Annotated in this window: 57 protein-coding genes, 2 pseudogenes and 1 other annotated feature (1 of these 60 only partly in view); of the genes and pseudogenes, 16 read left to right on the top strand and 43 right to left on the bottom strand. The window is 47.8% G+C overall.

The genetic code is table 11. The features are described 5' to 3' along the window. From ACKTRM_RS01600 to ACKTRM_RS01575, 6 genes are all read right to left on the bottom strand, one after another. On the bottom strand, window positions 1-726 hold the 5' portion of the coding sequence (locus tag ACKTRM_RS01600) for a toxic anion resistance protein (protein WP_007609246.1). The gene continues 363 nt to the left of window position 1, outside the view; the window shows 726 of its 1089 coding nt (coding positions 1-726); the start codon lies at window positions 724-726; the stop codon falls past the left edge of the window. Window positions 727-732: 6 nt separating this feature from the next. Further along, window positions 733-2355, bottom strand: a complete 1623-nt coding sequence (locus ACKTRM_RS01595) for a YceG family protein (protein WP_011996287.1) — start codon at window positions 2353-2355, stop codon at window positions 733-735. Window positions 2356-2427: 72 nt separating this feature from the next. Next, complete coding sequence (locus ACKTRM_RS01590) at window positions 2428-3201, bottom strand: TerC family protein (protein WP_003156644.1); 774 nt, start codon at window positions 3199-3201, stop codon at window positions 2428-2430. Window positions 3202-3239: 38 nt separating this feature from the next. Further along, window positions 3240-3818, bottom strand: a complete 579-nt coding sequence (locus tag ACKTRM_RS01585; RefSeq protein WP_003156645.1) for a TerD family protein — start codon at window positions 3816-3818, stop codon at window positions 3240-3242. 32 nt (window positions 3819-3850) lie between these two features. After that, window positions 3851-4432: a TerD family protein gene (locus ACKTRM_RS01580; protein ID WP_007409047.1), complete on the bottom strand. Its 582-nt coding sequence runs from the start codon at window positions 4430-4432 to the stop codon at window positions 3851-3853. A 23-nt stretch (window positions 4433-4455) separates the two neighbouring features. After that, a complete protein-coding gene (locus tag ACKTRM_RS01575; protein ID WP_011996286.1) occupies window positions 4456-5052 on the bottom strand; it encodes a TerD family protein in 597 nt (198 codons plus the stop codon). Between the two features lie 275 nt (window positions 5053-5327). Between ACKTRM_RS01575 and ACKTRM_RS01570 the strand changes: the two genes are divergently transcribed. Beyond that, the gene (locus tag ACKTRM_RS01570) at window positions 5328-6323 is read left to right on the top strand and encodes an LLM class flavin-dependent oxidoreductase (protein WP_007409045.1); all 996 of its coding nucleotides are present in this window, start codon (window positions 5328-5330) and stop codon (window positions 6321-6323) included. Window positions 6324-6367: 44 nt separating this feature from the next. Here ACKTRM_RS01570 and ACKTRM_RS01565 read toward each other — a convergent pair whose 3' ends face one another. The 6 genes from ACKTRM_RS01565 to ACKTRM_RS01540 all read right to left on the bottom strand — a co-directional run bounded on the left by ACKTRM_RS01565 (window position 6368) and on the right by ACKTRM_RS01540 (window position 12839). Then, window positions 6368-7207 carry a metal ABC transporter permease gene (locus ACKTRM_RS01565; protein WP_007409044.1) on the bottom strand — a complete coding sequence of 280 codons (840 nt, stop codon included), beginning with the start codon at window positions 7205-7207 and terminating at the stop codon, window positions 6368-6370. Continuing rightward, a complete protein-coding gene (locus tag ACKTRM_RS01560) occupies window positions 7165-7860 on the bottom strand; it encodes a metal ABC transporter ATP-binding protein (protein ID WP_011996285.1) in 696 nt (231 codons plus the stop codon). Before ACKTRM_RS01560 ends, ACKTRM_RS01565 begins: the two co-directional genes overlap by 43 nt. A gap of 54 nt (window positions 7861-7914) precedes the next feature. After that, a complete protein-coding gene (locus ACKTRM_RS01555; protein ID WP_011996284.1) occupies window positions 7915-8874 on the bottom strand; it encodes a metal ABC transporter substrate-binding protein in 960 nt (319 codons plus the stop codon). A 185-nt stretch (window positions 8875-9059) separates the two neighbouring features. Then, window positions 9060-10739: a glycoside hydrolase family 13 protein gene (locus tag ACKTRM_RS01550; protein WP_011996283.1), complete on the bottom strand. Its 1680-nt coding sequence runs from the start codon at window positions 10737-10739 to the stop codon at window positions 9060-9062. Window positions 10740-10822: 83 nt separating this feature from the next. After that, window positions 10823-11602 (bottom strand): glucose 1-dehydrogenase, encoded by a 780-nt coding sequence (locus ACKTRM_RS01545; protein WP_011996282.1) that lies wholly within the window; start codon window positions 11600-11602, stop codon window positions 10823-10825. A 115-nt stretch (window positions 11603-11717) separates the two neighbouring features. Beyond that, on the bottom strand, window positions 11718-12839 hold the full coding sequence (locus tag ACKTRM_RS01540; RefSeq protein WP_011996281.1) for a Rap family tetratricopeptide repeat protein: 1122 nt from the start codon (window positions 12837-12839) through the stop codon (window positions 11718-11720). A gap of 109 nt (window positions 12840-12948) precedes the next feature. Between ACKTRM_RS01540 and ACKTRM_RS01535 the strand changes: the two genes are divergently transcribed. Continuing rightward, complete coding sequence (locus tag ACKTRM_RS01535; RefSeq protein WP_011996280.1) at window positions 12949-13452, top strand: M15 family metallopeptidase; 504 nt, start codon at window positions 12949-12951, stop codon at window positions 13450-13452. Here ACKTRM_RS01535 and ACKTRM_RS01530 read toward each other — a convergent pair. Further along, window positions 13449-14807, bottom strand: coding sequence for a YcdB/YcdC domain-containing protein (locus tag ACKTRM_RS01530; protein WP_023356694.1), 1359 nt, complete (start codon window positions 14805-14807; stop codon window positions 13449-13451). The two genes, ACKTRM_RS01535 and ACKTRM_RS01530, sit on opposite strands and share 4 nt — an antisense overlap. Before the next feature lie 200 nt (window positions 14808-15007). Then, complete coding sequence (locus ACKTRM_RS01525; RefSeq protein WP_041482174.1) at window positions 15008-16408, bottom strand: YcdB/YcdC domain-containing protein; 1401 nt, start codon at window positions 16406-16408, stop codon at window positions 15008-15010. Window positions 16409-16534: 126 nt separating this feature from the next. On the opposite strand from ACKTRM_RS01525, the gene ACKTRM_RS01520 reads away from it, so the two are divergent. Beyond that, entirely contained in the window at window positions 16535-17530 is a 996-nt protein-coding gene (locus ACKTRM_RS01520) for a DUF5105 domain-containing protein (RefSeq protein WP_007409036.1), read from the top strand. Between the two features lie 43 nt (window positions 17531-17573). Here ACKTRM_RS01520 and ACKTRM_RS01515 read toward each other — a convergent pair whose 3' ends face one another. The 4 genes from ACKTRM_RS01515 to ACKTRM_RS01500 all read right to left on the bottom strand — a co-directional run bounded on the left by ACKTRM_RS01515 (window position 17574) and on the right by ACKTRM_RS01500 (window position 21800). Then, complete coding sequence (locus ACKTRM_RS01515; protein ID WP_011996277.1) at window positions 17574-18506, bottom strand: aldo/keto reductase; 933 nt, start codon at window positions 18504-18506, stop codon at window positions 17574-17576. 130 nt (window positions 18507-18636) lie between these two features. Beyond that, window positions 18637-19707, bottom strand: coding sequence for a helix-turn-helix domain-containing protein (locus ACKTRM_RS01510; protein WP_011996276.1), 1071 nt, complete (start codon window positions 19705-19707; stop codon window positions 18637-18639). A gap of 136 nt (window positions 19708-19843) precedes the next feature. After that, entirely contained in the window at window positions 19844-20488 is a 645-nt protein-coding gene (locus ACKTRM_RS01505) for an esterase/lipase family protein (RefSeq protein WP_011996275.1), read from the bottom strand. Between the two features lie 196 nt (window positions 20489-20684). Then, a complete protein-coding gene (locus ACKTRM_RS01500; protein WP_011996274.1) occupies window positions 20685-21800 on the bottom strand; it encodes a type II asparaginase in 1116 nt (371 codons plus the stop codon). 177 nt (window positions 21801-21977) lie between these two features. Between ACKTRM_RS01500 and ACKTRM_RS01495 the strand changes: the two genes are divergently transcribed. Then, window positions 21978-22544 (top strand): TetR/AcrR family transcriptional regulator, encoded by a 567-nt coding sequence (locus tag ACKTRM_RS01495; RefSeq protein ID WP_011996273.1) that lies wholly within the window; start codon window positions 21978-21980, stop codon window positions 22542-22544. Window positions 22545-22580: 36 nt separating this feature from the next. Further along, entirely contained in the window at window positions 22581-24020 is a 1440-nt protein-coding gene (gene lmr(B) / locus ACKTRM_RS01490; RefSeq protein WP_041482173.1) for a lincomycin efflux MFS transporter Lmr(B), read from the top strand. Between the two features lie 35 nt (window positions 24021-24055). Here lmr(B) and ACKTRM_RS01485 read toward each other — a convergent pair whose 3' ends face one another. Then, window positions 24056-25183 carry an aminotransferase class V-fold PLP-dependent enzyme gene (locus ACKTRM_RS01485; RefSeq protein ID WP_011996271.1) on the bottom strand — a complete coding sequence of 376 codons (1128 nt, stop codon included), beginning with the start codon at window positions 25181-25183 and terminating at the stop codon, window positions 24056-24058. Window positions 25184-25254: 71 nt separating this feature from the next. Here ACKTRM_RS01485 and pcp point away from each other — a divergent pair, with 71 nt between their 5' ends. After that, the gene (gene pcp, locus ACKTRM_RS01480) at window positions 25255-25902 is read left to right on the top strand and encodes a pyroglutamyl-peptidase I (protein WP_011996270.1); all 648 of its coding nucleotides are present in this window, start codon (window positions 25255-25257) and stop codon (window positions 25900-25902) included. Here pcp and tatC read toward each other — a convergent pair. The 4 genes from tatC to ACKTRM_RS01460 all read right to left on the bottom strand — a co-directional run bounded on the left by tatC (window position 25899) and on the right by ACKTRM_RS01460 (window position 29339). Then, a complete protein-coding gene (gene tatC, locus ACKTRM_RS01475; RefSeq protein ID WP_011996269.1) occupies window positions 25899-26624 on the bottom strand; it encodes a twin-arginine translocase subunit TatC in 726 nt (241 codons plus the stop codon). The two genes, pcp and tatC, sit on opposite strands and share 4 nt — an antisense overlap. Before the next feature lie 61 nt (window positions 26625-26685). Further along, complete coding sequence (locus ACKTRM_RS01470; protein WP_003156681.1) at window positions 26686-26883, bottom strand: twin-arginine translocase TatA/TatE family subunit; 198 nt, start codon at window positions 26881-26883, stop codon at window positions 26686-26688. A gap of 12 nt (window positions 26884-26895) precedes the next feature. Beyond that, window positions 26896-28647 (bottom strand): alkaline phosphatase D family protein, encoded by a 1752-nt coding sequence (locus ACKTRM_RS01465; protein WP_011996268.1) that lies wholly within the window; start codon window positions 28645-28647, stop codon window positions 26896-26898. Between the two features lie 263 nt (window positions 28648-28910). Then, the gene (locus ACKTRM_RS01460) at window positions 28911-29339 is read right to left on the bottom strand and encodes a cell wall hydrolase (protein WP_011996267.1); all 429 of its coding nucleotides are present in this window, start codon (window positions 29337-29339) and stop codon (window positions 28911-28913) included. A 153-nt stretch (window positions 29340-29492) separates the two neighbouring features. Here ACKTRM_RS01460 and ACKTRM_RS01455 point away from each other — a divergent pair, with 153 nt between their 5' ends. Beyond that, window positions 29493-29876 (top strand): DUF2512 family protein, encoded by a 384-nt coding sequence (locus ACKTRM_RS01455; RefSeq protein WP_003156684.1) that lies wholly within the window; start codon window positions 29493-29495, stop codon window positions 29874-29876. Window positions 29877-29939: 63 nt separating this feature from the next. On the opposite strand, the gene ACKTRM_RS01450 is transcribed toward ACKTRM_RS01455, so the two are convergent. The 4 genes from ACKTRM_RS01450 to ACKTRM_RS01435 all read right to left on the bottom strand — a co-directional run bounded on the left by ACKTRM_RS01450 (window position 29940) and on the right by ACKTRM_RS01435 (window position 32561). Then, window positions 29940-30278 (bottom strand): thioredoxin family protein, encoded by a 339-nt coding sequence (locus ACKTRM_RS01450; RefSeq protein WP_011996266.1) that lies wholly within the window; start codon window positions 30276-30278, stop codon window positions 29940-29942. 179 nt (window positions 30279-30457) lie between these two features. Beyond that, window positions 30458-30847, bottom strand: coding sequence for a DoxX family protein (locus tag ACKTRM_RS01445; RefSeq protein ID WP_007609195.1), 390 nt, complete (start codon window positions 30845-30847; stop codon window positions 30458-30460). Window positions 30848-30977: 130 nt separating this feature from the next. Continuing rightward, window positions 30978-31916: a ring-cleaving dioxygenase gene (locus tag ACKTRM_RS01440; protein ID WP_011996265.1), complete on the bottom strand. Its 939-nt coding sequence runs from the start codon at window positions 31914-31916 to the stop codon at window positions 30978-30980. Between the two features lie 24 nt (window positions 31917-31940). Continuing rightward, window positions 31941-32561, bottom strand: a complete 621-nt coding sequence (locus ACKTRM_RS01435; protein ID WP_011996264.1) for a nitroreductase family protein — start codon at window positions 32559-32561, stop codon at window positions 31941-31943. Window positions 32562-32988: 427 nt separating this feature from the next. Between ACKTRM_RS01435 and ACKTRM_RS01430 the strand changes: the two genes are divergently transcribed. Continuing rightward, complete coding sequence (locus ACKTRM_RS01430) at window positions 32989-33882, top strand: cation diffusion facilitator family transporter (RefSeq protein WP_011996263.1); 894 nt, start codon at window positions 32989-32991, stop codon at window positions 33880-33882. A 145-nt stretch (window positions 33883-34027) separates the two neighbouring features. Here the strand turns inward: ACKTRM_RS01430 and ACKTRM_RS01425 are convergent. From ACKTRM_RS01425 to ACKTRM_RS01405, 5 genes and pseudogenes are all read right to left on the bottom strand, one after another. After that, window positions 34028-34222, bottom strand: a pseudogene (locus ACKTRM_RS01425) (IS5/IS1182 family transposase); the annotation flags it as partial. Window positions 34223-34337: 115 nt separating this feature from the next. After that, window positions 34338-34502 (bottom strand): tryptophan RNA-binding attenuator protein inhibitory protein, encoded by a 165-nt coding sequence (locus ACKTRM_RS01420; RefSeq protein ID WP_007409016.1) that lies wholly within the window; start codon window positions 34500-34502, stop codon window positions 34338-34340. Window positions 34503-34590: 88 nt separating this feature from the next. Further along, window positions 34591-34841: a binding site (T-box leader), on the bottom strand. Between the two features lie 48 nt (window positions 34842-34889). Further along, window positions 34890-35124, bottom strand: a pseudogene (locus ACKTRM_RS01415) (hypothetical protein); the annotation flags it as partial. A 6-nt stretch (window positions 35125-35130) separates the two neighbouring features. Continuing rightward, window positions 35131-36078 (bottom strand): DNA-binding domain-containing protein, encoded by a 948-nt coding sequence (locus tag ACKTRM_RS01410; protein WP_011996260.1) that lies wholly within the window; start codon window positions 36076-36078, stop codon window positions 35131-35133. Window position 36079: 1 nt separating this feature from the next. After that, entirely contained in the window at window positions 36080-37372 is a 1293-nt protein-coding gene (locus ACKTRM_RS01405) for a sensor histidine kinase (protein WP_023356687.1), read from the bottom strand. Between the two features lie 243 nt (window positions 37373-37615). Between ACKTRM_RS01405 and ACKTRM_RS01400 the strand changes: the two genes are divergently transcribed. The 4 genes from ACKTRM_RS01400 (at window position 37616) to ACKTRM_RS01385 (ending at window position 42640) form a co-directional block, all read left to right on the top strand. Continuing rightward, complete coding sequence (locus ACKTRM_RS01400) at window positions 37616-38599, top strand: glutaminase (RefSeq protein WP_007409011.1); 984 nt, start codon at window positions 37616-37618, stop codon at window positions 38597-38599. A gap of 24 nt (window positions 38600-38623) precedes the next feature. After that, complete coding sequence (locus tag ACKTRM_RS01395) at window positions 38624-40060, top strand: alanine/glycine:cation symporter family protein (protein ID WP_011996258.1); 1437 nt, start codon at window positions 38624-38626, stop codon at window positions 40058-40060. Window positions 40061-40175: 115 nt separating this feature from the next. Next, on the top strand, window positions 40176-41123 hold the full coding sequence (gene mmuM, locus ACKTRM_RS01390) for a homocysteine S-methyltransferase (RefSeq protein ID WP_011996257.1): 948 nt from the start codon (window positions 40176-40178) through the stop codon (window positions 41121-41123). 113 nt (window positions 41124-41236) lie between these two features. Next, entirely contained in the window at window positions 41237-42640 is a 1404-nt protein-coding gene (locus tag ACKTRM_RS01385) for an amino acid permease (protein WP_011996256.1), read from the top strand. 40 nt (window positions 42641-42680) lie between these two features. Here the strand turns inward: ACKTRM_RS01385 and ACKTRM_RS01380 are convergent, their stop codons facing one another. After that, entirely contained in the window at window positions 42681-43748 is a 1068-nt protein-coding gene (locus ACKTRM_RS01380; protein ID WP_015416722.1) for a branched-chain amino acid aminotransferase, read from the bottom strand. Window positions 43749-44117: 369 nt separating this feature from the next. Here ACKTRM_RS01380 and gltP point away from each other — a divergent pair, with 369 nt between their 5' ends. Further along, window positions 44118-45368 (top strand): glutamate-aspartate/proton symporter GltP, encoded by a 1251-nt coding sequence (gene gltP / locus ACKTRM_RS01375; protein WP_007409006.1) that lies wholly within the window; start codon window positions 44118-44120, stop codon window positions 45366-45368. Between the two features lie 35 nt (window positions 45369-45403). On the opposite strand, the gene trhO is transcribed toward gltP, so the two are convergent. The 9 genes from trhO to ACKTRM_RS01330 form a co-directional block, all read right to left on the bottom strand. Continuing rightward, window positions 45404-46372 carry an oxygen-dependent tRNA uridine(34) hydroxylase TrhO gene (gene trhO, locus ACKTRM_RS01370; RefSeq protein WP_011996254.1) on the bottom strand — a complete coding sequence of 323 codons (969 nt, stop codon included), beginning with the start codon at window positions 46370-46372 and terminating at the stop codon, window positions 45404-45406. Between the two features lie 104 nt (window positions 46373-46476). Continuing rightward, window positions 46477-46752 (bottom strand): hypothetical protein, encoded by a 276-nt coding sequence (locus ACKTRM_RS01365; RefSeq protein ID WP_023356685.1) that lies wholly within the window; start codon window positions 46750-46752, stop codon window positions 46477-46479. A gap of 42 nt (window positions 46753-46794) precedes the next feature. Beyond that, window positions 46795-47610: a phosphatidylserine decarboxylase gene (locus tag ACKTRM_RS01360; protein WP_007409003.1), complete on the bottom strand. Its 816-nt coding sequence runs from the start codon at window positions 47608-47610 to the stop codon at window positions 46795-46797. Next, window positions 47603-48091 carry a DedA family protein gene (locus ACKTRM_RS01355; RefSeq protein WP_003156711.1) on the bottom strand — a complete coding sequence of 163 codons (489 nt, stop codon included), beginning with the start codon at window positions 48089-48091 and terminating at the stop codon, window positions 47603-47605. Before ACKTRM_RS01355 ends, ACKTRM_RS01360 begins: the two co-directional genes overlap by 8 nt. Next, a complete protein-coding gene (gene pssA, locus ACKTRM_RS01350; protein ID WP_007409002.1) occupies window positions 48082-48615 on the bottom strand; it encodes a CDP-diacylglycerol--serine O-phosphatidyltransferase in 534 nt (177 codons plus the stop codon). Before pssA ends, ACKTRM_RS01355 begins: the two co-directional genes overlap by 10 nt. Window positions 48616-49092: 477 nt before the next feature. Next, entirely contained in the window at window positions 49093-50247 is a 1155-nt protein-coding gene (gene purT, locus ACKTRM_RS01345; protein ID WP_011996252.1) for a phosphoribosylglycinamide formyltransferase 2, read from the bottom strand. 81 nt (window positions 50248-50328) lie between these two features. Next, window positions 50329-51399 (bottom strand): iron-containing alcohol dehydrogenase family protein, encoded by a 1071-nt coding sequence (locus ACKTRM_RS01340; RefSeq protein ID WP_011996251.1) that lies wholly within the window; start codon window positions 51397-51399, stop codon window positions 50329-50331. Window positions 51400-51470: 71 nt separating this feature from the next. Next, window positions 51471-51941, bottom strand: a complete 471-nt coding sequence (locus tag ACKTRM_RS01335) for a helix-turn-helix transcriptional regulator (protein ID WP_003156718.1) — start codon at window positions 51939-51941, stop codon at window positions 51471-51473. Window positions 51942-52205: 264 nt separating this feature from the next. Continuing rightward, window positions 52206-52649 (bottom strand): Ser-Thr-rich GPI-anchored membrane family protein, encoded by a 444-nt coding sequence (locus ACKTRM_RS01330; protein WP_007408999.1) that lies wholly within the window; start codon window positions 52647-52649, stop codon window positions 52206-52208. A 373-nt stretch (window positions 52650-53022) separates the two neighbouring features. Between ACKTRM_RS01330 and ACKTRM_RS01325 the strand changes: the two genes are divergently transcribed. The 3 genes from ACKTRM_RS01325 to hpaB all read left to right on the top strand — a co-directional run bounded on the left by ACKTRM_RS01325 (window position 53023) and on the right by hpaB (window position 57290). Beyond that, window positions 53023-55197 (top strand): glycoside hydrolase domain-containing protein, encoded by a 2175-nt coding sequence (locus tag ACKTRM_RS01325; RefSeq protein ID WP_023356681.1) that lies wholly within the window; start codon window positions 53023-53025, stop codon window positions 55195-55197. A gap of 72 nt (window positions 55198-55269) precedes the next feature. After that, window positions 55270-55695 carry a hypothetical protein gene (locus ACKTRM_RS01320; protein ID WP_023356680.1) on the top strand — a complete coding sequence of 142 codons (426 nt, stop codon included), beginning with the start codon at window positions 55270-55272 and terminating at the stop codon, window positions 55693-55695. Between the two features lie 149 nt (window positions 55696-55844). Beyond that, window positions 55845-57290 (top strand): 4-hydroxyphenylacetate 3-monooxygenase, oxygenase component, encoded by a 1446-nt coding sequence (hpaB, locus tag ACKTRM_RS01315; protein WP_025284162.1) that lies wholly within the window; start codon window positions 55845-55847, stop codon window positions 57288-57290. Window positions 57291-57345: 55 nt separating this feature from the next. Here hpaB and ACKTRM_RS01310 read toward each other — a convergent pair whose 3' ends face one another. Continuing rightward, the gene (locus ACKTRM_RS01310) at window positions 57346-57588 is read right to left on the bottom strand and encodes a DUF2651 family protein (protein WP_007408994.1); all 243 of its coding nucleotides are present in this window, start codon (window positions 57586-57588) and stop codon (window positions 57346-57348) included. Window positions 57589-57671 lie beyond the last annotated feature (83 nt).

Here is a 57671-nt window from a genome sequence, read left to right as displayed (position 1 = left end):
GAGCTTCGTATTTCCGCGCTGAAGGAGGCGGATCTGCGGCGCCGTTTGCAGCGCTACCATCCGCGCCATATCTAAATCATAGACACGTTCCTCAAGCGCCTGAAGCCCGTCACGCAGCGTATCAAGCTGCATTTGAGCGAGCTGGTTTCCGCCTGCCGCTTTTTCTTCATAAGAAGGAATGAGCGCCTGCATTTCCTCAAGCTTCATCTGCCCGGCAACGACATACTTTTCAAGCTCCATGTAGTAGTTAATGTTGTTTTCATACATCTCTTCCAGCGTATGGTTCGTCTTTGCCATTTCATCTTTGTATTTTGAAATTTCGACGTGGATTTTTTCAATTTCTCCGCCCAGGGTGCGGTACTTTTGAAAAATCTTTTCAATCATGCTGTTGCCGCGTTTGAACATTTTAGCGAGAAATCCTTTTGGTTCATCGAAATCATTTTTGTCAAAACGGTCCATGATTTTTCCGAGCTGCGTCAGCATTGTGCCTGAATCCGTGACACTTGTTGTTTTCATCATATTTAAGATGCGGTCGGAGAACTTCGAGATTTCAACTGCCGGTTCTTTTCCGTACTCAAGCAGCTCCATTTGGTTTTTCACGTCAATCTGCTGTGAAATGCGCTGCACCTCAGGGTCTTGGCGCAGCTGCACCCTGATGTCATCTGCTTTTTGTTCAGAAATCTCTTCATTTTTATCAAGAACAAGCGGATTTTGATTTTCTGTCATGTTTATTTACTCTCCCTGCTTTTGCGTAATGGTTCTAAACAGCTTTCTTACGAGTGACGGCTCCTTATATTCCTGCCGAAATACCATGTCCTCCAGCCAATGGACATCAAATTGGCTTTCTTCAATATAATGCTCAATGTCTTGATGCCCCGGCGGATTATACAAGATGATATCGACGCCGAATTTATTTAAAAACAACAGAGCGGCGGCGTCAGAACGTCTGAGTTCGCCATTTTGTTCCGTATGATATAAAACGAGTTTCGGAACGGTTTGGGCGTAATCAAACGTCTGAATCAATTGCAGCAGCGAAGCGGGCAGGTTCGTCGCCTGGCGGAACAAATAGATTGCGGCATCCCTTGCCTGCTCCCCGGGCAAAGCCTTCAGCCCTGGGTTTCTGCACATGTCAGAAATCACATTGGCGATGGCGTTCTGGACGCCTGACGGGAGATGCTTGTACTGCCAGATGTTGCTTCTTTTCAGCCTGTCCGCGTCAATCGCTCCTTCTTCGTTCAAAACCTGACTGTAGTGATACTGGTAGTTGGCTTTCAGCTCTTCCGTAAACGGAAAACTGCGGATCATGTGTGTCTCCTGATAGTCTGCGGCGGTATGGAGTCTATTCCAATATTCTTTCGTATCTTTGGAAACCCCCATCACTTTCGCAAAAAGGTTCGGAACGGCCACCCGCTCCCTGTCCGCTTTAAATTGCGGCCGGATAAACGCCCGCTCCTTCGCAATGAGAAATAACTCATCATACGTCGTTTTTAATGTCACGGACTGCGGGGTATGATCCCTGAACTGCCAAGGCTTATACATCATAGATTCCTCATGGTTCAGCACATGCTCAATTTCTTTCGTTGACCGGTAGGCCGTCGTGGACGTTCTGTCCGGCTTTTCTTTCGGGAATGGCTCAAGGCCGCCTGTTGCGGGGAGCTTTATCACAAAGCTGAGTTCCTCATCCGGATCAATCAAGCTGAACGGATCTTCCGCAGCCGGATGAAACAATAGGACGTCACAGCCGATCAGCATGAGATAATAGAGAAAATAGAGCTGGCTTTTGGTAGCGTCTCCATACCACACCACCTTCGGCATCTCACGCTCTATATCGGCTTGTTCAAGCCATGGATTCAGGTGGTTCAGCGAAAACTTTGACACATCCAAGAGCACACGCCGGAAATCGGGATGATTCAGCCCGTTTTCATGCCGGCCCGCAAAGGTTTCCAAAAGCGTCATAAACGCGGTTCTCAGCCGGCGGTGCATAAGCGGATCAGCATGTTTGGCAAGCAGCCTGCCCCCATCGAGAAACGCGACAAATCTGGAAACCGAAAGCCCTTTCTCTTTTTGATTGACCGAATGGATGTGCTGGAGCGCCTGAAACGTTTCAGGCGCGATGGTCTTATCCAGCGTTTCGCTCAACACATGGATGTTTTCATGAGAAGACAGCTCGAAAAGCTTATTGTAATACTCCGTCTCATCATAAGGAGTGCCCAAAACCCGGACGGCGAGACGGGTAAACGCCAGCCCGTTTTCCCGCTCGTAACCGGGACGTTCCGGCAGCGGCCGCATCAGAAACGTTTCCCAGTCATCGTTTTCCGGCTCGGCCTTTCGGATCACCAATTCTTCCTGCCTCATCATCTTCCTCCTTTCTCTTCATGATGATCGGTACAAAAAAGGAAGGAAATGAACTCTCCCTCCTTTTTTGTTTTATTCTTCTTTAGATGCAGCCGTTTGCTCCTGAACCTGCTTTTGTTTGTTGAAATAGTGGATAATAAACGTTACCACAAACGCAGCGATGATGATTCCGAAGAACACCACGTGCGGCATTTCATAATCAAAGGCGCTCGCCGCCATTTTCACGGCGATAATCCCGATCAGCACAAAAGCCGTATTTTCAAGCTCAGGGATTTTATCAATTAAAACAAGGAATACTTTTGCGACTGTACGCATCATGAGAATGCCAAGCATACCGCCGATCAAGAGCACCCACACTTTTTCCGATACCGCAAACGCGGCCAGAATGCTGTCAACAGAGAAGGCCAAATCCATTAACTCAACTGAAACGACAGTGGCCCAGAAAATTCCGAACGTACGGACCATCCATGAATTTTTCTTCATGCCTTCCGTATCGTCATCACCTTCTCCGATCCAGAAATGCTTAATGACGAGCCAAGCCAGGTACAGCGCGCCAAGCACTTTGATCCACCAGAACTTAATGAGCAGCATTCCGATCCCGATAAAGATAAAACGGAAAATATATGCCCCGAACAATCCGTATGTTAATGCTTTCTTCCGCTGTTTTTCAGGCAGATGCCTTACCATCACCGCAAGCACTAACGCATTGTCGGCCGACAGCAGCCCTTCCAGCAGAACCAAGGAACCGATCAGCCCCCATGATACAGGGTCAGTCAGCACCTCACCCCACATTTTCCAATCAAAAAAGGAAGCGTAGGTCGACATAATATGATGTAGAAAATCCAAGTTTTTTCCTCCTATTTAGTAAAACGGTAATTTCCTGCTTACACCTGCAAGCCGTAATTCCGGCAAAGTGATGCCAGACCGCCGGAAAACCCGCTGCCGATGGCGTTAAACTTCCACTCAGCCCCATGGCGGTAAAGCTCACAAACGACAACCGCCGTTTCAATCGAGAAGTCTTCTCCTAAATCGAAACGAAGCAGTTCATTCTGGCTGTTTTCATCGACGACGCGCACGAACGCATTCGAAACTTGTCCGAAATTTTGGCCGCGCGCTTCCGCATCATGAATCGTGACGGTGATGCCGATCTTTTCAATATTTGCGGGTATTTTTGAGAAGTCGACGATAATTTGTTCATCGTCTCCCTCGCCCTCGCCCGTCCGGTTGTCTCCCGTATGGATGACGCCCCCGCTTGGGTGTTCCAGGTTATTGTAGAAAACAAAATCAAGATCATTTACACAGTTGTCATGGGCATCGACAAGAAAAGCCGACGCGTCAAGGTCAAAGTCATGCCCTCCGGAGTACTTGTTCGTATCCCAGCCTAAACCGATCACCGCTTTTGTAAGGCCGGGGTTCGTTTTTGTCAGATCAACACGCTGTCCTTTCGCCAATTGAATAGCCATGTGCCGTCTCTCCCTTCTGTGTTTGATATGGTTCAGCCGATTTGCAGGCCGTAATCTGTCGCAATACGGGCCAGTCCGCCTTGGTAGCCTGAGCCGATCGCGGAAAATTTCCATTCGCCGTTATGTCTGTAAAGCTCCCCTGCGATAATGGCTGTTTCAATTGAGAAATCTTCAGCCAGATCATAGCGGATCAGCTCCTCATTTGTCTCTTCATTGACAATTCTCACGAACGCGTTGGAAACTTGTCCGAAGTTTTGGCCGCGCGCTTCCGCTTCATGAATCGTGATGACGAATGAAATTTTGTCAATAGCCGCGGGCACCGCGCTCAGGTTGACTCTTACGCTTTCGTCATCGCCTTCGCCCTGGCCTGTCAGGTTGTCGCCTGAATGTGCGACAGAGCCGTTTCCGCCTTCAAGCTGATTATAGAAAATGAAATCATCGGGCGACGCGCATTTTCCTGCTTCATTTAATAGAAAGACGCTGGAATCTAAATCAAAATCATGTCCGCCGTCGTATTTGTTTGTATCCCAGCCAAGGCCGACAACGACTTTAGAAAGACCCGGATTTGTTTTAGTCAAATCTACTTTTTGTCCTTTTGCCAATGAAATTGCCATGTGTGCACTCTCCTTTTTTTCGTTTAGGCGTATCGGTTAACGATATCGCCGATTTTCGTATCGTTTGTGCCTTCACCTATCGCAGCGAATTTCCACTCGCCGTCCTCGCGGTAGATTTCAGCCGCGATCAGGCTCGTTCTGCCTGAATAGTTATCTCTTAAATTGTAAGTCACCAGTTCTTCGCGGTTAGCCTGATCAACGACGCGGATGAACGCGTTTTGAATCATGCCGAAGTCCTGTTTTCGTCTGACGCAGTCGTAAATATTGACGACAAACACAAGTTTATTAATCTGAGCGGGGACTTTCGCCAAATCGATGAGAATTTGTTCATCATCGCCGTCGCCTTCTCCCGTCAGGTTGTCACCCGTGTGTACGACACCGCCGCATCGGCTTTTCAGATTACCGAAATAGATGACGTTTTTACTGTCTGTCATTTTATCATTTTCAAGCATCAGTACGGAAGCGTCACAGTCGATATTGGCACCGCCTCCGCCGAACAGCTTTCCGAAAAAGCCCCCGGATGATACAGGGTCCCAGCCGAGTCCGACCAGCAGTTTTGACAGACCGGCTTTTCCTTTTGTTAAATCAATCCGCTGTCCTTTTTGTAAAGAGATCGCCATATGATTCACTCCTATTCTGTAAGGGTGCCGCTAAGCACGCCGCAAGTGCGCATTTTTACTAAATTCCGGGACAAGAATCCCGGTGTTTATTAAGATATACGTCTTTTATTATATCAAAGTTTCATAAAACATAAGAATTTTTGGCGAAAAACGGCGAAAAATTACTTCCTATATTCTCCTTCGTTCCGGAGAGAATAGAGAAAACAAAGAAATTGACGGGGACTGAACATTTTTCCTATCCTTGTATCAATACATGTCAGGAAAGGGGCAGACGAGTGATTGATTTAAGCATACTTGATCAGGCGCCAGTATCCAAAGGAAACGGGCCGCACGAGACGCTCCGCCGTTCCGCGGAGCTCGCCCGCCTCAGCGAAGGTTGGGGCTATAAGCGGTACTGGTTTGCCGAGCATCACGGCACAAGAGGGCTCGCAAGCGTTTCGCCGGAAATTATGATCGCTCATACCGCCGCAGCCACAACGTCCATCCGTGTCGGATCAGGCGGCGTGCTGCTGCCGCAGTACAGCCCTTATAAAGTCGCGGAAACTTTCCGTCAGCTTGAGGCGCTGCATCCGAACCGGATTGACCTCGGGGTCGGACGCTCACCGGGCGGTACAACGAAAATCCGGCTCGCCCTCACAGACGGGGTAAAGAAAAGCATGACCGAGTTCAACAGGCAGCTTCAGGATTTATCATCCTTTCTGACAGATTCGGTTCCCTCGGACCATGCTTATGCAGGAATAAAAACAGCGCCTTTGATTGAAACAGCCCCGCAGCTTTGGGTGCTCGGCCTCGGGGAAAACAGCGCCAGACGCGCCGCTCTTCAAGGTGCGGGCTATGTCTTCGGCCATTTCATTAATCCGGAACGCGGGGAAAAAGCTTTTCAGATCTATCGGGACCATTTCCGGGCCTCCGCCCATTTTTCCGCTCCCGCCTCGCTCTGTGCCATTTTCGTCATATGCGCGGCTACGGATGAGAAAGCGGAAGAACTCGCCTTAAGCCAGGATTTATGGCTTCTTCGTGTCGGAAAAGGCGCCGACAGCCGCGTGCCGAGTGTGGAGGAAGCGAAGGCTTATCCGTATTCGCCGGAGGACCGTAAACAGATAGAAGAAAACAGGAAGCGGATGGTGATCGGCTCTCCTGCCGCAGTGAAACGCCGTCTGCTTGAACTTTCCGAGCGGTATCAGACAAAAGAGATGATGGTGCTGTGCAACGTCTTTGATTTCGAAGCAAAAAAAGAGTCATATGAGCGTCTTGCTGATATATTTCTGTAAAAAAAAGCCGTCAAACGGAGCAGCAGATGAGACTGCTGCACCGCTTAACGGCGGTTTTTTCGTTCTTTTCCTTTTTTAAACGCATTCCAAATCCCCTGCAGCGTAAACCCGAGCAGAAGCAGAATGATTAACAGTAAAGTGATTGACGGCCCCGGAGGCGTTCCGAGCTGGTACGAAGACGTCAGCCCCATGAACACACTGAAAAGAGAAATAATAATGGCTGCCGCAAACACCCATTTAAACCCTTTGGCGATACGGATTGCAAAAGCCGCGGGCAGTACGAGGAGCGCGGAAACGAGCAGCACGCCGATAATCGGAATAATGACCGAAATCGCCAGCCCCGTCACGATGCTGAATGACATTGACAGGAGGTTTGTGTTAATGCCTGATGTCTTCGCCGTCGCCTCGTCAAAGGTAAGCAGATAGAGCGGTCTGTTTAATATAATGAAATAAAGCAGAATCAGCAGGGTAATGCCTCCGATAATATAGACCTGCTGCTGGCTGACCGTGACAAGCGATCCAAATAAATATTGATCGATGCTCATCGACGCGCCGCCTTTTGACAGGCTGATCAGAAACATCGCAAACGACAGCCCGGCCGCCATTAAGATTGCGATAGATACCTCTGAATATGTACGGTATGCCCGCCGCATGTATTCAATGCCGATCGCTCCGATCGTGACGACAACGATGCTCGCCGCCGTAATATTGGTACTGAGAAAAAAACCGATGGCCACGCCCGACAATGAAATATGAGACAGCGTATCCGCCATCAGCGCCTGTCTTCTCAGCACGAGATATACGCCTAATATCGGCGCCATAATTCCGATCATGCTTCCCGCTAGAAAAGCTCGTCGCATGAATTCCAAGTCAAACATTTCCATCCGCCTTTTTCCCCCCTCTCAAGCCGTATAACTTTATCCAGATACTGCTGTACTTCGTTTTGTTCGTGTGTCACCATGACGACGGTGCGGTTGTGATTTTTCACCTGATGGTGCATAAATTCGTAGAAACCCTGTCTGCTTTCATAATCAACCGCGGTTGTCGGCTCATCAAGCATCAGCAGATCCGGATTGCTCGCAAGCATCCTCGCAATGCAGATTTTCTGCTTCTGTCCGCCGGATAAATCGCCGATTTTCCGGTGGCGGAACTCCCACATTTCCACCATCTTCAGCGCGTTTTCCACCTCATGGTGATCCGTTTCGTTCAATCGTTTAAACCATTTTCCCTTCGTATAACGGCCTGATTGCACAAGCTCCAGAACCGTGCTTGGGAATCCTGCGTTAAATGAAGAAATCTGCTGCGGAACATAGCCGATTGTCAGGCGTTTTCCGGCTGCGTTTTTTTTACTGATCTCGGCCGTTCCTTCCCAAGGTCTGAGCATGCCGAGCATGACTTTCATCAGCGTCGATTTTGACGCGCCGTTCGGTCCTGTAATGCCGACGAATTCGCCGCTTTTGATTTCCAGCGACACGCCGTCAAGCACGGGTGTATGCGAATAACCAAAAACGATATCCTGTAATGTAACGAGATTCATGCTGACCTTCCTTTCCCGCATAGAAATAGTGTGCACCCCGCGGCGCACACTATGTTATTTAACCAATAGCGAATCTTTCAGTGCATCAAGGTTTTTCTCCATAATGTCGATATAACCGATGCCTTTATCCCGTTCTTTTTGGCTTAAACCTTCCAGTGTATTGAGCACTTCCGTTTTCGCGCCGATTTCACCGGCAAGTGTATCTGCAACTTTAGGCGATGCAACTTCTTCAAAGTAGATGATCTTCACATCATGCTTTTTGGCAAACGTTTTGAGATCCGCCAGTTTGGCCGCACTCGGCTCTTCTTCAGGAGAAAGGCCTGCAATCGCAACTTGTTTTAAGCCGTATTCTTTGGCGAGATAGCTGAATGCCGCGTGCTGTGTGATCAATTCTTTTTTCGCCGCTTTATTTAATGTTGTACGGTATAGTTTATCAAGATCCTGCAGTTTTGCAATATATTCTTTACTATTTTTCTCATAGTATGCTTTATTCTTCGGGTCCTGTTTTACAATCTGCGCCGTAATGGTTTTGACCTCTTTTTGCGCAAGAACCGGGCTGAGCCACACGTGAGGGTCCATGCTGTGACTGTGGTCATGACCGCCGTGTCCATGTTCCTCTTCCTCTTCATCCGAACCTTCGAGTAAGTCAATTCCTTTCGACGCCTTTACAAACTTCGCATGATCAGAGCCCATGCTTTTTTCCGCTGAAGGAACCCATGTCTCCATATATTCGCTGTTGTATACGAAAAGATCGGCGTTTTGAATGCCGGCGATATCCTTCGGCGTCGGCTCCCAATCATGGGGTTCGACCGAAGACGGGATGAGAATGTCTACATCGCCTTTGTCTTTGACAATTTGTTTCGTGAATTCGTACATAGGATAAAAGGTCGTCACGACGTGCAGTTTGCCGCTTTTTGAAGAACCTGACGAACCTTTTGAAGATGAATTGCCGCAGCCCGCCGCAATTAAAAAGCATGCCGCAATGACAATGATTCCGCTCCATTTTTTAAACAAGCCGTTTCCCCCTGTTCTGTAAATCAGAATGATGACGATTTCCAAAGCGTACTTTCTCGTTCATTTGTTACCTATACCATAATAAAACGAAGTAATTACGTTTTGCAAGATATTTTTTTCTAAATTGATATCCAATTTACCTAAAAAGCCCCCGCCATGTATGGACGGGGGCGTCCTATCACATATCAGGCAAGCAGATAAACTCTTGTTTCATAAGGATGGAATGCGATGCGGGATTCCGTGCCGCTGTCATTATCATAGTTGCTGAGAAGAAGCTCGGCGCTTTCAGGTTTGGAGCCATCAGGCCAATAAAAGACGGCTTCTTCTTTCGATACGTTGCTGATGGAGATGAGCTTTTGTCCGTTTGCTTGTCTTTCATATACAAACAGCTGCGGGTCATCAGGAAGCAGCAGCGTGTAGCTGCCTTTTATGACATCAGCATACTGTTTTCGCAGGCGGATCAGTTTTTTGTAAAAGTTCAATACAGAATCGGGATCATCCTGAGCCTCGGCCGCATTGACGGTTTTGTAATTGGGATTGACCTTCAGCCACGGTTCTCCCTTTGTAAACCCGGCATTCTTGCTGCCGTCCCACTGCATCGGTGTACGGGCATGGTCACGGCTTTTCGCCATAATAGACACCATGACTTCTTCCCTGTTGCGGCCCATTTCAAATACCCTTTTATGATACATATTGACGGTCTGAATATCTTGATAATCCTCTATTCTGTCAAACGGAGCGTTTGTCATGCCGATTTCTTCCCCCTGGTAAATGTACGGCGTGCCTTTCATGAAATAAAGCAGGACGGCAAGCATTTTGGCGGATGCTTTGCGGTATGTGCCTTCGTCTCCGAAACGGGATACGATCCGGGGCTGGTCATGATTGCACCAATACAGCGTATTCCAGCCTTGATGTTCCAGTTTTTCCTGCCAGTCTGTGAGCACTTTCTTCAAATCGGACAGCTCAAGCGGTTTTACATCCCAATGCTCTTGGCCCGGCTTTTGATCAAGCTCCATATGCTGAAAATGAAAAATCATATTCAGCTCATGCTCATCGGTTCCCGTGTAGACCAGCCCTTCTTCAGGCGTCACTGATCCGGCCTCACCGACCGACATCACGTTATATTTGGAAAATACCTCTTTCGTCATTTCTTTTAAGTAATCATGTATCCGTGCCCCGTTTGGCCGAAAAGGCTTCGGATCGGCCCGGCGGGCGATGTAATCTTCATATGGCGGCAAATATTCTTTTTTTGACAGAAGATGGAGCTGGTCTATACGCAATCCGTCCACGCCTTTATCGAGCCAAAATCTCATCATCTCGTATACTGATTGCCGAACCTCGGGATTTTCCCAATTCAGATCGGCTTGTTTGACGGCGTTCATATGCAGGTAATATTCGCCCGTATGTTCTTCGTACTGCCAGACGGATTGTCCGTAATCCGACACCCAATCGGTCGGCGGGCCGTCCGCGGTGCCCGGCCGCCAAATATAATAATCGCGGTATTTGCTGTCCGGATTCATTTCCGCCTCTTTGAACCAAGGATGCTCCGTGGAGGTATGATTTAAGACGAAATCCATCACAAGCTTTAATCCGCGGCTGCGGCATTCTGTAAGCAGATCGTGAAAGTCCTCCATCGTTCCGTAAGATTCCATAATCGCTTGATGATCCGTCACATCGTAGCCGTTATCGACGTTTGGCGACGGGTAAATCGGGCAGATCCATATCACATCAGCGCCAAGTTCTTTTATATAATCGAGACGCGCGATAATCCCCCGCAGGTCGCCAATGCCGTCGCCGTTCGTATCTTGAAAGCTTCGCGGATAGATTTGATAGACAACGGCGTCTTTCCACCAGTCACTCGCCATCTTGTGATCCCCCTGTTTTTTTAGAAAACCATTTCCTTTATGACCTTTCCCTAAACAAAAAAGAGAAGGTTTCCCCTTCTCTTTTATCTGTCCAGCTGAGACGGATAAAGCGTCATGCCTCCGTCGACGAAAAGTGTCGTTCCGGTTACGTAACTCGCTTCTTCCGACACCATCCATGCGGCGGCCGCGGCGACTTCTTCCGGTTTTCCGAAGGCGTTCATCGGAATTTTTTTCAGCTGGGCCTGTTTATGTGTTTCATCTTCCAGATCCTTATTGGACTCCGTGGCGATCGTGCCGGGAGCGATGGCATTCACCCGGATGCCTTTGTCTGCGTAATTGAGCGCCATCGTTTCCGTCATCATTTTGATCCCGCCTTTGGATGCCGAGTACTGCACGTTTTCAGGACGGGGTATTTGCTGATGAACGCTCGATATGTTTAAGACCGTTCCTTTTTTTCCGCGATCGAGCATATGTTTCAGTGCCGCTTTCGCCCCCAAAAAGGTGCCGGTCACGTTGACGTCGATGACCCTTTGCCAATCCTCCAGGCTCATTTCATGGGGCATCGCTTCGGTCCCGTTAAAGCCGGAATTGTTGACCATCACATCCACACCCCCGAAATGCTCCTGGGCGGCATCAAACAGCGCCTGAATCCCTTCTTCTGAGGATACATCGGCTTTTACGGTGACGGCTCGGCCTCCCGCTTTCTCAATGATGTCCGCCGCTTCTTCCGCTCCGGCGGAATCACCGAGGTAGTTCACAACCACATTCATCCGTTCCTTGCCGAAGCGTTCGGCAATGGCTTTTCCGATTCCTTTCGAAGAACCTGTTACGATTGCTGTTTTCCCCTGTAAATCCTGATACATTGTCTCATTTCCTCCCTGATGTTAATACAGAGCATGTACCCGGTTTTAATCGGCTGAAAACAAAAGAGATCATAAAAAGAACGATGAAGCCGAAGCTCCCTCGTTCTTTTTTTCATTATGCGTAGTTGTTCATTTGCAGCCTTTTTTGCACGCCGACAAGCCTGCTGAAAAAATAAGATGCCGCTTTGTAGTTCTCCCGTTTATGAAAGAAATGAGCCGCGTCCTGAAGCAGTTCCTCTGTGTCAGCCAACAGCTCTTTTGATTCCAGAATGTCAAAATACTCTTTGAGCGAATCCTGTCCGCCTTCCCCCTGATAAAGCTCTTTAATCAGACGGAATTTCGTCATATAGATCTCATCTTCCCACTCCGCCGCGCTTCTCATGCCCCGCGCGCAGCTGGCGGCGGCTTCACTGTATTTTTCCGTTTTAAAGTAGATATGCGTGAGTGAAAAAACAGCCTGGATGACCTGCCGGAAGCTGTGTGCTTCAAATCCGGCAGCCGCCCGTTCAAAATCCTCCGCCGCCTTGCAAAAGTCACCCAGACTGTACATACAGTGCCCGATATTATAAAAGGCCGCAGCAATCATATATTGATCATCAAGCCGCTCCGCGTGTTCCAAGGCGCATTCGAGGTATTCCAGCGCTTTTTTATGCTGCTGGGCGTCCATCAGATTTCCGGCAATGATAAATTTGCACTGCACCCTTCTCATTCCGTATAATTCATATTTCTTGTAAATATCAAGCGCCTGCCCCGCGTAATTCATCGAAAAGAAAGTCTGCTTGATATGATAGTACACCTCAGAAATTTTATACAGAAACTCGGCTTTCTCTATGTCATCTTCCACATATTCAAGCTTTTCCTCAGCCCGCTTATAATGAGAAATCGCTGAGATGAAGTTTTTCTGCTTAAATTCATACATTCCCCTGAAATAGTAAAAATAATATTCCAGTAAGCCGGTCAGCTTTTGCTGGTTCATCTCAATCTCAGTGAGCATTTCAGAGAACGGAGGCTGGCAGTCGCCGTCTTTCATGGGTTTTAATTTATCCAGCATGATGCGGTGCCGAAATTCCATCAATGAAAAATACAACAATAAATCCTGGTTCTCTTCCATATCTTCGAGTTCATATTGAATCTCCCGCTTCAGCGCTTCAGCTTGATCGGCTTCAAACGCGCGGATCAGCTTATACCATTCATTCATCTTTACGGCCACTTCTTCAGATGGAATCTTGGATTTCATAGATTTGCCTCCTTCCTCCGGCTACTAATTATGTTATATTTTATCATAGCAAATTTATGGCAGTGAGCAAACAAAGATTTTAATCAATTAAAGAAAGAGAGAATTCACCATGAAACGACCAGTCAGAATTGCGCTGCTTTTGATCCTCTTCTTTTCCGCAGACCTATGTTTTTCCTATGTGCAGAAAGAATTGAGGCCGCAGACGGCATTACAAGATAGAGCCATTCCAAGCGCTCTTCATCCGCTCGTGAAACAGAATGCGGAGCTATTGCAGACGGCCGCTCTGAAAAAAGGCATCACCGTCGTTATCACAGAGGGTTTCAGATCAATTGAGGAACAAAACGAATTGTACCGTCAAGGACGTTCAAAAAAAGGAAATATCGTCACCTACGCAAAAGGCGGGGAATCTTACCACAATTACGGCCTTGCGATCGACTTCGCCCTGCAAAAAAAGGATGGAAGCCTGATTTGGGATATGACGTACGACGGAAACCGAAACGGCACGCCCGATTGGCTTGAGGTCGTATCGATTGCCAAAACGCTCGGTTTTGATTGGGGAGGCGATTGGAGAGGCTTTAAAGATTATCCTCATTTACAAATGATCCCTGGCTAATAAAACCTTTTCTTTTTTCGCTTTTGCGCATCAATGTACGGAGGATAGACAGGCCTGTACACAAGCTTATATCCTTCATTGCCGGACGGCGTAAAATCGCGCTGCCACTCCAGCCGCAGATGGAAATCGGATAAAAAAGCGGCCTTTGCTTCTTCGGGAGTAACGGCCGGCACCGGATTGATCTTCTCCAGCTGCTCCGGGTCAATGTCAGGCGCCATGTAAGCTTCCACAAGCCCCGTTACGGGACTGACAAGTATTCTCGCAGCGCCGAACCGCAGCGGAATATCCTGATGCCATATGGAAAAATGGAAGCGGAACCTGCCCCTTCCGTCCGTTTTCAGCGGGTTCATTTTAAAAAACTCGTCCGCTCTCGGATAAAGCTTGTATAAAAATTGAAGCGCGACGGCCTCACACTCTTCCGCAGAATAAAAGGCCGGGCCCTGATGCTCAATAAAAGATTTAAAGGCTGTCATTTTCCCTGTCTTTTTGTCCGTTTTCATCTTCATTGTATTTTTGTTGCTGCTTTCAAAATAGCTTTCGATACTCAAATCTTTCCGTTCCGGAACCGATCCTTTCCGCCATGTCGTTCCGATCTCATCCCCGAGATCGCGCCGGCGCGTCTGAACCATATCCGAGGTAAACCCCATTAATTCATCCAGGCTGATTTCCCGTTTATGTTCAAACGCGGGAAGCGGTTTTGCCGGCTCATTCCTGTCTTCGCAAAGCTGCTGATCCGGCACGATATCATCCTCACCGGCCGGATAGCTGTAAGCCGGCAGAATCGGTTCATAGACGAGACGCGGTATTTTCTCAAAATTGACCACATCATAGACGAGACTGAATGTCAGCACACTCATATAATGCGAGACGACTTTTTCCCGATCGACGAATGTTTCCGGGACGGGCGCTTCACCCTTATCCCCGTAATAGATAAACTGCACGACGAAGCCGCTTCTGGTTACATCAACGAAAAAACCTGAATCGGGAAGCGGCCGGCCGAGCACTTTTTTTGTATAGATAAATCGGATGCACCCATTGCGTTCTTCCCTCGCCTGAAAGATGAAATTCATAAAAGTAAGCGGGCGGTGTCTCGCCGCAAACCGAAGAGCCGTCAGCTTTAATTCGGCGTCTGACAGCTGCATGTCTGAACCCGGACAGTCGTTGCGTGAATAGGTAAGCAAAGATCCGTCGTCGCCCAGCTCAATCGTGACCGTTTTATCCGGATGGTTACGATCTTTCCATATATAATAGGCTTTCGTTTTTTGTTTTTCATCATAATCTTCTATTTCAAGCTCATAGTCCGGCGGTATGTTCCCGATTTCCAGCGCTTTTTTTCTCAGATGTTCTTTCAGCAATGGGGTCATCCTTTCAGAAGAGTGTATAAAAAAGAACTGTTTTTTATTATATAAAAACGTCCTTATCCTTTTAAAGGGAAGAAAGTGCCTTTTATGTGTCTATTTTTAGCAAAGAGGGAAAAGAGCCGTATTCAGAGCGGCTCTTTTTCATACAAATGTCACATTCCCCGTGAAAGCCCCGGGACGAACGCCCATGACCTTCAGCCTATTAAACTCGTGATCGCTTCCCCTGTATGAGCCTCAATAAACAGCGGGAAAACCGGCTTGTATACGAGCCTGTACACTTTTCCGCAGCTGTCGTCATCGTAACAACGATCCCAAGCGAGCTCGGCTTTGATGGCCCGGCGGATCGCGTCTTTCGCCTCTTCCATTGTCAATGAAGGAACGGGATCGATTTCCTGGAGCTCTTTCGGATCAATTTCCGGCGGCATATATACAGTGACAAGACCCGTCTTTTTGCTGACACAGATTCTCCCCTCTCCGAATCGCAAATCAACGCCGCCCGAACAAGCCTTATATGTAAGTCCCACGTTTTCTCCTTCATCATCCGGCTCATCATATTGAACCCGGAAATACTGATCCGCTTCCGGAAACATGGCGAATAAAAAGCGGATGGCCATGTGATGGCATTCTTCCTCGGAAAACCTCGGTTCGCCTTCAACTTTTATAAATGACATCACCCCGGTGAGCCGGCCCGATTCTTTATCATGCATTGTTTTCAATACGTGTTCATTCCGTTCTTTAAACAGACTTTCAAAGCTTTTATCTTCCCGTGCGGATTTTGTTTTTTCAGGACGCCAGGCAATGCCGATACGGCCGTCTCCAAGATCCGTTTCCCTCTCTTTATAAAAACCGTCGTGCAGCCCGATCATGTCATTGATGCTCATCTTTTCCGCTTCAGGTGCAGGGCGTGAAATCGGGACATACGGCCGCGTGTCGTCTTCCAGCTCTTCATATTCGTCTAATTCTGCATTCTCTTCCTTCAGGTCGGCCGATATCGGCCGCGTCGGAGACACGATTTCATAGACGAGATGGGGCTTGTCATCCCCCTGCACATAGACGGACTGATGCAGGACGGTGAACAACAGCTCTGCTTCAATATGTTTGACAAAGTGAGCCAATGCTTCCCGCTTGTCCGCAATTGTCTCCGGTCTTATCAGATCATCAGCCTTCCCATGGTAAGAAAAGCCGGTTACTTCCCCTGTCACAGCCAGGTCGATGTAAAACCCGGTCAGCGGAAGCTGCAGACCGTCAGCCATCTGAACATAGGAATATCTCACATCGCCATCATTGGCGGAGCCGCTGTTTTCCAATTCGAACTCAGCCAATGCCCCAGGACGATGGGTTTCTAAAAACGCCCGCATCCGTTTTTTTATGTCCGATTCCGAAAGAGCCGGCAGATCAGTCTGGAAAGCCGGACGGGATAAGTATTTCAGTTTTCCGTCCCGGTCTAATTCGACCATGATGCCGGCTTCCGGATCATTCTTATCTTCCCACCAAAACAGAACCTCATCTTCCCGGTATTCTTCCACATTACTCTCGTAGCGGGCAGGTACGTTTCCGATTCGGAGAGCCAGCTGTTTCAATTCTTCTTTATTCATCATAACACTTCCTTTTCTTCCAAAAAGATTGATGATTACCAAGACTCTTTTATACAAAACTAGTATAATTAACCTGTCCGTCTTCATGACTATCGAATTAATCATTAACAACAGGGGGTAAACCAGATGTCCATCAAAAAAATGAGCGCCGTGTTTTTCATTCTGCTTCTCACGGCATTTACCGCCGCGTGCAGCAGCGAAACGAGCGGCGGCCAGGAAAGCAGCACGGCGAAAGTGAAAATAAAAGAGACGGCATGGGCCGCTTCAGACGATACTGAACATCCGGCCGCGCTGAAAGTAACGGTCACCGTCAAAAATACGGGCAAAGACCCGCTTACCGTCAAAAGCAGCGACTTCTCGCTTTATCAGGATGACGCGAAAACAGCCAAGACCGATAAGGAAGACTTGATGCAGAGCGGCACGCTTCATGCGGGTAAGACAGTGACGGGCAATCTGTACTTCACGGCTGACGAAGGCAAATCCTATGAATTGGTATATCAGCCGCAGGCAAAAGACGCGAAGCCTTTATCTTATAAACTGAAAGTCAAAGGCACAGCCTCCAACGCAAAACCTGACCCAGCGGACGCATTATCCGCATACATTGATGTGATGCTGTACGGCAAGCACAATAAAGATTTCACCCGCCTGACCGGTGTAAATGAAAAAATGACGGCCGCCGCATATCAGGAATCGGCGAAAGCCAGCTTTATCGCTTCTGCAGGCATATCACAAGAACAGGCGGATTCAAAAGCCATTTCCGCTATTATTGACGCCATGTCATCAGCGCTTCGGGATAACACAGAGCTCAAGGTGCATACCAAGTCCATGTCAGGCAAAAAAGCCGTCCTTGAAGCAAAAGTGACGCCGCTTGATATGTCTCCGCTTGCGGGCCAGCTGCAAGACCGCGTGCAAGACTATGCCGGAAAGCACCCTGATGCTGATGAAAACGAAATTGTCAGCCACCTGCTTTCTGTCTATCCGGAAGAGTTTATGCGCCTGAAACCGGCTTCTTCTTCTGTTACAAGAGAAATTGAGATGAAGAAAAACGCCCGCGGCCAGTGGTATCTGGATACAGACGCCGATCTGGAAGGATTGACAGAAGCGTTTTTGAAAACGTCCTGACAACAATAAAGGAAATAGCGCAGGCTATTTCCTTTTTTTATTTTCACTTAAAGATGTCACTGATATATTGAACCTCATCCTCGGTTAACTGCACATTAAGCGCGTCCAGATTGTGTTTCAGCTGGACGGGGCGTTTGGCTCCGGGAATGATCGCATCCACCGCCGACTGCGACAGAAGCCATGCGAGTGCGATATGCGCTGTCTGCGCCCCTTTTTCCTCCGCAACGGCCCGAAGCTTATCCACTCGCTCCAGATTTTGGTGAAAAGCTTCTCCCTGAAACGGCGGCCTGTTCTTTCGGCTGTCCTCAAAGACTGTGTCTTTTGTAAACTTTCCCGTCAGCAAGCCGGAAGCAAGCGGGAAATAAGGAATAAAGGAAATGCCGTTCTTTTCACAATAAGGCAGCAGATCATGCTCCGCCTCACGCTGAATCAGTGAATATTCCGATTGAAAAACCTCTAAATAGCCGTCGGCGTTAAACTCCTGCAGTTGCCGGAAGCTGAGATTGGACGCGCCGATTGCTCTGATTTTCCCTTCGTCCTTCAGTTCTTTTAGCGTGCCCGCCACTTCGGAGAGCGGTGTTTTGCCGTCAGGGAAGTGGACGTAATACAAATCAATCACGTCTGTTTTCAGCCGCTTCAGGCTGTTTTCCGCCTCACTCCGGAGAAATTCACGGCTGTTGTCCAGCTCGATTTGTCCGTTGACCTCTTTGTGCGCGCCTTTTGACGCAATCACGAGGCTGTCCCGCACGCCGCGCTCTGCGACAACTTCACCGATTAACTCTTCGGAACGCCCCAAACCGTATATAAACGCCGTATCAATAAAATTGACGCCGCCGTCCAATGCTGTGCGGATGAGTTCTTTTCCCGTTTCATCATTAAGATTCGGAAACAGATTATGTCCTCCGACCGCATTTGCGCCAAAACCGATACGCTTTACCCGTAAATCCGTCCTGCCCAGCGTACGTGTCTCATCCATGGCTCAGGCTCCCTTCCTTTTATCGCTCTGTTTAGTATTAGATAGACGGTAAGAATTATCCTGCCTGAGAGCCTCTCTACAGAAAAAACCTTGAAAAGCGTTTGCCCTTCAAGGTTTTTTTGGCTGTGTATTAAGATGTCAGAGCTGCGGCGAAGCGTTCGGCTTCATCCGTGAGAGCACCCTCGATTTCCTTATAGCGGCTGGAAATCGTTGAGGCGCTGACGCCGTACTTCTTCGCCAGCTTGGCTTGAGAAACGGACGCGCCGTTCAGAGAAATGCTGTTTACGTAATATTCGACCGCCGCCGCGAAAGCTTCAGGCTTTCTGATCGTCGGTGTTTTTTTGACACAGAACGTTTTCCACAGATCAATTACGGCCGGAACCAGCTCAGCCGGGTATTCATCCCCGCTCAGGCCTTTTTCAATGGCGTCTGCCGTTTCCTTCTCCATGTCGTTGGCCCACTCTGTCTGTTTTTCTTCAGCAGCCTGCTCAGGCTCTTCCGCCGTTCCTAAAAGAGCGGCCAGCACAATGTCGAAGTTTTCCTGCATAAAGCGCTCAGGCGATTTTCCTTCCGCAAGAGCCGGGGCAGCCGCCTTTTTCACTTTGCTGATTAGAGCTTCGGCCCGCTTCACAGGGAAGATCGTAAATTGCATGAAGAACTCCGCTTTTTCCGCTTCGTGGATCGGATAGCCGAGAATCAGGCTTCCCGCCGGCGGAAGATCCTGCTGGCTGACGTCCATTTCCACTTTGAATTGTTTCTTGGTCATCACATCTTCAAAGTGAATCATTCCTTCTCTCACATCTTCAAGCACCATAACGGCAGGTGTCATGCTTTTCCATGATTCAACGATTTCCCGTGTTTTCGGGCGGTTGATGCCGCCGGCTTTTTTCTGAAGATATTCTTCAAAAATCGTCTTGCCGCCTGCCAGCGGACGGAAGAAAATTCCCCAGATGCCGAGGTTGAAGACTCCGATGTCTTTTGTCTGTCTGTCCAGCTCCGTAATGAACGCGTGCTGGTTAATAAATGATGATATGCCGTCTCTATGTGCTGTAAAGGCGTACTCCATTAGGCTTTCCTGAATCTGTTTCGCTTCTTTTGCCGCGATGTCTGCCGGAATGGCAGCTTCTTTGCTTCCGCAGCATTTTTTATATTTCTTCCCGCTGCCGCATGGGCAAGGGGCATTTCTTTTCACTTTTCCCACAATAAACCCTCCGAATTCTGATATAACTTTATTATTTTAACAAAAATAACTTCAGAGGGCTTGGTTTACGGCGAAAAAAGAATATGGAAGAAAAAAAGACCCCGGGATATTCTCATTCTCCGGGGCTTTGAAACTGTTAATTTGTATTTTGTCCGCCGCCGTTCAGACCTTCTTTAATCAGCCCGTTTACTTGGCTGTTCATCAAAAGTCCGATGTGTCCGACACCGTGAATCTGCACGTTTTTCCCGCCGATCAGCCGTGACAGCGGGTTCAGGACGATTAAGTCCGCTGAGCTGTAAATCGATGTATATAAAATCTTTTGGTTCGGATCAGTCCCCGGAAGCGCCCGGTTGGTCACAAGGCCGTTCGCTCCGCCCAGTGTGACGACGTTTGCGATTTTGTCTCCGCCGTCAAGATTTTTAATGTAATAGAGCGTGTTGGCGCCGCCCATGCTGTGCGCGACGATATCGACTTTTTTCGCACCTGTTTCGCTGAGCACTTTTTTCACGTAATTGGACAGTCTCGGCGCATTGTGTCTGTTGTTTCCGGTTTTGTCTAAGAAATCGATGGCGTACATCTCTTTTCTTGACCAGCCTTGGGATGCCAAGTATGTTTTGATTCCCGCGAAGTTAAAGGACGCCCCGCCGATTCCGTGGACCATGACAACAGGGTTATGCCCTGAGGAGGCTTTCGATACGGTCGGCTGGAAGGCAAATACGGAAATGACGGACAGCATACAAACTGTAAGGACAACTAGAATTTTGTTTTTTATATGTTTCATGAACTTTCCTCCTGCTATGTAATATTTTTGCAGTTTTCATTCTATTAGAGAAGAAAAGGAAAAAATAGTGTATTTTTTACTGTTTTCAACAATTAAAAAAAGAGCGGAAAAATGAGAAAGACGCCCCTTTCCCGAAAGCACTCTTATGCTTTAATACGGCATACCAAAAAAGGAGAGAACACCCGGTTCTCTTCTCCTAGTACTCATTGAAATAGGTTTGAATCCGCTTAGGGTCATGCGTTTTTGTCAGCGCAAGCATCAGAAGAATCCGCGCTTTTTGAGGGTTGAGAGAGTTTGAAGCTGTCAAATGGTCTTTTTCATACTCTCGATTAGGTGTTACCGTTCCGTTTCCCGTCCTTGTGGAGCGGACGACCGCCAGCCCGCTTTTGACCGACTTTACGGCGCCTTTTTGCGCCGCATCAGACATTGAGCCGTTTCCCGGGCCTGCAAAAATAATGCCTTGCGCCCCTGATTTTACGGCAGCTTCAAAGAGATAGCTTCCGTCATTTTGATAGCCGTATATAATATCGACCTGCGGCAGTTTATCAAGTTTATCTATCTTGAAATCTGTATCCTTCGTATGCTTTCGGGTCATGATGTTATTAAAATAGATGTCATCAGCAATTGTTCCGATATAACCCATTTCTTCCGATTTGAATGTGTCGGCCGCGGTTGTATTGGTTTTTGTCACATAGCGCGCCGAAGCGATTCTGTCATTTAATACGACAAGCGTCCCCTTACCTTTCGCATCAGGCGCAGCCGCTGTTTTTACAGCGTTATATAAGTTGGATGGCCCGTCCGCTCCGATCGCCGTGGACGGCCTCATTGACCCGGCGACAACAACGGGCTTGTCACTTTTGACCGTCAGATTGAGAAAGTAGGCGGTTTCCTCAAGTGTGTCTGTTCCATGTGTAATGACAATGCCATCTGTATCATCAGACTTGAGCAGCTTGTTTACCCGTTTTGCAAGTTTCAGCAGTGTCTCGTTATTCATATTCTGGCTGCCGATATTCACAACCTGTTCTCCGCTCACATGCGCGACCTCTTTTATCTCCGGAACGGCCTGAATCAGGGCATCAACTCCGATTGCCCCCGCCGTGTACTCCGTAGCTGACGTCTTTGAAGGAGCAGCGCCTGCAATTGTGCCGCCGGTGGCAAGAATTTTAACATTCGGAAGTCCGTCTTTTTTCGCTGGGGCTGCTGCTGCCATCCGGGGCGGTGTTTCTTTCGCTTGAGGAGATTGGGAGCAGCCGGCCGCGATGAAGAGCAGAGCCGTGATAAATGTAATGAAGGGCATGAATTGTTTTTTCATTCTTTTCTCTCCTTTTCTTTATTTATGAAGATTTTCCTCTCACCGGTCAACGCGCTTGTCAGGCAACCTCCCGAAGAAAATAACCGTTAAAAAACCTTGACACCATCATGTGAAATCAAGATAATAGACCAGTCACTATATTTTAAATTTGTCAAAAATCAGTAAGGTGGGAACATTATGAGCTATGGAGATTCTCGTGAAAAAATCCTCGCCGCGGCAACCAGGCTGTTTCAGCTTCAGGGGTATTACGGCACGGGGCTGAATCAGATTATTAAAGAAAGCGGTGCGCCGAAAGGTTCTCTTTACTATCATTTTCCGGACGGCAAAGAGCAGCTCGCCATTGAGGCTGTCAATGAAATGAGCCATTATATCCGTATGAAAATAAAAGAAAGCCTTGATGCCCATCCTGATCCTGCGGAAAGCATTCAAGCGTTTTTACAGGACTTATCAAGCCAATTCACATGTCCGGAGAACTTTGAAGGGTTTCCTGTCGGTTTACTGGCTGCCGAGACTGCTTTAAAGAGCGAAAAGCTCCAGCAGGCCTGTCAAAGCGCTTATCAGGAATGGGAGAATCTGTTCGCGGGCAAATTGAGATCAGCCGGTTTTTCTGATGAGAAAGCGGCGGAAATCAGCACTGTTTTAAATGCCTTGATAGAAGGCGGCATCATTGTGTCCTTAGCCAAAAAAGACAAAATGCCGATCCTCCATATTTCTAAACAAATCCCGAACCTGCTGAAGACATAAAATACGAGAGACATGTACGTATAGAAAGAGAGGAGAATGATTTTGGAAAACGCTCAGCCTTCCAAACAATATAAAGTCATGCCGATCATGATTTCTTTACTGACGGCAGGGTTTATCGGCATGTTCAGTGAAACGGCGCTGAATATCGCCCTGACTGACCTGATGAAGGAGTTACATATCACTCCTGCGACCGTCCAGTGGCTGACGACGGGCTATCTGCTCGTTCTCGGTATTCTTGTCCCGGTATCGGGTCTGCTTTTGCAATGGTTTACGACGAGACAGCTGTTTATCGTTTCACTTGCTTTTTCCATTATCGGCACGCTGATTGCAGCGCTTGCGCCGAGCTTTCCGTTTCTTTTGGCGGCGAGAATCGTGCAGGCTTTAGGAACCGGGCTGCTGCTGCCGCTGATGTTTAATACAATCCTCGTCATCTTCCCGCCGCATAAGCGCGGAGCGGCGATGGGGACGATCGGGCTTGTCATCATGTTCGCTCCTGCGATCGGTCCGACATTTTCAGGGCTTGTGTTAGAGCATTTGAACTGGCATTGGATTTTCTGGATTTCCCTGCCGTTTCTTGTGTTGGCTCTTTTATTCGGCATCGCCTACATGCAGAACGTGTCTGACATTACAAAACCGAAAATTGACGTGCTTTCCATTATTCTGTCTACGATCGGGTTCGGCGGCATCGTATTCGGATTCAGCAATGCGGGCGAAGGATCAGACGGCTGGTCAAGCCCGACGGTTATCGGTTCGCTCACTGTCGGTGCGATCGCGCTCATCTTATTTTCCATCAGGCAGCTGACAATGAAGCAGCCGATGATGAATCTGCGCGCTTTCCGCTATCCGATGTTTGTTCTAGGTGTCGTGATTGTATTTATCTGTATGATGGTTATCTTATCAACAATGCTCCTATTGCCTATGTATTTACAAAGCGGACTGATGCTGACGGCGTTTACGTCCGGGCTCATCCTGCTGCCGGGCGGTATTTTAAACGGCTTTATGTCTCCGGTGACGGGGCGTCTGTTTGATAAATACGGGCCGAAGTGGCTTGTCATTCCCGGGTTTGTCATCACGGCAACTGCGCTTTCGTTTTTCTCAAACATTAACGGCGCTTCAACGGCGCTTCTGATTGTCGCGCTTCACACATGCCTGATGATCGGCATTTCCATGATCATGATGCCGGCGCAAACGAACGGCTTAAACCAGCTGCCGCCGGAATTTTATCCGGACGGAACGGCCATTATGAATACGCTCCAGCAGATGGCCGGCGCAATCGGCACTGCGGTGGCGGTCAGCATCATGGCAGCCGGGCAAAAGAATTATATGAGCACCGTGAAAAACCCGAATGATCCTTCCGCATACTCTCACGCGCTGATTGCGGGCGTCCAGCACGCCTTTATCTTCGCGATGATTGTCGCTGTTATCGGCTTGATCAGCGCCTTCTTTATGAAACGGGTCAAAGTGAATCACTCATAAGAAAACAGCAGGCTCCCCGTGAGTCTGCTGTTTTTTTATATACCGCGCGCTTCAGCCAGTTCATCAATCGCATACATCAGATCATCGGCCGTGTTATAGAAATGAGGCGCCAGCCGGATGATTTGTCCGCTGGGTGCGCATACGATGTTTTTCCGCCTCAACAGCGCAGCCGTTTCCGCCGCTTTTTCATCCCGTATGGAAATCATGCCGGGTCTGTCATCGGCAGACGGCGGCCCTGTGAGGTGCAACCCTTTTTCAGAAGCGTATTCATACGCAAATGTGCTGAGTTTTTTTACTTCCCGGTGAATGCGGTCTGTGCCGGCATCGTTTACTAGAGATAAAGCCGCCTGTGCCGCATATATGCTGATAAATGCCGGGGTTCCGGTCTCAAAGCGTTTGGCTCCGTCCGCATAAGAAAAACGGGTTAAATCCAGCATCGACGCCCGCTGCTGCCCGAACCACCCGGTGACTTTCGGCTTCAGCCGTTCGGCAAGTTCCTTTCTGACATAAAGAAACGCCGTTCCCGGTATGCCGAGCATATACTTTCTCGCACCCGCGGCCAGCATATCAACTCCCCAGTCTTTTACATCAATCGGGATGTGCCCCGCCGATTGATAAGCATCGACAAAAAGAAGCGATCCCTTCTTTGCGGATATCTCGGCAATGCGCTTCATATCCTGGACAAAACCGGACGTATATGACACATGGGGCACACAGGTGAAAAGCGTCTGTTCCGATATGTACGTCTCATACCGCTCTAACGGGATCATTCCGTCTTCAGACGGCACGACTGAAAGCTCCATCTCAGTCTGTGCCTTCAAAATGTGGGCGATCGCCGGAAAATCCAATTCCGTATACACCGCCTGTTTCTTTCGGCAATCCGGCAAAGCAGAAACGACGGCAGAGACAGCAGCCGTTACTGAAGGTAAAACGGCGATTTCTTCAGGATGGGCGCCGATCAATTTCGCAAATTCACACCTTGCCCGCTCCGTTCGTCCAATGGCTTCTTCCCAGTTTCCGCCATGCTGAAGCAGGCTTTCCTGATAGTCATTGACCGCTTTTGAAACCGGCAGGGCAAGAGCGCTTTGAGAGCAGCTGGCGAGCATCGTATGTGTGCGGAGCGCCGGAAATAAAGATCGGTATTGCACCAGAGGCGAATTCAAGACGTGTTTCCCCCTTCGGCAGGAATATATGTCCATTATAGAGTATGGTAAAAAGAAAAGGAGGGTTTTATATGGAGAAAAAAGTATTGCTGACAGGCTTTGACCCCTTCGGCGGGGAAACGGTCAATCCTTCATGGGAAGCGGTCAAACGGCTGAATGGTGCCGCTGAGGGCCCTGCCTCTATCGTATCTGAACAAGTGCCGACCGTTTTTTATAAGTCTCTTGCCGTACTGCGCGAGGCGATCAAAAAGCATCAGCCTGACATTATCATCTGTGTCGGACAGGCAGGCGGCAGAATGCAGATCACGCCGGAACGGGTCGCGATCAATCTCAATGAGGCGCGCATACCGGATAACGAAGGAAACCAGCCTGTCGGGGAAAACATTTCTCAAGGCGGTCCCGCGGCCTATTGGACCGGCCTTCCGATCAAACGGATCGTTGAGGAAATCAAAAAGGAAGGCATTCCCGCGGCTGTATCCTACACGGCGGGGACGTTTGTATGCAATCACCTCTTTTACGGCCTGATGGATGAAATCACCCGCCATCATCCGCACATCCGCGGCGGGTTTATACACATCCCGTACATTCCGGAGCAAACCTTGCAAAAGTCTGCGCCGAGCCTCAGCCTGGATCTCGTGACAAAAGCGCTCAAAATCGCCGCGGTGACCGCCGCGGCGCATGAGGACGATATTGAGACCGGCGGAGGCGAACTTCACTAAGCTGCAGACGGCGCCTCGGCCCATTTCTTCCGGTAAACGATGCGGGACAGCGTCACACTGATTTCATAGAGGACGAGCAGCGGAATCATGACGAGAAAGTCAGACATAAAATCCGGAGGCGTAATCAGCACCGAGACGACGATCAGCACAAAATACGAAAGCTTCCGCGCCTTTGCCAGCCGGGTTGGATTCACGATTCCGATCCGTGTCAGAAACATGACGGCCAGAGGCATTTCAAACAAAAATCCGAACGGCAATGTAAGATTCAGCATAAAGGTAAAATACTTGTCCGCCGTAAATACCATGTCAAACTGGCCGGCGGATAATTGTGTTAAAAATCCGAGCACAATCGGAAACAGCACAAAATACCCGAAGGAAATTCCGATAATAAACAAAACCGAAAGCCCCGGAATGTAAAGCAAAGCGGCGCGGCGTTCAAACGGGGTCAAAGCCGGCGCCGTAAAACGCCAGAGCTGAAAAGCGGCAACCGGAATCGTTGCCGTAAGGGCGCATATTCCCGCAATCATCATATACACCCATAAAATCTCGCTCGGCCCTAAAACGGCCAGCCTGCCATCCAAATCCTTGATCAGCCAGTCATAAATATCCTGCACAAACCAGCAGGCGCCGATAAAAAACACGAGAAAGGCGATAACGGTTTTAATGAGACGCTGCCGAACTTCCTCTAAATGCCCGATCAAGTGGGTTTCTTTTTTATCCAATCGTACATCCTCCTTATAGAGAAAGAGGCAGAAGCGGATTCGTCTGCCCCCATGTCAGGATTCAGCCTGCCGTTTTGTCTTTCTCAGCCGTCTGCTTGTCCGGCTCTTCATTTGAGACCAGTGTTTTTGCGGCGCTTTTAAATTCAAGCAGCGTGCGGCCGGCGGCACGGCCGATTTCCGGAAGCTTTGAAGGCCCGAAAATGATGAGAGCGATAACGAAGATCAGGATCAACCCGGGAATGCCGATATTAGAAAACATGAGTGTGCCTCCTTATTGTGAGATTTTGGCCCGTTTCTTTCTCATTTGCTTTTCATGCGCATTGTTATGGGCGAAGAAACGATCCTCTTCCACCTCGTTTGACTGCTTTACACCGCCTGCAACCGCAGCTTGAGAGACCTTCCGAATCCCCGTCTGGTCTTTCTGATAAATGAATGAAGCCCGCGTGGATACCTCAGCCCCCGGCTCCGTCACGTACGGCACCACTCTGTAATCCGCTCTCCATTGGGCAGGGGTCACCGTACAGCGGACATAGCCGCGGTAATCGTTGAAAAACTTAATATGCGGGTTTTGTTTTAAGATCTGATCCGTATCGGCCCGTTTATCCGCCCCGTTTCCTCCAGATGTAATGGAGGTCCCGACGAATTCGGCTCCGAAAATCTTTGAATTCGTTTGATTAAAATCGGTATGCAGGTTTGACGCCCAGCTTGCGTGAACATCACCCGTCAGCACGATGACATTGTTCAGGTTTTTGCTTTTTATAAAATTGATGACCCGCTCCCGCTGAGCCGGGTAGCCGTCCCATGAATCCATGCTGTATATCGGATTGGCGGTTGTTCCGAAATTCCATTGCGCGAAAAAGATTTGCTGCGCCAGCACATTCCACTTCGCTTTTGAGGCGGCTAAATTTCTGAAGAGCCATTGCTCCTGTTCTGTCCCCATCAATGTGCGCTTCGGGTCTCTCCACTCATCAGAAGGCGGCTTATTCCCGTCGCCGTTGGCCTGATCATCTCTGTACTGTCTTGTATCAAGCACATTGAACGATGCCAAATTGCCATAAGAAAATTGCCTGTACAGCCGCATATCAGGACCGTTCGGCAATGACATGCGCCTGAGCGGCATATGTTCATAATAAGCCTGGTAAGCTGCGGCCCTCCTGAGCACAAACGCTTCAACGGATTGGCCTTTTTCAGGGATAATATTGGCATAATTGTTTTCCACCTCATGATCGTCCCACGTCACGACCCACGGAAATGCGGCGTGGGCGGCTTTCAGATTGGCATCAGAGCGGTATTGGGCATGACGGTTGCGGTAATCTGACAGTGTATACACTTCAGCGCTGCTGTGCGTCCTGACATTTCCCGTTTTTGACACATATTCGTTCGGTCCGTATTCATAAATGTAATCTCCGAGATGGAATACGAGATCAAGCTTTTCCTTCGCCATATGTTTATATGCCGTATAATAGCCGTGTTCATACTGCTGGCATGAGGCAAATGCAAACGTCATGGCGGATACGTCAGCGCCGGGAGCGGGCAGCGTTTTCGTCCGGCCGACGGGACTGAGCTCATGCCCGCTTTTAAACCGGTAATAGTACACTTTATTGGGCTTGAGCCCGTCCGCCTCGACATGGACGGAGTGTCCGAGATTCGGCTTGGCCATTTCCGTTCCGCGTTTGACGATGTGACGAAAATGTTCATCAGCGGCGATTTCCCATTTTACCGGCACGGCCTGCTTCGGCATGCCGCCCCCATTCAGCGGGTCAGGGGCAAGACGCGTCCAGAGAATGACGCTGTCAGACAGCGGATCGCCGGAAGCTACGCCGAGGGTGAACGGATAGTTTGAAAATTTCGGAGCGGCATTCACTTCAAACGCGCCGATGGATTGCGCGATCGCTAACCCGAGGGAAAGACCGGCGATTTTACCGGCGCCCTGTATAAATGCGCGGCGGTCAAACGTATTGTTCTGAAAGCTTTTGTTCTCCAATTCCTTGATCCATTCATCTAAACGGCCGTCATGTGTCATGTCAGTTCCCCTTTCGTCTCATTGATCGCCCTTATTATAAAAAAGAAATGTTAAACCGCTATGAAGAACTGTGAAGGGTTTGTAAGGCTGAAAAATGGACGGCGGGAGACATTTTTCACATTGTTTCGACAAACCTTGCCCCGCCGGGAGAAAACCCCCTCTGTTTCTTTTTGGCTTGTCATCCGTCAAGCGAACTTTTTTCCTATTTTTCTTCACAAGAAATTAAAAAAACACCGTTCATTCTCAGAACGGTGCGCCCGGGATTAAAATGTATTGTACACGTTTTCGCACGTTTCACCTGTCGGCTGATAGAAGCAGTGGGATTTGAATCTCGCGACAAACGGCTGATCATACCAAGTCGGCGGGCAGTTTCCCGGCGGCTTAAAATACCACAGACTGAACTTAGCCGGCCAAAACCGTTCTCCGTTAATCGTCCGGCGGGCAAGCCTCCGCTCGGATTCACGCGGTCTCTGGTAAAAGTATCCGTGAGTCACCGCTTCAAACGCGTGCGGCTGAAACACCATCTGCCTGATGGTGCGCAGGCCTTTAAAATCAGAACAATTCGCCCGCACCCGATTGATTCCCACATTGCCGACCAAAAGCATTCCCTGCTTCCCTTCGCCTTCCGCTTCCGCCCTGAGCAGCCTTGCCATTAGATCCAGATCGGCGCTCGACGCTTTTACGACTGCCATCATGACACCTCCCGTATTTTCTCCCTTCATCATATTCAGCCGCGGCCCAGTGATGACAGACAAAAGCCAGAAAACAAATGTTCACGAAAAACGGGTTTATATTTCACGTTATGAGGAAACATACTAACATGATTTCCATAAGGAGGAATTCGCATGGAACACATTAAAGCGCTTGCCATTAAAGGCATTATGACCATCATTATTCTGTATCTGATACTCGGCTTAGGTTTTCGCTTTACATTCGGCGACGTGCTGCTGATGACCATTGTGCTGGGAGCCGTTTCTTACTTTACGGGCGACCTGTACGTGCTTCCGAGATGGAATAATATCACGGCGGCATCCGCTGATTTCGGAATCGCGTTTCTTGTTGTCTGGCTGATGGGAATGCCGCTGTCCATGGGCATTTCCGGAGGAAGACTGGCGTTTGCCGCTCTTATTTCCGCCGTCATCATCGCCGTCGGAGAATATTTTTTCCATATCTATCTGATGAGAAAAGACTTGGGCGGGTCCCGTTTTTTAGAACCCCGGTCCGAATAACGTAAAAAAGGCCGGATAAAAGCCCCTTTAAAGGGGGCTTTTTATTTGTAAAGTATAAACGCTTTATACATCTTGATATAACTGATAAACCCTTTTCAGCCTTTCTTCGAGCTGTTCAAAATGAACAAAGCGGGCTTCTCTCAGAAACTCAGTCCCATCAATGAACAAAAGAAGCACGGGAACAGTGAAGACTGAAAATCTGCCGGCCACCTCTTCTACCTCGTCAGCATTGATATGCCCCAATTTGATATTCGGAAACTGATCCAATACTTTTCTGAGCTGCGGCAGAACAGCGTGACATACTGTACAGGCGGGTCTTGAAATGTAGATAAAACTGAATTGATGCTGCTTAATAAAATTCTCGATAGAATCTAATGAATGTAAGTCTGTCAGCTCTTTCATCAAAATCCTCCTTCAAATCGGCTCGTCTTTCATGACCAAGCTCATCAATACTCGTACATTCACTATACACATTTATATTGATCATATCCGCTTTTTTGATATTCAGAGCACCTGAACGTTTTGCTTAAAAAATAAAAGAACAGTTACCGCTTTTCAGTAACTGTTCTTAGATACTTATATTAAAAATGCAAAGCGTACGCCCCTGAACCGATGAGTGCAACTCCGATGGAGACTGCAATCAGCACCAAGTTATATTCAAAACCGCCGGCACCGTTCGCAAACCCTTTCGCTCCATGGACTTTTACAATGGCACCTAACATAATGATCGTTATGATAGCAGCTCCAAGCGGGAGGAATACACCTAAAATAAATAGAATTCCGCTTGCGAGTTCCCCGAGACCTGATAAAGCGGCCGCGGCATTGCCTGGTTTAACTCCAATTGACTCGAACCATTGTCCGGTTCCTTTAATTCCGTATCCGCCAAACCAGCCGAATAATTTTTGTGATCCATAAAACAGAAACACCACACCAATCATGATTCGAATAAGTAATAGTCCTGCATCTTCCATTTTTATCTCTCCTTATTTTTCATATTATATGATGTCTGCAAGGCAGCTGTTTACCAACAGTCGCTTCCAGCAAACATCTGTTAAATGTATGTCTTGTTATTTTTCTTCATGCTTCACGTTCATCTATCAATCAATCTAATTCTCTCACTTCAAACGGCAGCAGCCCTTGTTCAATTTGTGCCCGGTGCGGTTCATACTGCTCAGGGAGCATCAGTTTTCCGCCCATTGTTTCTTGTGACTCATCATGGGCAAAGCCCGGCGGATCAGTTGCGATCTCAAATAAGATTTCCCCATGTTCTCTGAAGTAAACCGCATTAAAATAGTTTCTATCCTGAACAGGAGTCACACCATATCCGTGCGCAGCAATGAACCTTTGCCAATCTAATTGATCTTCGTCATCCTGAGCCCGCCAAGCGATGTGATGGACCGTGCCGACACCCATTTGCCCGCGGCCGATAGGCGTTAACTTAAGGTCAATCACATTTCCGATATCACCGGCAGAACGATAACGAACGAAGTCTCCTTCTTTACCGACTCGCTCAAGCCCCATGATGTTTTCCAGCAGTTTACCTGTTTTTTCAGGCTGTGCTGATAACAGGGTCGCACCGCCAAAGCCTTTAATGGCAACATCCGGGGTTACATCTCCGAAAGTCCACGTATTGGCCTCCCCTGCTTCTCTTTCCACGATTTCTAAATGCAGGCCATGCGGGTCATCAAATTCTATATATTGTTCTCCAAAACGCTCGATTTTTGTGTATGGAATGTTGAACTTTTCAAGTCTCTTTTCCCAAAACGCCATGGCACCCTTCGGCACGGCGTAAGATGTCACGCCAACCTGTCCGTCTCCAATGATGCCTTGGCGGGCGCCCGCCCACGGAAAGAATGTGATGATTGTTCCCGGCTTCCCGCCTTCATCCCCAAAATAAAGGTGATACGTACCCGGATCATCAAAATTGACCGTTTGCTTGACCAATCGCAGCCCCAGCACTCCAGCGTAGAAATCAGCATTCTCTTGAGGGTGACCGACAATTGCTGTAATATGATGGATGCCCATCGTTTTTTTCGCCATTTTTATTCGCTCCTTTGCAAATAGTTAAATATACTCCACAAACTCATTCACAGGCTTTCGGTAGCCGCGCGGCCTTCTGCTTTCTATTTTTTCTTTCCCGATTGTAATCATCATGACGACCTCAAATTGATCATCTATATTCAAAATCTGTTTCACGGCTTCAGCATCAAACCCTATCATCGGACAGGTGTCCCAGCCTTTTTCCTTAGCACTCAGCATAAACATCATCGCAGAAAGTGAAGCATTTCTTATCGCCTCATCTCTCTTAAATGGTTCTCCCCTGTTTTCATAAAACGAAACGGTGTCTTGAACCATGTGATCATACTCTTGTTTATTTAATACCCCCAGCATCTTCAATCCTTCATAGATGTCAGCCGCTTGCTGATATGCCTGCTTATCCCCTAAAACCAAAAGAACAGCTGATGAGCTAAACACTTTATATTGTCCGTTTGCGGCCTGTTTCAGCTTTTCTTTTACATCCGGGTCAAGAACCGTCACATATTTTGTGTGCTGCAAATTAAAAGCTGATGGAGCCAACGCAACCAATTCAAACATTTCGTTGAGTTCATCTCTTGTGATTGGATGTTCTGGAAGAAAGTTGCTTGCAGATCTTCTTTCATTCACTAGCTGTACAAATTCAGCCATTTCCCTCGTACCCCCTTTATCTCGAATTCGAGATATTATAGTATAAAAAATCAAATAACATATGATCAAAAACGAAACGTTCTCTTCACTGATCTTTTCGTGATTCAAACGATCAGCAGGTTCTTATCCTGCACTCTAATTAAATTATCTTGAATTAAAAAATCTTGAATTCGAGATAATAATAAAAGATAAATACTCAAATGTCAACAGTTCATTTTTAAATTCAGCGTCATTTTGTCTGTGTACTGTTTAGCCCTGCTCCAACTTTTTTTCTGTCACCTTATTTATTAGTAAACAGGAAACAACCTTGCTATAGACCCACTCGAAACTGAATTGGTACGATAAGCAAAGTGATTACACAAGAAAGGATACGGAGAGCGAATCAAAAGCGCCCCTATTTTTTTGTGCAGTTTTATAGGAGGAAAAAATGACAAGTGAAAGAGAACAAATAAGCAAAAAAGTTGCTTTGATTGCATTGATAGCCAATCTGATCTTAATGGCAGGAAAGATCTTTTTTGGACTGATAGGCGATAGTGAAGCAGTTTTTGCCGACGGTATACATTCTGCAGCGGATGTCGTGGCTTCAATTGCTGTCCTGGCCGTCATCGGCATTTCTAATAAGCCGCCCGATCAAGACCATCCTTTTGGGCATGGCAAAGCTGAGGTCATCAGCGAAGCGATTGTAGGAATCATATTAGTGCTCGTTTCCGTGTATATTCTGATAGAAGCGATTTCGTCCTTTGTTGAAGGTCCAAGCATCCCGCAATACAGCGCATTGTTTGCGGCTCTGATATCCTACGCGGCTAAGCAGATCTTATATCGTTATTCGATCAAACAAGGGGAAAAATGGAACAGTAAAGCGATTATAGCGATTGCATACGATCATAAAGGCGATATCGTTGCCTCTCTTGCCGCTTTTATCGGCGTCCTATTGGCGATTATCGGGAACACACGCGGATGGTCCTATCTGTTGTACGCCGATGCAATTGCCAGTGTCATCGTGGCGTACCTTATTTTTAAGATTTCAATGGAATTAATCAAGCCGTCTGTTGACGTTCTCATGGAAAAAAGTGTTGATCCCGAACTGATAGAGGAATATAAAGCCGTTATTTTGCATTGCCCTCAAGTCAAACGGCTCGATAAAATCCGAGCAAGAGAACACGGCCACTATAAATTGCTTGATGTCCGGTTATCTTTGGATCATGATTTGACGATTAAGCAGGGACACGATATTGCCCGCGAAATCCGAAATGAAATCCAAAGACACTTTTCAGATGTTGAAGAAGTGCTCATCCACGTGAATCCTTATTTTGAAGAATGAAAAAGCAGCTTGTAGAGAAAACGATGTTTTTTCTGCAAGCTTTTTTGTTTTGTGCTGTTTCTTTACATATTCATTTGATTTCAGGTGCAGAAAAAGCACTCCCACATGCCTAGCTTTGCTTGGCTGGGTATGTGGCAATCTTCAACATCATTTTGAATAAGATCAGCGGATCAAGTGAGGGGCGGTCTTTATTTTCACTGCAGTAAGGTTTGACCTTTTCAACTATGAAAGAGAAGTCTATGTATTTATCAATTTTTCGAAGAAGGTGATCCTCTTCGACGAGTTGGTCAAACAGAACGAATTCGGCTCTGTTTTGAGAAAAATTTCTTGTGTGGAACATGAGAAAGAAACCGTTTTTTTCAGTCTTTCTTTTATTTTATGACAAGGGAAAAATAAAGGCTGTCGAGATTTTCTCGACAGCATGAAGGCCGGATAACGGCCTTTTTCGTTTGATTTCACTGATCAATATGCTTTCTGATAAAATGCAGCAGCGTGTTTCCTTGAGCGGTCAATATGACGCCCTTCGCGCCGCACTTCGGACAGGGCGTCCCTTCCTTCTCCTCGCCGGTTCCTTCACAATGCGGACACGTGAGCTCAAGATCGTCGGTTGCGATCACCATGAATATCCCTCCTTTTTTGATTGTCTGTCCGTCTCCAGTCACTTTCCATGGCCATCACCTCCTTAACAATACAAAAAAACCCCGTCCATCAAAGGACGAGGTTTTCGCGGTGCCACCTTTATTAACGGCTGATAAGCCATTCTCTCAAAAAGTACAGAAACACACGGTTTCAATACTCCTTTCTTGATAACGGGGAAAGAATCCCGGCACCGCCTACTGTCATTTCAGCGCAGCAATTCAGAAGCCCATTCGGCACCGGACGGGGATCGGTTCACAGCGGCCACCGACTCTCTGAACCCCGCGCGCTGATGCGTACTTACTCTTCCTCAGCATTGTTCATCCGTTCTTTTATTTTAAAATGTATCATACGCTGTCATCCGGCGGAAGTCAATAACCTTTTGGATCGGTCAGGCCGAGCATGTCCCGCGCCATTTGCATATGCTCCTCTTGCCCCGTCTGAAGCGCGAACTTCGCCGTTTCCACAGGGTAAGCGGCCTGCCATTCTGTCACATGCTGATTTTCGTTTACAAAAATATGCGGAGGGTGCAAGCCATGGATCAGCGCGGAAAAAATCAAGCCAGTACGAGCTGTCATTTATCCACGTTTGCCATCTTTTCCAAAGCCCAGCTTACCGGCTGCCTCCGCTGACAAATTTTGATCCCTCGCGTAAATCTTTCGCCTCCAAAAAGAAGACGTGAATGAATTTTTTCATATTGACTTTAACCGGAGAAAGCGGCACGGTTTCCTTAGCCTGCATTTCTTTCATTCTCTTGCTGACAGCGGGGAAATCAAAGAATTTCGAGGCGTAATATTCAAATTTGGGGTTTGAAAAATCAGTTGTGCCCAATGAAGCGAAATGGTTTAACGAATGAATGACGGCCCTTCTGATCCGCTGTTCCGAGGCTTTGATTTCCCTGTTAACCTCGGCTTGTGCCGCCGCAGGCCCCAGCTTCCGGATGGCGACGTTTGTAAACATCTGCTTTAAAGACGGGATGTTTCTTTCCGCCTGTTCATCCTCAAATAAATAGTGAAGGACGGCCATGAGGTCATGCGCCCCGCTTTCTCCCACGATGCCTAATTCCGATAAAAGAAATTTTCCTGTTTCTTTGATTGATTTCTCGCGCATCCCCCCCGGCCCGCTTTTTTTCGGCTCATTCCGCTGAATAAGACGGCTTAACGAGTGTTGGATGTCGCCGATCGAGGTTTCCAGTTCAATCCGCTCTTTTACTTTTCGCAAAACGGTGACAATCTCGATTTTGTTGATCGGTTTGTGGATAAAGTATTCGATGCCGAGAGAATAAGCTTCTCCCACCATTTCCTTTGCCTCCACCTGCGATATCATCACCGCTTTTCCGTTGTACGATCCCTGAAGATGCCGGATCGTCTCAATCCCGTCCCGACCCGGCATCAGCAGATCAATTAATAAAATATCGACTTGTTTAAAATGGAGATAATGCCCTTCAATCTGGCTTCCGTCCTCTGCCTCACCGACGACTTCTCCTAAGTCCTCGTCCTCGATCATCTGTTTTAAAATGGAACGGATCGCCCGGTCATCATCAGCTATAAAAAAACGCATATTATGAGTTCATCCTTTCTGCAATCAAATGCTTCACCGGCAGTTTAATCGTAAATATGACGCCTTTTGGCTTGTTATGAAAGGAAATGTCTCCGTCAAGTTCAGTTACGATTTCCTTCACGTAAGTAAGCCCGATGCCCGTTGAAGGTGTGCCGAATTCATCGTATTTGGACGTAAACCCGGGATCATAAACGACCTCTCCGATTTTTTCCGGAATGCCGGGACCGTCATCTTCCGCCTGAAATTCAGCCTTTTCTCCTTCCGCCCTGCGCAGCGCGAGGCGGATCTCACCCCTGTCTCCCATGGCTTCGACGGCATTGGCGGTCAGGTTATTTAAGATCGACAGGACGGTAAAGACGTGATAATCGGGATGTTCTCCTTCAATCACGCTCCGGAATTGAATGTCCTTGCCTAAAGATTCGGCGTATTTTTCATTGATTCGGATGACGATGCCGACCAGAGCGGCGGCATTCATGTAATCCCGGAATCTCTCATTGGAAATCAGCTTCGACAAACCGGCGAATATTCGCTGATTGTCTTTTTTCACTTCATGAATTTCTCCCGCAAGGCGCAGCATTCGGCTACCGAGCTCCCGGTCGTTCCCGCTCATTTCCCGATATAGCTGATAGGATTCTTTCGTCACATGCTCCGTCGTTTTCAGCGTTTTTTTCAAATGAATCGTTTCTTCATATAAGTTAGACACAATCATCAGCATGTGCTCATGCTGCTTTCTCGTTTGTTTTTCCCTGACCTGAGATTCGTGCAGCTTCATCACGTTGAAAAAACTCAGCACAATAAATGTGTGAGAAACAGCGATAACCGCAATATCCGCCAGCTTGTCCGGCATCATAATCTGCCGGCCGCCGGAAAACTGAACCGTCATTTCAACGGCATCGGACGCAATTTCAATGAGAAAACCGAGAAACCCGATCATCAGCGGCCGATCCCAAAAAAGCCTGACCTTCAGCACATAAAACAAGCAGGCATATGTAAAGTAAAAAAAGAAACTGGGATATTGGCTGAAAAAAGCCTCCGTAAAGCCGGCATGCTCTCCTCCCCAGCACTCCAGGCCGATCCGGAATGCCACAACGGCTGCACCTGTCAACAGCCCTGACAATACTGCCGGCACATGCCGAAGCAGCAGCAGAAAAAAGAAAAAAGCCGGGGCGCCGAAGCTGATCCGATATACCTCATTCAGGGGGTAAAATTTCAGTTCCCCCGCCAGCGGCACGGTGATCAGCATAAGGGCGAAAAGATAGCCGTCTTTTTTCAGTAAATAGTCGAGCCTGATCATAATCACTTCCTTCTTCTGTCTATTTTGAACAAGACCGATACAGTCCGCAAATTTCTTTAGACCCGAATGGCGGGACGCTCCGGCTGATTTATAAATCTATCGGCTTATTTTAAGAATGATTTTGTCGTATTTTGTATGATTCTGTAGATGTCATTATACATTAACATGGAACACGCTATTTTTGAAAACGTTTTCCAAGACCGGTTTCCGCTTCGGACAGGCTTGCAATAGAGGAGGAATGTTATGAAAGATATGGTCAGAGAGCGCCTTGAAAAAGAGGAACTGGCTTCACTTTTACAAGATTGGGTCGAGCATTACCGACCGTTTTCCGTCAATGGAAAAAGCGCAAATTATATACCCGCCCTCGGAGAAATCAACGACTCTCAGCTGGGCATTTGCATATTAGAGCCGGATGGCTCAATGATTCATGCCGGTGAATGGAATGTCCCGTTCACATTGCAGAGCATCTCAAAAGTCATCAGCTTTATTGCCGCCTGCATGAACAGAGGCATTTCTTACGTGCTGGATCGTGTGGACGTGGAACCGACGGGTGATGCGTTTAATTCTATCATCCGGCTTGAAATCCATAAACCCGGGAAGCCCTTCAACCCGATGATCAATGCCGGCGCCATTACCGTCGCCTCGCTGCTTCCGGGTGAAACGGCGCATGATAAATTAGAATATCTCTTTTCCGTTTTTGAAAAATTAATAGGAAAACGCCCACACATTCACGAGGAGGTCTTCCGTTCTGAATGGCAGACCGCGCATCGGAACCGAGCGCTCGCCTACTATTTAAAAGAAACGAACTTTCTCGAGGCGGATGTGGAAGAAACGCTTGAAGTGTATTTAAAGCAGTGCGCCATGGAGGGTACAACCGAGGACATCGCTTTAATCGGATTGATACTTGCGCATGACGGATACCATCCGATCCGACGGGAACAGGTCATTCCGAAAGATGTCGCGAAACTCGCCAAAGCCCTGATGCTGACGTGCGGAATGTACAATGCGTCAGGCAAATATGCGGCTTTCGTCGGCGTCCCGGCCAAAAGCGGGGTATCCGGCGGCATTATGGCATTGGTTCCCCCAAGCGCCAGAAGAGAACAGCCTTTTCATAACGGCTGCGGCATCGGCATTTACGGTCCGGCCATTGATGAATACGGCAACAGCCTGACCGGCGGCATGCTGCTGAAACATATCGCACAGGAGTGGGAGCTCAGTATTTTTTAATCAAACGAACCAAGAGGTGATTGGATGCAGGAATTCCTTGAAAATGTAATCGGCTCGGCAAATGATTTTTTATGGTCAAAACTGTTAATCGTACTGCTTCTTTCTCTGGGACTGTTTTTTACGTTCAGATCAAAGGGTCTGCAAGTCCGCATGCTGAAGGAAATGATCCGGGTTTTGAAGGAAGGCGCGGCCGCCCGGACAAAAAACAGCATTTCCCCGTTTCAGGCATTTTGCATCAGTATGGCGGCGCGTGTCGGAACCGGGAATATTACCGGAATCGCCATTGCGATCGCACTCGGCGGTCCGGGCGCTATTTTCTGGATGTGGATTATCGCAGTCATCGGTTCGGCTTCAAGCTTTGTTGAAAGCACGCTGGCCCAAATTTATAAAGTAAAAGATCAAAACGGATTCCGCGGGGGCCCGGCCTATTACATGGAAAAGGGCCTGAAGAAACGCTGGATGGGCGCGCTGTTCGCCGTATTAATCACACTGTCATTCGGGGTTGTTTTTAATTCCGTTCAATCCAATACAATCAGCGTCGCCTTTCAAAACGCATTCGGCACCAGCCGGCTTACATTGGGCATTATTTTAATCGTGGTTTTCGGCGGCGTAATCTTCGGCGGCGTCAAACGAATTGCGAAAATGGCGGAATACATCGTAGTCGTCTTGGCCGTTTTATATATCGGTGTCGCTTTCTTTGTCATTCTGACGAACATCACCCAATTGCCCGGCGTTCTGTCGCTAATCGTAAAAAATGCGTTCGGCATTGATCAGGCAGCGGGCGGCGCTTTAGGTGCGGCCTTGATGCAAGGTGTAAGACGCGGGATTTTCTCAAATGAAGCGGGTATGGGAAGCGCTCCGAACGCGGCGGCGACAGCTACAACGAGCCACCCGGTGAAACAGGGGCTCATTCAGGCATTCGGCGTCCTGACGGATACGCTCGTCATTTGTACAAGCACGGCGCTTATCATTTTATTTTCAGACGCGTATCACCAGCCGGGACTGAGCGGCATCGCGCTTTCTCAGGCCGCCTTGAGCGATCATGTCGGCGCATGGGCTTCAGGTTTCCTTGCCGTCTTAATGCTTTTGTTCGGCTTCAGCGCTCTGATGGGCAACTATTATTACGGAGAAACCAATATCGGATTTTTAAGCCAGAACAAAAAATGGCTGTTCATTTACCGCATCTGCGTGCTCGGAATGGTACTGTTCGGCTGTATTTCCAAAGTCCAGCTTGTGTGGGATATGGCTGACTTGTTCATGGGCTTAATGGTGGTCGTGAACTTAATCGCGATTTTCCTTCTGTCGAAAAAAGCGTTTGCCGCTTTGAGCGATTATGCCCGGCAAAAGAAAGCCGGAAAGGACCCCGTCTTTTACAGAGATGTGCTCCCTGATGATGACGGGATCGACTGCTGGGAGTATTCAGACATCGCGAAAAGTGCGAAAGGCAAACACATTTCCTAAACAAAAGGTGTTCGGGCAGCGTCCTGAACACCTTTTTTCTGCCGGTTCATTGACAAAGAGAATAGCATCCATTACCCTTTTTATATATTTTCAGTAAAGTCAGAAAGGAAGGCCTATGAATCCCATTACACAAATATTAAATGAATACCCGGTTATGATCATAGACGGCGCGATGGCAACCGAGCTTGAGCGGATGGGCTGTGATTTACATGACGATCTGTGGTCGGCCAAAATTCTTTTGGAGAGGCCAGAACTGATCAAACAGGTGCATGCAGAATATTTTGCCGCCGGCGCTGATTGCGCGATCACCGCCAGTTATCAATCGACAATTGAAGGATTTGCAGCGCGCGGCATCCCGGAAACCGATGCGATACGTCTCATTCAGACATCTGTTGAACTTGCCGCACAAGCACGCGATGAATTTTGGGCGCATGAAGAAAACCGTTTACACCGGCCCAAACCTTTGGTCGCCGCTTCTATCGGGCCTTACGGCGCGAGCCTCGCTGACGGCTCAGAATATCGCGGGCATTACGGACTGACGGAGGATGAGCTGATCAGCTTTCACCGCCCCCGGATGAAAGCCCTTATAGAATCCGGCGCCGATCTTTTGGCCTGTGAGACCATTCCGTGTCTGTCAGAAGCAAAAGCGATCACAAGGCTGCTGGAGGAATTCCCCGGCACTTATGCATGGATCAGCTTCAGCGCCAAAGACGGACGGCATATCAGCGAAGGCACGCCAATTTCCGAATGCGCGGCCCTGCTTGACTCCTGCAGCCAAATCGCAGCGATCGGCATCAACTGCACACCGATTGAACATATTCCGCCGCTGATAGAAGAAATCAAACGGGCAGCATCCAAACCGATTATCGCCTATCCGAACTCCGGCGAACAATATGACCCAGTGACAAAAACCTGGAAAGGCGCAGCGTGCGAAAACAATTTCGGAAAAAGCGCGCAAGGCTGGTACGAAAACGGCGTGAGCCTGATCGGCGGCTGCTGCCGGACGAAACCCGCGGACATTCAGGCCATTGCCGATTGGGCCAAGACCTTAAAAACAACTTGACTAATCGGAATAGTTTGTATATTCTATTCAAAAAGCCGGTTCGCCGGAATCTCGTGCCGTTCGCCGGCATGAGATTTTTTATTAGGACGGCCCTCGCAGAAAGTTGGAAAACAATGAACAACAAGAACGAGACGAATTTTCAGAGAAGTATGAAAAGCAGACACCTCTTTATGCTATCACTTGGAGGTGTGATCGGAACGGGGCTGTTTTTAAGCTCTGGGTATACCATTCATCAGGCGGGTCCGGCGGGCACCATTTTCGCTTACCTTTTGGGCGCGGGCATCGTCTATCTTGTCATGCTTTGCCTTGGTGAACTGTCAGTGGCCATGCCGGTGACGGGCGCATTCCACACCTATGCGAAAACCTATATCGGGCCCGCGACGGGCTTTACGGTAGCATGGCTGTACTGGCTGACGTGGGCGGTGGCGCTGGGCTCTGAATTCACGGCGGCCGGGCTTTTCATGCAGCGTTGGTTCCCGCATACTTCAGTTTGGATGTGGAGTGCGGTATTCGCTCTTTTCATCTTTTTATTAAACGCCTTCTCCGTGAAATTTTTTGCTGAATCGGAGTTTTGGTTCTCAAGCATTAAAGTCTTAGCCATCTTACTGTTTATTTTATTGGGCGGAGCGGCGATGTTCGGCATCGTCCCGATGAAAAGCGGTGAGGCCGCACCTATGCTGTCGAACTTTACGGATGGCGGCAGCCTTTTTCCAAATGGCTTTTTCCCGATACTGATGACGATGCTTTCAGTAAACTTTGCTTTTTCAGGGACGGAATTGATCGGAATCGCCGCAGGGGAAAGCGCCGATCCGGAAAAAACCGTTCCGCGCGCCATTAAGACCACAGTCTGGCGGCTGGCGCTTTTCTTTATAGGAACGATTTTTGTGCTGTCAGGGATGGTCTCCATCAAGGAAGCCGGTGTGATTGAAAGCCCGTTCGTCACGGTATTTGACAGAGTCGGCGTGCCTTATGCGGCCGATCTGATGAATTTCGTCATTTTAACGGCGCTTCTGTCTGCGGCCAATTCAGGGCTGTACGCGTCATCACGTATGCTGTGGTCCCTGTCTAAAGAAGGGGAGCTTCATCCCGCCTTTGCCAGGCTGACCTCTAAAGGCATTCCTTTTAACGCTCTGATCTTCAGTATGATCGGCGGCATTCTGTCGTTGTTGTCAAGCGTATTTGCAGCGGATACAGTCTATCTTGTTCTCGTCTCCGTCTCAGGATTTGCGGTAGTGGCTGTGTGGATGAGCATCGCCGCATCGCAATTTTTGTTCCGAAGACGGTTTCTTACAGAAGGGCACCAGCTTTCAGACTTGAAATACAGGACGCCGGGATATCCGGCCGTACCGATAGCGGCCTTTCTCCTGTGCCTCGCCTCCTGTATCGGCATCGCTTTTGATCCGAACCAGGCCATCGCCCTTTATTGCGGAATTGCATTTATGGCCGTTTGCTACACCGCTTATTACTTGAAAAACCGGAAAAGCAGAGCCCGCGTGCAAGCCGTAAAATCCCAATAACCAAAAAAAGAACCCTGCAGCGCAAGGGTTCTTTTTTCATTTATACTTCAACCACCCATCTGAACGAATCCCGCACCTTCCCGACTTGGATGCCGGCAATCGTTTCATAGAGCCTTTCTGACACTTCACCGATCAAACCGTTATTCAGTTCAATCGTTTCTCCGTGAATGTGCAGCGCGCCGACCGGCGAGATGACGGCCGCGGTTCCCGTACCGAATACCTCTGACACCTCGCCTCTCATCGCAGCCTCATAGATGTCATCAATGGCGACCTGTTCTTCCCTGACGCGGATGCCCCAGCTTTTTAACAGCTCTATCACAGATGCGCGTGTGATGCCCCCGAGAATGCTTCCGTTTAACGCCGGCGTTACGGCCTCTCCGTTTATGATGAAAAAGATATTCATACTCCCTACCTCTTCGGCATATTTCTTTTCCACCCCGTCGAGCCAAAGCACCTGATCATACCCCAGTTCTTCGGCTTTCCGCTGAGCCTGTAAGCTGGCCGCATAATTTCCGGACGTTTTGACGTCGCCCACTCCGCCGGTGACGGCACGCACATACTCATCCTCCACATAAATACGGATCGGTTTCAGCTGATCGCCGTAGTACGAACCGACAGGCGTCAGAACTACCATGAACTTGTAACGCTTTGACGGCCGGACGCCTAAAGAAGGCTCAGTCGCAATTACAAACGGACGGATATATAAAGAGGTTCCTTTTTCTATCGGTATCCATTCCTGCTCCAGCTCCACCAATTGTATCAATGCCTCCAGCGCCAGCTTCTCGTCAAGAGGCGGCATGCTCATCCGCCGTAACGATTTATTCAGCCGTTTTATATTTTGGTCAGGACGGAACATCAATACCCGGCCGTCTTCTGACCTGTAAGCCTTCAGCCCTTCAAATACGGCCTGCCCGTAATGGAAAACCGATGCGGAAGGATCCAGATGGACCGGTTCATAAGGGGTGATTCTCGGATCATGCCACCCTCTCTCCTCTTCGTAATCCATGACAAACATGTAATCTGTGAAGTACTTGCCAAACCCCAATGAAGCGGAGTCCGGTTTTTCTTTTCTTGCTGTGACCTTACGTCTTTCAATCAGTTGATTCAACAAAAGCACACCTTTCTTGTAATTGTTAAAATTTTCAGTCTTTTATAAGCTGCCTGTTTTCTCTGCCTGAATCGTGTATGCACAGATATATGAGGATGCAGTTGACCGTATCATATCAAATATACCACTTATAAGAGGATAATTATCAAAATTTTTTATATTTTCAATCGAAAATCTAACTTTATTTTATTCTGCTTCATTTTTTTCAATGAGGACTTTCTGTCATATTAAATGATTACGCTTACATAATGTAAAGCAATCCTTTCTTTCGCACAGTCAATCATGTGACAAATTTATGGCGAATAGGAAGGTGGTTGCCGACTGCTTCACGAATTACGTAAGAAATGCGCAAGTAAAAGGGGGATTCGCTTGAAAAAATTTATCGCATTCCAGATTTTGATCGCTTTAGCCATCGGAGCATTGATCGGCCACTTCTTCCCGGATTTCGGGATGGCGCTGCGGCCCGTCGGAGACGGATTTATCCGCCTGATTAAAATGATTGTCGTGCCGATCGTGTTTTCGACCATTGTTATCGGAGCCGCCGGCAGCGGCAGTATGAAAAAGATGGGCAGTCTCGGCATCAAAACGATTATTTGGTTTGAAGTGATTACGACGCTTGTTCTGGCGCTCGGTCTGTTATTGGCGAACGTGCTGAAGCCGGGAGTCGGACTTAACCTCTCTCATCTTGCTAAAAAAGATATTCACGAGCTTTCCGGCTATACGGAAAAAGTAGTCGACCTGAAACAAATGCTTCTTGATATTATCCCCGTTAACATTATTGACGTCATGGCGAAAAACGATCTTCTCGCCGTCATTTTTTTCGCGATTTTATTCGGTGTTGCCGCAGCCGGCATCGGCAAAGCCTCCGCACCTGTCATGAGTTTCTTCGAATCCACGGCAAATATTATGTTCAAGCTGACGCAAATGGTAATGGTCACCGCTCCGATCGGCGTTCTCGCCCTGATGGCCGCCTCTGTCGGGCAATTCGGAATCGCGCTTTTGCTTCCGATGCTGAAGCTGATCGGCACTGTGTTCCTCGGGCTGTTCCTGATACTCTTCGTTCTGTTTCCGATCGTGGGGCTTATCTTTAAAATCAAATACTTTGAAGTGCTGAAAATGATTTGGGACCTGTTTTTGATCGCTTTCTCCACGACAAGCACAGAAACCATTCTGCCTCAGCTGATGGATCGGATGGAGAAATACGGCTGTCCGAAGCGGGTCGTCTCCTTTGTGGTTCCGTCAGGTTTATCGCTGAACTGTGACGGCTCAAGCCTCTATTTATCGGTGTCCTGTATTTTCCTGGCGCAGGCGTTTCATGTGGAAATGCCGCTTTCTCAGCAGCTTCTGATGATGCTTGTCCTCGTCATGACAAGCAAAGGCATTGCCGCCGTCCCGTCAGGCTCACTCGTCGTGCTTCTGGCGACAGCGAATGCCGTCGGTCTCCCCGCGGAAGGCGTCGCCATCATTGCCGGTGTCGACCGCGTCATGGACATGGCGAGAACCGGCGTCAACGTGCCCGGCCATGCGGTCGCCTGCATCGTCGTGTCCAAGTGGGAAAAAGCATTCAAATATAAAGGACCCGTCACGGCAGACCAGACCGCCCGGACAGAAAGTATGTAAACACAAAAAAGACCACCTTATTGGTGGTCTTTTCTTTAATCAATCGCCGCATGATCCTCTTTTTCAATCAAAGCAAGGCGTTCATTGATTTCTTCCTGAGTCATATCGTGCTCTTTCACATACATGTTGCGTTCGTTCGTACGGCATTCGTGACTGCAGCTGCGCATGTATTTGTATTCATTCTCAGGTGTGCAGATCATTTTTTTATTACATGCCGGATTTGCACAGTTCACATAACGCTCGCACGGCTCGCCCGTGAAATAGTCTTTTCCGATGATAACGTGCTCTACGCGGTTGACCGGTACGCTGATTCTTTCGTCAAACACGTAGCACTGTCCGTCCCACATTTGCCCTTTCACTTCAGGATCTTTACCGTAAGTGACGATACCGCCGTCAAGCTGGGACACGTCTTCAAAGCCCTTCTTCAGCAGCCAGCCGGAAAATTTTTCACAGCGTACGCCGCCTGTGCAGTACGTGAGGATTTTTTTGCCTTCAAGCATGTCTTTGTGCTCTTCAATCCAGTCCGGCAGCTCACGGAACGCCTCAATATCAGGTCTGACCGCTCCGCGGAAATGACCGAGGTCATACTCATAGTCGTTTCTGGCGTCGATCACGATCGTGTCAGGATCCTGCATTTGCTCATAAAAATCTTTCGGTTTCAAATGCTTGCCCGTCGTGACATTCGGATCAACATCATCTTCGAGACGAAGCGTCACCAATTCTTTTTTATGGCGCACAAACATTTTGCGGAATGCATGTCCGTCAGCCTCGTCAATTTTGATCGGCATGTCGGCAAAGCGCGGATCAGCTTTCAGCGCATTCATGTATTGTTCCGTCTGTTCAACCGTTCCGGACACCGTACCGTTAATGCCTTCTTCAGAAATCAAAATACGGCCTAACAGACCGAGCTCCTTACAAAACTTCAAATGCTGAGCCGTGAACTCTTCAGGCTCATCAATCTTTACATATTTATAATAAAGTAAAACTCTATATTGTTTTTCCATGATTTATACACCCTGTTCAATTAAATTAATGATCGCACACTCTACTATATCATACAGGAAAACGGGCGAAAGATGAACATTTCCGTCCGGACTCTTTCTTCCAGTCACGCTTCGCCTTTTAAAACCTGCTGAAAATAAAACCGATACGTGTTGCGCAAAAAGGTCTCAAGCGAAAGGCCGGCCGCGGTCTGATACTTGCCGATAATAAACGGAAAACGGTCACGGCCTTTTGCCCGCAAAAGATAGGCGCTGTCTTCAGCCAGTTCTGAGATGAGCGCCTCAACGACAGGCCGGCATGCGTCCCGCACGGCTTCAAGAATTTGCTGATCCCCTGTATGCTGGTACTGCTCTATCAGCTTTGCCAAATCCTTTTCTTCCATAATATTCACTTCCTTACACCATATAAAAAAGAGGAGCAGCTTTTATAAAGCGGACGCCTCCTCCTGTGACTCCGCATAACCGATGATCTGGCCGACCTGTAATTCACGGCCTTCAGTCAGGTTATCCGAAGGGGTAAACATATCTTTCTCGAATACTAAAATAACGGTCGATCCAAATGAAAAATAGCCCAGCTCTTCCCCCGTCTCAAGCCTGTTTCCGGTGTTTGTCTGAACGATCGAGTTAATATTCATCGCACCTACCGGAATCATGAGCATCTGCTGGTCAGCACGGGTCAGCTCGTACACATAACGGTAATTTTTTGAGAGCACATCTTTCCCGTACTTTAACCCCATCGTATTAACGGGATAGGAGCGTTTCCCCAGCTCGGCCAGCTTCTGATACGTGCAGCTGACGGGAGAATGGAAGCGGTGGTAATGTCTCGGGCTCAGGTAAAGCACGGCAAAACACCCGCCGTTATACTTGTGATCGGCGCTTTTAAACCCCGTCAGTTCGGCGAACGAATAATCCTTCCCTTTTACCATGAAAGTTTGATTGGGTTTAATCATGCCCACCGTCTGAACGACGCCGTCCACCGGGCTGACGATGGCGTTCTTCTCTTTTGCCACGGGGCGGAGATTCAAATTAATATCACGAATGAAAAATGACGCCAGTGAATCAAAGTCAGAAGCCGTGCGCTCCGTTTCATTCCAGTTGATGCGATAGTGTTTGGAAAACAGCGGAATCATCGGCTTGCTCAGTTTCGATTCACAGAAGTTTTTAATGAGATAAGACGTCAATCGATTATTAGTCAGTTCAATCAATGAACGGTAAAGAACTTTAGCGGCAGTATTAAACATTGATTACTCCTATGAATTTTCCTATAGTAATAAAAATAAAACACCATAAAAACGCTCCGATGGCGGCGAAGCATAAGTAGGTTTTGAATTCCATTCTGCCGATTCCGGAAAAGTAGCAGGTCACGTGTCTGATGCCGGGGATGAAATAACCTAAAATAATGGTGTACGGCCCGTACTTCTTCATCCACCTGTCTACTTTCTCCATCCTCTTTTCCTTCAGGCCGACCCATTTCCCGAACTTATTAATAAACGGCCGGCCGGCTTTTCTGCCGATGAAGTAGCTGATAATCATCCCAAGGAGCGCTCCGATAAAGCTGATCAGAATGGAGAGCCCGTAATTCAGCACGTTTAAATGAGCGAAGTAGCCTACAAGCGTCATCATGACTTCATCCGGAATAGGCAATCCGATAATACCGAGTGTCAGCATAAGAAAAATCGCGATATATCCGTAATCGGATATTAATTGCTGAACTAATTCCATCTTCTGCTCTCCAGGTTTTCAGGCGCCTGTTTTTTAAAGTGCGGAAATTTAATGTTGCTGACCATTAAATAACCGAGCGCGATCGTTCCCGCCCCCAGAAGAAAAGCGTTATTGATAAAGCTCAAAATGACAAGACACATACCCGCAAACGGAATCGGCATCCCGATAAACGTCGGCAGCTTGCTTTGTTCAATATTAAATCTGGAAAGACGGATCATCCCGCAGATACTGTAGGAAAGCGCGATTAAAATTCCGATGAACGGAATCGTATATAGTGAAACACTGTAAGCGAGCATGGACGGCGCAACGCCGAACGTCACGAGATCAGCAAAAGAGTCAAGCTCCCTTCCCATCTCCGATACCGCGTTCAGCTTACGGGCGGCCAAACCATCAAAGAAATCAAGAAACATCCCGGTGAAAATAAAAATCACCGCAGAGTGTATATTATGATACAAAAGGGAATGAATCGATAAGAGCCCGCAAATAAAATTTCCAATTGTAATCATACTAGGTATATAATTCACAGTTTACACAAACCTCCAATTAAAACCATATCAAATCGGACTGCGTATGCATAAAGGCTCCATTTTACGGAAACATAAAATGAAATTCTTTCAATGCTATCATTCAAATTCTTTTATTATACAGCATTTGGTGTTATTTGAACAATCTAATCTGGTGATTTTTGTTTTTTCGCCGTTCATATTAAGGTAAGCAATCATGGTTTCCTCTATTCCGGATTACCCTGCTTAAATATTCCATGCCGCGATCCGGATTGTCCGTTCTTGATGAATGAAAAGCCGTATGATGTATTGTTATTTCCTTCTCCGTGAAATGAGAACATTACATATAACGATTGCGGACATAAAAAGTTTCATGAATTAAAAAGCCGGCACAAAACGGCCTCATACATTATCTCACAACCCCGTTTTCCAGTATATAGTCTGTCCAAACAAAAAAGGCGCCTTACCATTACGGTAAAAACGCCTTTTAAGATCATTTTATGTAATTGATAAATGACTGAGTGCTTCGGCCGCTCTTTCTCTGGCCTCTTCAACGGTCTCAGCTGCAGAAAGCGCAACCGCCATACGGCGTCCTACTTTCGTGACGGGTTTACCGAATACGCGGACCTGAGTGCTTTTTACCGCCAAAGCCTTCTCCAAACCTTCAACCGCATAATCAGCAAGCTCTTTTGGCGCCTTCAGCGGACGGCTTGCCCCCGGCGACAGCTGAGTGATTTCCGGAATCGGGAATCCCAATACCGCGCGGACATGCAGCGCAAACTCTGACAAATTTTGCGTTACAAGCGTAACGAGCCCCGTATCATGCGGACGGGGGGACACCTCGCTGAAATATACTTTATCTTCAGTAAGGAAAAGCTCCACCCCGAACAAACCGTATCCGCCGAGCTCGTCCGTTATGCTTTTCGCAATGTGTTTCGCCTCTTTGATCTGCTGTTCCGTCATATGATGAGGCTGCCATGATTCAATATAGTCACCGTCTTTTTGTTCATGTCCGATCGGCGCGCAAAAGGACGTACCGTTCGCCGCGCGCACTGTCAGAAGAGTGATTTCTGATTCAAACGGAATGAATTCCTCAACGATGACCCGGCCGTTTTTCACCCGGCCGCCTTCCATCGCCATGTCCCAGCAGCTTTTCAGCCCGGAAGCCGAGCGGCACACGCTTTGCCCTTTTCCGGAAGAGCTCATCAGCGGTTTTACCACGCACGGAAAGCCGATTGTTTCCGCCGCTTCTTTAAATTCTTCATATGTATTCGCGAATTCATAGCCGGCAGTCGGAAGATGAAGCGTCTCTGCCGCAAGCCGTCTGATGCCTTCACGGTCCATCGTCAGCTTTGCCGCACGCGCATTCGGAATGACGTGAAAACCTTCTTCCTCAAGCTTCAGCAGCTCATCCGTCGCAATGGCTTCCACTTCCGGCACGATCAAGTCCGGTTTTTCTTTCTCAATGACTTCTCTGACCTGCGCTTTATCAAGCATATCAATCACATAGCTTTTGTGCGCGGCCTGCATGGCGGGAGCATGCTCATAGCTGTCAACGGCTACAGTGACAACCCCGAGCCGCTGCGCTTCAATGACGACTTCTTTCCCCAGCTCGCCTGATCCTAATAACAACATCTTCTTCGCCTGATACATGTCCTTTGGCTCCTCCCTTTCTATACCCCACTCATTATAACGGAAATATTCAAAAAATAAAGACAAGATAGATAACAAGCTCTATCCTGTCTTTTGCGCTGATTCGAGCGATTCAATCGCCGCTGACACATCCTTCTCGCGATATTGCCCCATTAAGCATAACGATTCTTCCGCCCGGCAGGCGTGAGAAGCAATGCAGCGCTTGGCTTCCTCATGGTTGTCAAGGATGCCGAGATCACAGAGACTGACGGGGAAACCGAGCCGGCGGTAAAACGGAAGCAGCTCTTCAATCTCAGGTCTCCGATTCTCAAGCGCGAGCTGCACCAATATGCCGTAAGCAACCTTCTGGCCATGCAGCACCTGATGTGTCTCCTGAAGAAAACTGAGTCCGTTGTGGACCGCATGCGCCCCTGCCATCCTGCACAAACGGCCGCCATACCCGCCGACCGTCCCCGCAAGCATAATGATCGTTTCCGCCGTATGGATGAACGGCACGGACAGCTCGCCTTTCTCCATGCTTCCGACGGCCGCTTCACTGTAACGCAATAACAGATTACGGATATATTCCGCCTGTCTCAGCCCCGCCTGCGCCATCAGCGGCGCCGCCTCCTCCGTATTTCTGATGACCGCCTCGGCCTCATACCATTTCGCCAGCGTATCACCGATCCCGCTTTTCATATATTCAATGGGAGAGGAAAGCAAAAACAGCGGATCAACAAGCGTCAAATAGCTTGAACGCTTATGATAATCAACTCTGATAAAATTGCCGCTCTCATCATATATGACACTCAACGGCGTACTTGCCGCACACGTCCCCGCAATGGAAGGAACCATCACAGCTTCAATATCAAGCCGGTCTGCCGCCGCTTTTGCCAAATCCAAAATCGTGCCGCCTCCGATACCGATGATCACATCCGCGTCTTCCGCCTGCTCACAGACCTTACGCACCGCCTCAGGTGAACAGTATCCTTTATGCTGAATCACATCCCAGGAAGAACCGCCGCTGTAATCGGAGAACGCCTGATAGGATTTGATTCCGGTCACAATAACGGGTTTTCTGAATGTCTCCAGCAGCCCCGGAAGTTCTTTTGCGATTCCTTCCTTGCATATGTACTGATTCGGGCCGCTTCGGACGATATCTTCAGGCTTCATTCGAATCTCTCCTTTGGCTGGAATTTATATATATTTTCCCACTTGTCAGAAAATACATCAACCGGAGGTGCTTAGCGCTTCGCTTCTTCCGCCTCCAAAAACAGCTCATCAAGCCGCTCCAAAGCCTCTGCCTTTTCAAAACTGCTGAACCACAGATCATCATAAGAATCAAGGATGCGGTAATGGTGGGAAATCAAATGCTGCTGCAAGCGGAACTCGCCTTTTTTCTCGATGGCTTTCCACCACACCTTGCCGCCCATCGTCTTCCCCTTCGGCCTGTCAATTGTGCGGTGAGCAACCGTTTCAATGACCTCCAGCGGATCATCTCCTAATACGGATTGCAGTGTTTCACTTGATCTGAAAAGCGCGCAAACCGCCACAACGTGCGGCCATTCCGCAAGCGCCCGCCCTTTCTCAATCTGCACCAGCGACTTTTTAGAAAGACCGATCACATCCGCCATTTTCTCCTGTGTGTAGCCTCTCTCCGACCGGATTTTCTTCAGCTGGACTGAGACAAGCTCAGTCATATAATCTTGATCCATCTCAACCTCCATATTTATCAATATAGCCATTTTACACCGCGGCACGCCTTTTTTATATCAGAACATTTTCAAACGAATCAAAAGAACCCTGGATTGGCTTATCATTGAAGCGATGTACCTTTCCGCATAATCCAGAATGATGCGGTGAAATACAAACGCACGCCCGAAGAGACAGGTGCGGGCTCCCTGGCGGTTGAGCTCCGGAGAAAATAAAAAGCTGCCGCAGCTGCAGCAGCTAAAACTTTATAGACCGGAAGATCAGCATTATGAAGCGAATACAATCCATCTTGCACTATAATTGACACGTTTTTTCGAACCCTGATTGACCATTTTAAATCTGTATGAATCTCCTTTTTTTAACGAAGGTGTTTCAAAATAAGTCGTTCCATTTTTCTTTGCATTGGCGGTTTTGATTGTTTTCCAGGCACCTTTGCCGTTGACTTGCTTTTGGACGTATATTTTATACGTGCCCTTCCCTTTACTGTTGGATTTAAAAGTCACAGCTCTCAAGGTGTACTTTTTTGTCGTTTTAGTGAATTTAGGGTGATATGTATTGATCACATAGTTAGTGAAATACCCGCTTTTATAAGTATGAAGCCAGTCTTTAGCCTCTGCTTTTTGCGGAGAAGAAAAACCCATAAAACCAATTCCGCTGATTAAAAGAGTAAAAATAATGATGAGCGACTTAAAAATCTTTTTGCTTTTCATCGAGAAAATCCTTCCTTCCTGTAACTATTTACCCTATTTATGTTAATGACAATATAGCCAATCATAAATCCGTCCAACTAACCATTTTGACTGCAGGAAGAGATGTGAACAGCCCTTAAAATGACTATATGACTACTACTTATGATTCTTGTCATTTTTGATTAAGTGATAAAGTTACTTTAAACCACTATTCATTTTGTTGTTTTTGTATCAATTGTCATAGCGAGGTCTTTTCCTATCAATGCCTCTCTTTCGGCGTTTGTTCTGCTGCTGTAATGGGGCTCTCCTTGGATAAACCCCTGCACCCATGACAAACTGTCATACGTTTGCCACCTATGAATGAACGCACAATACACATAATGGAGGGATTGCAATGGACGAAATGGTCCTGGAAACACAACAATGGCTGAATGAGACGTACAAAGGCAGACACGGGTACAACAAAGTGCCGGAAAACGGAAAAACGGGCTGGGATACCATTTACGGTCTGACACGGGCGCTTCAAATTGAGCTTGGTATTTCAGAACCTGCCGATAACTTCGGACCGACGACACAAAGATTGTTTAAGCCGTTGAAAAAGCAGGCTCCCGATTCTAAGCCGACAAACATGAATTACATTCTGCAAGGGGCGCTGTGGTGTAAAGGTTTTAACCCCGGCGGATTTTCAGGCGTTTTCTATGAAAATACCGAAAGCGCTGTAAAAGAGTTTCAAAAAGCGGCCGGGCTCACTAAGCAAGACGGCATCGTCACGGCACTCATTATGAAAGCCTTGCTGGATATGAGCGCTTTTCGATTAGTAGCGGGAGGCGACAAAAGAATCCGCCAAATCCAGCAGAACCTGAACCGGGATTACAATGACTACATCGGCTTGATGCCTTGTGACGGCTTATATGCCCGCGATACAAACAAGGCTCTCATTTATGCCCTGCAAAAAGAAGAAGGCATGAGCACAAGCGTCGCCAATGGATTTTTCGGAAACGGGACGACCAGCTTATGCCCTACCTTGACTCCCGGCGATTCACGGACAGGCTTTGTTTTGATTGTCCAATACGCGCTTTACTGTAATGGGGAAGCGTTTGATCCCGGTGAATTCGACGGAAAATACGGCGTCGGAGTTGTATCGGCAGTGAAAGCTTTTCAAAAGTTTATGTGCCTGCCGCAGACCGGTTATGCGGACATGCCGACGATTAAAGCTTTATTATCAAGCTCAGGCGACACAACGCGGGCTGCTTCAACTTGTGACACCGCTGCCATTTTGACGGCAGATACGGCTAAAACTTTGCGTGAGAATGGCTATAAGATCGTGGGAAGATATCTGACCGGGAATGTGCGGACAAGCAGCGGACTGACATCGAAAGCGTTAACGTCAAAAGAACTTTCCACGATTTTCAATGCCGGCTTAAGCGTGTTTCCGATTTATCAGGACGGCGGCTATGAATCTTCTTATTTTGTAAAAGATCAAGGAACGAGAGATGCGTACAGCGCTGCATCAGCCGCCCGAAGATTAGGTTTTCCGTCAGGAACGACCATTTACTTTGCGGTCGATTTCGATGCGTATGATTATGAAGTCACGGATAAAATCATTCCTTACTTCCAAGAAATCAAGTCAGCTTTTATGAAAATGCAGGCGTTCTCAACTGCGCCGAAATATGAAATCGGGGTATACGGACCGAGAAACATTTGTATCCGGACATCAGAAGCAGGTCTGACCAAATATAGCTTTACAGCTAACATGTCGACCGGATTCAGCGGCAACCTCGGATACCCGATGCCGAAAAACTGGGCTTTTGATCAATTTTATGAAGGAACGATCGGAAGCGGAGCGGGAAAAGTCGCCATTGACAAAGACGGATACTCCGGAAAAGACTCGGGTGTAAGCAGCGTCCATCCGCCTTCTGATCCTGTGTATGATGCAAGACTGCGCACACTGACGGATATTTTAACAACCATTCCTGCTTTAGAAAATATATCGAATCTTGCGAATGCCATGTTTGAATTCGACAAGACAGAAACCATTTATGCATCACCTGAAATGGATATTCTTTTATCTACTTCACTTTTGGCAACAGTGCCAAGCGAAGGTTCTCCCAACACAGTTACCATTACAAATGGCAAACCGGGAGCCTATATTACCGGTCTGATGGGAGATTCACAAGTCTCTTTTACAGCATCACAAATTGATTCCTATCAAAACCTGCTTAACAGTCTGAGCTTGTCAGTCCGCAACGGTTATTTAGAAGTGTATGTCAATCCGGCTGCAGGATCGCTGAATATTCAATTTAAAATTTATACACCTGATATTCCGGTCGGTGACAGTGCTACAACTGGACTAACAACTACCATTACATTTAAAATAAAACAAAAGAGCTTCAGGTTGCCGGATTCCGAAGAGGTGTACTCCCCGGATTGGGATTCTGTCGTGAATACCATGGCTATTGCAGGCGCAGGAATTATTGTTATTGTAGGGATCGGTGCTTTAGTCGTTTTAGCACCTGAATTAGGAGGAGCTGCAGCCTTGTTCAGCACGGTTTTATCACTATTTCTATAATTGAACAGGCAGCTCCTTGCTCCAGGAATGCTCAATGAGTATTCTTGGAGTTATTTCTAAAGGAGGATTCGCATGAAGATTGATATGCAGACATACAAGGAAACCGTTCAAAAAATAGAAACCGATTTGATTCCGCGAAGTCAAAATGACAAAGAACTGCTTACATACTTAATGAAACAAGATTCGCTCACACTGAATCAAATGAAAATGTGTTTCACTGAACCGCCCCTCACCTTCCAACATACTGTCAAAATCGTATGTACAGTTACATTCATCACGTTATATATCTTTTTTTTCAGCACTCATTTTAATGATTTGATTGAAATGGCTCTGCAGATGGTTTTCGGCCTGGCCGGCCTTGTTTGGATTATTGCTGTATTTCCGTTTTCAAGAAAAATCCAAGTGTCTGACCGTTTCAGACAAAAATCTGAAAACACCCGTATCACCGGAATGATAGACTTTGTCCTCGAACAACGATACAAAGACATGATCAGTTAAAAACCCCTCTGCTTAAGGGGTTTTTTTATTATGCAATCCCTTCACCCCCCTTATCAAAAAGGCTCTTCCCCTTTGGAAATAACCGGAACACCCAATTTCGTTTTCAATATAATGAGGTAGTGGATCTGCAAAGAAAGAAGGGCGACATGATGGGTATCATTAATGGCAAAATGTTCATTGACCGATTAAATCAGCTTGGAAATGAGATTTGGCTTGATGGTGAAAAGATCGAGGGACAGATTTCTGAACATCCCGCATTTAAGGGCCTTCTGGAAACGAAGCGCTCTCTTTATGATTTGCAAACGAAACCGGATATGAAAGATCAAATGACTTACAGTCTCCCCGGTAAAAAAGAACGGGCCGGGCTTTCATACCTGCAGCCGAAAACGAAAGAAGACGTAAAAAGAAGAAGAAACATGTTCGAACATTGGGCCAGACACACGCACGGAATGATGGGACGAAGCCCGGATTATATGAATACCGTGCTGATGAGCTTCGCCTCCTCCGCCGCGCTTTTGAAAGACCGCGATCATTGTTTTCCGGAACATGTTCAAGCGCTGTACGAACGCGCTGCTGCACAGGATCTTTCTTTTACGCACACGTTTATCACCCCTCAGGTGAATCGTTCACAAATGGGTGTAAACGTATCGCCGACACCTATCTCGGCAAAAGTCGTCGATAAAAATGAAAAAGGCCTCATCATACACGGCGCCCGGATTTTAGCCACACAAGGCGGCCTGACGGATGAAGTGCTCGTGGTTTCTCTGCCTAAAATGTATTTTGAATCGGATGAAGCGTTCGCTTTTTCAATCCCTTCCAATACAAAGGGAGTAAAATTCATCTGCAGGGAATCTTTCGTACTCGGAAAATCATCGTTTGATTATCCGCTCAGCTCAAGATATGAAGAAATGGATTCTATCGTTGTATTTGATCACGTTTTGGTCCCTTGGGAACGCGTATTTTTTTATAATAATTACGAGGCGGCTTTTGATTTTAATATGAAAAGCTCTTTTAACGCCTTCGCATTTCATCAAGTTATCACGAGACAAATTGTAAAGACGGAGTTTCTCCTGGGCCTCGCCCAAACGCTTGTCGAAGCGATAGATGTGGGCGAATATCAGCATATTCAGGCTAAGATGGCTGAAATCATCACCGGTCTGGAAACGATGAAAGCCCTTTTGGAAAAGTCGGAGAATGATGCGGAAACAGATGAATGGGGTTATATGCGTCCGAGTGTCACTCCGCTTCGTGTGGTCAGCGCGATTTTCCCCGACATCTACCCGCGCTTCACGGAAATCATTCAGCTGATCGGGGCAAGCGGAATGGTGACTTTGCCGACTGAAAAAGCGTTCCGTTCTGACATCAGAGGAGACCTTGACCAATATTTGCAGGCGGCCGAATTGAACGCTGAGGACCGGGTAAAAGTGTTCCGCCTCGCATGGGATTTGACCATGAGCCCCTTCGGAACAAGACAGACACAATATGAGCGGTACTTCTTCGGTGACCCCGTCCGCTTAACCAGCCATCTGTACAGAAGCTATCCGAAAGAAGAACAGACCGCGGTCATCAAGGAATTCCTGCACATTCATAAATAAAACAAAGCAGAGAGCGCATCTCTGCTTATGATAGCTGGATCGGCTGCCGCCGATCCTATTTTTTATTTTGGCTGATCACCACCATCGTAATATGCGATAACGCGAAAGAGACAAGCGTATACACAACGGCCCACCCGATAAACGAGAAATTCAATACGGTAAAGGTGCATATAAGGCAAACGGCCAAAGCGGCAGCCGGCATAATGAACGCGTTTTTAAACAGGTACGTTCCGGCGACTGACAAGATGATGATACAAAGCGGCAGAACACCGAACGCAAAATCCAATTCATCAATCAACAGATGCACTCCCTTCGCTTTTCTTAGTCCGGCCTAACACATCTTATGCCTGAGTACAAAATCGAGTACTTCAAATCTTTCGC

The sequence above is a fragment of the Bacillus sp. D7-8 genome, assembly GCF_052055895.1.
GTDB classification, from domain to species: Bacteria; Bacillota; Bacilli; order Bacillales; family Bacillaceae; genus Bacillus; species Bacillus velezensis.
The sequence above is the reverse complement of the archived record's forward strand: the minus strand, read 5'-3'. Positions and strand labels throughout refer to the sequence as shown.

Coding starts and splice junctions, on each gene's coding strand:
- ACKTRM_RS01595 (WP_011996287.1), bottom strand. CDS start 2,355: ATGAGGCAGGAAGAATTGGTGATCCGAAAGGCCGAGCCGGAAAACGAT.
- ACKTRM_RS01585 (WP_003156645.1), bottom strand. CDS start 3,818: ATGGCTATTCAATTGGCGAAAGGACAGCGTGTTGATCTGACAAAAACG.
- ACKTRM_RS01580 (WP_007409047.1), bottom strand. CDS start 4,432: ATGGCAATTTCATTGGCAAAAGGACAAAAAGTAGATTTGACTAAAACA.
- ACKTRM_RS01575 (WP_011996286.1), bottom strand. CDS start 5,052: ATGGCGATCTCTTTACAAAAAGGACAGCGGATTGATTTAACAAAAGGA.
- ACKTRM_RS01565 (WP_007409044.1), bottom strand. CDS start 7,207: ATGGAAATGTTTGACTTGGAATTCATGCGACGAGCTTTTCTAGCGGGA.
- ACKTRM_RS01560 (WP_011996285.1), bottom strand. CDS start 7,860: ATGAATCTCGTTACATTACAGGATATCGTTTTTGGTTATTCGCATACA.
- ACKTRM_RS01550 (WP_011996283.1), bottom strand. CDS start 10,739: ATGGCGAGTGACTGGTGGAAAGACGCCGTTGTCTATCAAATCTATCCG.
- ACKTRM_RS01545 (WP_011996282.1), bottom strand. CDS start 11,602: ATGTATCAGGATTTACAGGGGAAAACAGCAATCGTAACAGGTTCTTCG.
- ACKTRM_RS01540 (WP_011996281.1), bottom strand. CDS start 12,839: ATGAAATCCAAGATTCCATCTGAAGAAGTGGCCGTAAAGATGAATGAA.
- ACKTRM_RS01535 (WP_011996280.1), top strand. CDS start 12,949: ATGAAACGACCAGTCAGAATTGCGCTGCTTTTGATCCTCTTCTTTTCC.
- ACKTRM_RS01525 (WP_041482174.1), bottom strand. CDS start 16,408: ATGAATAAAGAAGAATTGAAACAGCTGGCTCTCCGAATCGGAAACGTA.
- ACKTRM_RS01520 (WP_007409036.1), top strand. CDS start 16,535: ATGTCCATCAAAAAAATGAGCGCCGTGTTTTTCATTCTGCTTCTCACG.
- ACKTRM_RS01515 (WP_011996277.1), bottom strand. CDS start 18,506: ATGGATGAGACACGTACGCTGGGCAGGACGGATTTACGGGTAAAGCGT.
- ACKTRM_RS01505 (WP_011996275.1), bottom strand. CDS start 20,488: ATGAAACATATAAAAAACAAAATTCTAGTTGTCCTTACAGTTTGTATG.
- ACKTRM_RS01500 (WP_011996274.1), bottom strand. CDS start 21,800: ATGAAAAAACAATTCATGCCCTTCATTACATTTATCACGGCTCTGCTC.
- ACKTRM_RS01495 (WP_011996273.1), top strand. CDS start 21,978: ATGAGCTATGGAGATTCTCGTGAAAAAATCCTCGCCGCGGCAACCAGG.
- pcp (WP_011996270.1), top strand. CDS start 25,255: ATGGAGAAAAAAGTATTGCTGACAGGCTTTGACCCCTTCGGCGGGGAA.
- ACKTRM_RS01470 (WP_003156681.1), bottom strand. CDS start 26,883: ATGTTTTCTAATATCGGCATTCCCGGGTTGATCCTGATCTTCGTTATC.
- ACKTRM_RS01465 (WP_011996268.1), bottom strand. CDS start 28,647: ATGACACATGACGGCCGTTTAGATGAATGGATCAAGGAATTGGAGAAC.
- ACKTRM_RS01460 (WP_011996267.1), bottom strand. CDS start 29,339: ATGGCAGTCGTAAAAGCGTCGAGCGCCGATCTGGATCTAATGGCAAGG.
- ACKTRM_RS01455 (WP_003156684.1), top strand. CDS start 29,493: ATGGAACACATTAAAGCGCTTGCCATTAAAGGCATTATGACCATCATT.
- ACKTRM_RS01450 (WP_011996266.1), bottom strand. CDS start 30,278: ATGAAAGAGCTGACAGACTTACATTCATTAGATTCTATCGAGAATTTT.
- ACKTRM_RS01445 (WP_007609195.1), bottom strand. CDS start 30,847: ATGGAAGATGCAGGACTATTACTTATTCGAATCATGATTGGTGTGGTG.
- ACKTRM_RS01440 (WP_011996265.1), bottom strand. CDS start 31,916: ATGGCGAAAAAAACGATGGGCATCCATCATATTACAGCAATTGTCGGT.
- ACKTRM_RS01435 (WP_011996264.1), bottom strand. CDS start 32,561: ATGGCTGAATTTGTACAGCTAGTGAATGAAAGAAGATCTGCAAGCAAC.
- ACKTRM_RS01430 (WP_011996263.1), top strand. CDS start 32,989: ATGACAAGTGAAAGAGAACAAATAAGCAAAAAAGTTGCTTTGATTGCA.
- ACKTRM_RS01420 (WP_007409016.1), bottom strand. CDS start 34,502: ATGGTGATCGCAACCGACGATCTTGAGCTCACGTGTCCGCATTGTGAA.
- ACKTRM_RS01410 (WP_011996260.1), bottom strand. CDS start 36,078: ATGCGTTTTTTTATAGCTGATGATGACCGGGCGATCCGTTCCATTTTA.
- ACKTRM_RS01405 (WP_023356687.1), bottom strand. CDS start 37,372: ATGATCAGGCTCGACTATTTACTGAAAAAAGACGGCTATCTTTTCGCC.
- ACKTRM_RS01400 (WP_007409011.1), top strand. CDS start 37,616: ATGAAAGATATGGTCAGAGAGCGCCTTGAAAAAGAGGAACTGGCTTCA.
- ACKTRM_RS01395 (WP_011996258.1), top strand. CDS start 38,624: ATGCAGGAATTCCTTGAAAATGTAATCGGCTCGGCAAATGATTTTTTA.
- mmuM (WP_011996257.1), top strand. CDS start 40,176: ATGAATCCCATTACACAAATATTAAATGAATACCCGGTTATGATCATA.
- ACKTRM_RS01385 (WP_011996256.1), top strand. CDS start 41,237: ATGAACAACAAGAACGAGACGAATTTTCAGAGAAGTATGAAAAGCAGA.
- trhO (WP_011996254.1), bottom strand. CDS start 46,372: ATGGAAAAACAATATAGAGTTTTACTTTATTATAAATATGTAAAGATT.
- ACKTRM_RS01365 (WP_023356685.1), bottom strand. CDS start 46,752: ATGGAAGAAAAGGATTTGGCAAAGCTGATAGAGCAGTACCAGCATACA.
- ACKTRM_RS01360 (WP_007409003.1), bottom strand. CDS start 47,610: ATGTTTAATACTGCCGCTAAAGTTCTTTACCGTTCATTGATTGAACTG.
- ACKTRM_RS01355 (WP_003156711.1), bottom strand. CDS start 48,091: ATGGAATTAGTTCAGCAATTAATATCCGATTACGGATATATCGCGATT.
- purT (WP_011996252.1), bottom strand. CDS start 50,247: ATGTATCAGGCGAAGAAGATGTTGTTATTAGGATCAGGCGAGCTGGGG.
- ACKTRM_RS01340 (WP_011996251.1), bottom strand. CDS start 51,399: ATGAAGCCTGAAGATATCGTCCGAAGCGGCCCGAATCAGTACATATGC.
- ACKTRM_RS01335 (WP_003156718.1), bottom strand. CDS start 51,941: ATGGATCAAGATTATATGACTGAGCTTGTCTCAGTCCAGCTGAAGAAA.
- ACKTRM_RS01330 (WP_007408999.1), bottom strand. CDS start 52,649: ATGAAAAGCAAAAAGATTTTTAAGTCGCTCATCATTATTTTTACTCTT.
- ACKTRM_RS01325 (WP_023356681.1), top strand. CDS start 53,023: ATGGACGAAATGGTCCTGGAAACACAACAATGGCTGAATGAGACGTAC.
- ACKTRM_RS01320 (WP_023356680.1), top strand. CDS start 55,270: ATGAAGATTGATATGCAGACATACAAGGAAACCGTTCAAAAAATAGAA.
- hpaB (WP_025284162.1), top strand. CDS start 55,845: ATGGGTATCATTAATGGCAAAATGTTCATTGACCGATTAAATCAGCTT.